General features: G+C 60.5%; 49 protein-coding genes and 10 tRNA genes (1 of these 59 only partly in view). 37 read left to right on the top strand and 22 right to left on the bottom strand.

What is annotated here, in order from left to right; all coding sequences use genetic code 11:
• Nucleotides 1-185, top strand: the 3' end of a protein-coding gene (locus VF684_RS04535; RefSeq protein WP_162516379.1) for a CobW family GTP-binding protein. The gene continues 943 nt to the left of window position 1, outside the view; only the last 185 of its 1,128 coding nucleotides appear in the window; its start codon lies off the left edge, out of view; it ends in the stop codon at nt 183-185.
• On the opposite strand, the gene VF684_RS04530 is transcribed toward VF684_RS04535, so the two are convergent.
• Together VF684_RS04530 and VF684_RS04525 are read right to left on the bottom strand one after the other, a co-directional pair.
• Entirely contained in the window at nt 170-3,277 is a 3,108-nt protein-coding gene (locus VF684_RS04530) for an efflux RND transporter permease subunit (protein WP_201911996.1), read from the bottom strand. The two genes, VF684_RS04535 and VF684_RS04530, sit on opposite strands and share 16 nt — an antisense overlap.
• Nucleotides 3,274-4,374, bottom strand: coding sequence for an efflux RND transporter periplasmic adaptor subunit (locus tag VF684_RS04525; RefSeq protein ID WP_139440251.1), 1,101 nt, complete (start codon nt 4,372-4,374; stop codon nt 3,274-3,276). The genes VF684_RS04530 and VF684_RS04525 overlap by 4 nt, the downstream gene beginning before the upstream one ends.
• Before the next feature lie 90 nt (nt 4,375-4,464).
• Between VF684_RS04525 and VF684_RS04520 the strand changes: the two genes are divergently transcribed.
• Both VF684_RS04520 and mdtD read left to right on the top strand, forming a co-directional pair.
• Entirely contained in the window at nt 4,465-5,073 is a 609-nt protein-coding gene (locus tag VF684_RS04520; protein ID WP_005355070.1) for a TetR/AcrR family transcriptional regulator, read from the top strand.
• Between the two features lie 11 nt (nt 5,074-5,084).
• Nucleotides 5,085-6,488, top strand: coding sequence for a multidrug transporter subunit MdtD (gene mdtD, locus VF684_RS04515; RefSeq protein ID WP_139440250.1), 1,404 nt, complete (start codon nt 5,085-5,087; stop codon nt 6,486-6,488).
• Here the strand turns inward: mdtD and VF684_RS04510 are convergent.
• The 3 genes from VF684_RS04510 to folB all read right to left on the bottom strand — a co-directional run bounded on the left by VF684_RS04510 (nt 6,460) and on the right by folB (nt 7,955).
• Nucleotides 6,460-6,948: a YbaK/EbsC family protein gene (locus VF684_RS04510; protein WP_005336108.1), complete on the bottom strand. Its 489-nt coding sequence runs from the start codon at nt 6,946-6,948 to the stop codon at nt 6,460-6,462. The genes mdtD and VF684_RS04510 overlap by 29 nt on opposite strands.
• Nucleotides 6,949-7,074: 126 nt before the next feature.
• Entirely contained in the window at nt 7,075-7,584 is a 510-nt protein-coding gene (folK, locus tag VF684_RS04505) for a 2-amino-4-hydroxy-6-hydroxymethyldihydropteridine diphosphokinase (protein ID WP_139440248.1), read from the bottom strand.
• Entirely contained in the window at nt 7,584-7,955 is a 372-nt protein-coding gene (gene folB, locus VF684_RS04500) for a dihydroneopterin aldolase (RefSeq protein WP_005355064.1), read from the bottom strand. The genes folK and folB overlap by 1 nt, the downstream gene beginning before the upstream one ends.
• Before the next feature lie 157 nt (nt 7,956-8,112).
• Here folB and plsY point away from each other — a divergent pair, with 157 nt between their 5' ends.
• The 6 genes from plsY (at nt 8,113) to VF684_RS04470 (ending at nt 10,467) form a co-directional block, all read left to right on the top strand.
• Nucleotides 8,113-8,775, top strand: coding sequence for a glycerol-3-phosphate 1-O-acyltransferase PlsY (gene plsY, locus VF684_RS04495; RefSeq protein WP_031227839.1), 663 nt, complete (start codon nt 8,113-8,115; stop codon nt 8,773-8,775).
• A 47-nt stretch (nt 8,776-8,822) separates the two neighbouring features.
• Nucleotides 8,823-8,898, top strand: a tRNA-Phe gene (locus VF684_RS04490).
• Between the two features lie 52 nt (nt 8,899-8,950).
• Nucleotides 8,951-9,026: transfer RNA gene (locus VF684_RS04485), tRNA-Thr, on the top strand.
• Nucleotides 9,027-9,029: 3 nt separating this feature from the next.
• Nucleotides 9,030-9,105, top strand: a tRNA-Phe gene (locus VF684_RS04480).
• A gap of 8 nt (nt 9,106-9,113) precedes the next feature.
• A tRNA-Asn gene (locus VF684_RS04475) sits at nt 9,114-9,189 on the top strand.
• Between the two features lie 105 nt (nt 9,190-9,294).
• Nucleotides 9,295-10,467, top strand: coding sequence for a CD0519/CD1768 family membrane protein (locus tag VF684_RS04470; RefSeq protein WP_139440247.1), 1,173 nt, complete (start codon nt 9,295-9,297; stop codon nt 10,465-10,467).
• An 86-nt stretch (nt 10,468-10,553) separates the two neighbouring features.
• Here the strand turns inward: VF684_RS04470 and VF684_RS04465 are convergent, their stop codons facing one another.
• Nucleotides 10,554-10,886 (bottom strand): nucleotidyltransferase family protein, encoded by a 333-nt coding sequence (locus VF684_RS04465; RefSeq protein WP_139440245.1) that lies wholly within the window; start codon nt 10,884-10,886, stop codon nt 10,554-10,556.
• A gap of 132 nt (nt 10,887-11,018) precedes the next feature.
• On the opposite strand from VF684_RS04465, the gene VF684_RS04460 reads away from it, so the two are divergent.
• Together VF684_RS04460 and VF684_RS04455 are read left to right on the top strand one after the other, a co-directional pair.
• A complete protein-coding gene (locus VF684_RS04460; RefSeq protein WP_139440244.1) occupies nt 11,019-11,534 on the top strand; it encodes a ClbS/DfsB family four-helix bundle protein in 516 nt (171 codons plus the stop codon).
• A gap of 247 nt (nt 11,535-11,781) precedes the next feature.
• Nucleotides 11,782-12,237 carry a hypothetical protein gene (locus VF684_RS04455; protein ID WP_139440242.1) on the top strand — a complete coding sequence of 152 codons (456 nt, stop codon included), beginning with the start codon at nt 11,782-11,784 and terminating at the stop codon, nt 12,235-12,237.
• A gap of 74 nt (nt 12,238-12,311) precedes the next feature.
• Here the strand turns inward: VF684_RS04455 and argH are convergent, their stop codons facing one another.
• The 5 genes from argH to argC form a co-directional block, all read right to left on the bottom strand.
• On the bottom strand, nt 12,312-13,697 hold the full coding sequence (gene argH / locus VF684_RS04450) for an argininosuccinate lyase (RefSeq protein ID WP_139440241.1): 1,386 nt from the start codon (nt 13,695-13,697) through the stop codon (nt 12,312-12,314).
• A 210-nt stretch (nt 13,698-13,907) separates the two neighbouring features.
• Nucleotides 13,908-15,143 carry an argininosuccinate synthase gene (locus tag VF684_RS04445; RefSeq protein WP_139440239.1) on the bottom strand — a complete coding sequence of 412 codons (1,236 nt, stop codon included), beginning with the start codon at nt 15,141-15,143 and terminating at the stop codon, nt 13,908-13,910.
• A gap of 68 nt (nt 15,144-15,211) precedes the next feature.
• The gene (locus VF684_RS04440) at nt 15,212-16,123 is read right to left on the bottom strand and encodes an ornithine carbamoyltransferase (protein WP_440173831.1); all 912 of its coding nucleotides are present in this window, start codon (nt 16,121-16,123) and stop codon (nt 15,212-15,214) included.
• Between the two features lie 25 nt (nt 16,124-16,148).
• On the bottom strand, nt 16,149-16,928 hold the full coding sequence (gene argB / locus VF684_RS04435) for an acetylglutamate kinase (RefSeq protein ID WP_139731108.1): 780 nt from the start codon (nt 16,926-16,928) through the stop codon (nt 16,149-16,151).
• 22 nt (nt 16,929-16,950) lie between these two features.
• Complete coding sequence (gene argC / locus VF684_RS04430; protein WP_139440234.1) at nt 16,951-17,958, bottom strand: N-acetyl-gamma-glutamyl-phosphate reductase; 1,008 nt, start codon at nt 17,956-17,958, stop codon at nt 16,951-16,953.
• 271 nt (nt 17,959-18,229) lie between these two features.
• Between argC and argE the strand changes: the two genes are divergently transcribed.
• Nucleotides 18,230-19,375: an acetylornithine deacetylase gene (argE, locus tag VF684_RS04425; RefSeq protein WP_139440231.1), complete on the top strand. Its 1,146-nt coding sequence runs from the start codon at nt 18,230-18,232 to the stop codon at nt 19,373-19,375.
• A 231-nt stretch (nt 19,376-19,606) separates the two neighbouring features.
• Nucleotides 19,607-22,240, top strand: coding sequence for a phosphoenolpyruvate carboxylase (gene ppc, locus VF684_RS04420; protein ID WP_040068980.1), 2,634 nt, complete (start codon nt 19,607-19,609; stop codon nt 22,238-22,240).
• 76 nt (nt 22,241-22,316) lie between these two features.
• Here the strand turns inward: ppc and VF684_RS04415 are convergent, their stop codons facing one another.
• Complete coding sequence (locus tag VF684_RS04415; protein WP_128834846.1) at nt 22,317-23,111, bottom strand: FRG domain-containing protein; 795 nt, start codon at nt 23,109-23,111, stop codon at nt 22,317-22,319.
• A 604-nt stretch (nt 23,112-23,715) separates the two neighbouring features.
• Here VF684_RS04415 and ybaK point away from each other — a divergent pair.
• From ybaK to VF684_RS04400, 3 genes are all read left to right on the top strand, one after another.
• The gene (ybaK, locus tag VF684_RS04410) at nt 23,716-24,180 is read left to right on the top strand and encodes a Cys-tRNA(Pro) deacylase (RefSeq protein ID WP_005336092.1); all 465 of its coding nucleotides are present in this window, start codon (nt 23,716-23,718) and stop codon (nt 24,178-24,180) included.
• Nucleotides 24,181-24,296: 116 nt separating this feature from the next.
• The gene (locus VF684_RS04405) at nt 24,297-25,088 is read left to right on the top strand and encodes a substrate-binding periplasmic protein (protein WP_139440229.1); all 792 of its coding nucleotides are present in this window, start codon (nt 24,297-24,299) and stop codon (nt 25,086-25,088) included.
• A 112-nt stretch (nt 25,089-25,200) separates the two neighbouring features.
• Nucleotides 25,201-26,085 carry a transporter substrate-binding domain-containing protein gene (locus VF684_RS04400; protein WP_139440227.1) on the top strand — a complete coding sequence of 295 codons (885 nt, stop codon included), beginning with the start codon at nt 25,201-25,203 and terminating at the stop codon, nt 26,083-26,085.
• On the opposite strand, the gene VF684_RS04395 is transcribed toward VF684_RS04400, so the two are convergent.
• Entirely contained in the window at nt 26,079-26,963 is an 885-nt protein-coding gene (locus tag VF684_RS04395; protein ID WP_139440225.1) for a LysR family transcriptional regulator, read from the bottom strand. The two genes, VF684_RS04400 and VF684_RS04395, sit on opposite strands and share 7 nt — an antisense overlap.
• A 134-nt stretch (nt 26,964-27,097) precedes the next feature.
• Here VF684_RS04395 and VF684_RS04390 point away from each other — a divergent pair, with 134 nt between their 5' ends.
• From VF684_RS04390 to VF684_RS04375, 4 genes are all read left to right on the top strand, one after another.
• Entirely contained in the window at nt 27,098-27,499 is a 402-nt protein-coding gene (locus VF684_RS04390; protein ID WP_040069042.1) for a CidA/LrgA family protein, read from the top strand.
• Complete coding sequence (locus VF684_RS04385) at nt 27,492-28,181, top strand: LrgB family protein (RefSeq protein WP_005341581.1); 690 nt, start codon at nt 27,492-27,494, stop codon at nt 28,179-28,181. Before VF684_RS04390 ends, VF684_RS04385 begins: the two co-directional genes overlap by 8 nt.
• A 74-nt stretch (nt 28,182-28,255) precedes the next feature.
• Entirely contained in the window at nt 28,256-29,155 is a 900-nt protein-coding gene (locus tag VF684_RS04380; protein WP_139731106.1) for a hypothetical protein, read from the top strand.
• A 277-nt stretch (nt 29,156-29,432) separates the two neighbouring features.
• The gene (locus tag VF684_RS04375; RefSeq protein WP_201998037.1) at nt 29,433-30,296 is read left to right on the top strand and encodes a patatin-like phospholipase family protein; all 864 of its coding nucleotides are present in this window, start codon (nt 29,433-29,435) and stop codon (nt 30,294-30,296) included.
• Between the two features lie 76 nt (nt 30,297-30,372).
• Here the strand turns inward: VF684_RS04375 and mutS are convergent, their stop codons facing one another.
• Complete coding sequence (mutS, locus tag VF684_RS04370; RefSeq protein WP_139440219.1) at nt 30,373-32,964, bottom strand: DNA mismatch repair protein MutS; 2,592 nt, start codon at nt 32,962-32,964, stop codon at nt 30,373-30,375.
• A 250-nt stretch (nt 32,965-33,214) separates the two neighbouring features.
• Here mutS and pncC point away from each other — a divergent pair, with 250 nt between their 5' ends.
• From pncC to VF684_RS04310, 12 genes are all read left to right on the top strand, one after another.
• Nucleotides 33,215-33,706 carry a nicotinamide-nucleotide amidase gene (pncC, locus tag VF684_RS04365; protein WP_005357800.1) on the top strand — a complete coding sequence of 164 codons (492 nt, stop codon included), beginning with the start codon at nt 33,215-33,217 and terminating at the stop codon, nt 33,704-33,706.
• 80 nt (nt 33,707-33,786) lie between these two features.
• Nucleotides 33,787-34,851, top strand: a complete 1,065-nt coding sequence (recA, locus tag VF684_RS04360) for a recombinase RecA (protein WP_005348744.1) — start codon at nt 33,787-33,789, stop codon at nt 34,849-34,851.
• Nucleotides 34,852-34,895: 44 nt separating this feature from the next.
• Complete coding sequence (locus VF684_RS04355; protein WP_139440352.1) at nt 34,896-35,396, top strand: regulatory protein RecX; 501 nt, start codon at nt 34,896-34,898, stop codon at nt 35,394-35,396.
• Between the two features lie 295 nt (nt 35,397-35,691).
• A complete protein-coding gene (gene alaS / locus VF684_RS04350) occupies nt 35,692-38,316 on the top strand; it encodes an alanine--tRNA ligase (protein ID WP_005336056.1) in 2,625 nt (874 codons plus the stop codon).
• 16 nt (nt 38,317-38,332) lie between these two features.
• Nucleotides 38,333-39,571 (top strand): aspartate kinase, encoded by a 1,239-nt coding sequence (locus VF684_RS04345; RefSeq protein ID WP_005336054.1) that lies wholly within the window; start codon nt 38,333-38,335, stop codon nt 39,569-39,571.
• 103 nt (nt 39,572-39,674) lie between these two features.
• Nucleotides 39,675-39,863, top strand: coding sequence for a carbon storage regulator CsrA (csrA, locus tag VF684_RS04340; protein WP_005336053.1), 189 nt, complete (start codon nt 39,675-39,677; stop codon nt 39,861-39,863).
• 214 nt (nt 39,864-40,077) lie between these two features.
• A tRNA-Ser gene (locus VF684_RS04335) sits at nt 40,078-40,170 on the top strand.
• 3 nt (nt 40,171-40,173) lie between these two features.
• Nucleotides 40,174-40,250: transfer RNA gene (locus tag VF684_RS04330), tRNA-Arg, on the top strand.
• A 100-nt stretch (nt 40,251-40,350) separates the two neighbouring features.
• Nucleotides 40,351-40,427: transfer RNA gene (locus VF684_RS04325), tRNA-Arg, on the top strand.
• A 25-nt stretch (nt 40,428-40,452) separates the two neighbouring features.
• A tRNA-Arg gene (locus VF684_RS04320) sits at nt 40,453-40,529 on the top strand.
• A 29-nt stretch (nt 40,530-40,558) separates the two neighbouring features.
• Nucleotides 40,559-40,635: transfer RNA gene (locus VF684_RS04315), tRNA-Arg, on the top strand.
• A gap of 28 nt (nt 40,636-40,663) precedes the next feature.
• Nucleotides 40,664-40,740 (top strand) — tRNA-Arg (locus tag VF684_RS04310).
• A 342-nt stretch (nt 40,741-41,082) separates the two neighbouring features.
• Here VF684_RS04310 and pbpG read toward each other — a convergent pair.
• The 6 genes from pbpG to VF684_RS04280 form a co-directional block, all read right to left on the bottom strand.
• A complete protein-coding gene (pbpG, locus tag VF684_RS04305) occupies nt 41,083-41,910 on the bottom strand; it encodes a D-alanyl-D-alanine endopeptidase (RefSeq protein WP_005348750.1) in 828 nt (275 codons plus the stop codon).
• Nucleotides 41,911-42,069: 159 nt separating this feature from the next.
• Complete coding sequence (locus VF684_RS04300) at nt 42,070-42,735, bottom strand: DedA family protein (RefSeq protein ID WP_005343012.1); 666 nt, start codon at nt 42,733-42,735, stop codon at nt 42,070-42,072.
• 18 nt (nt 42,736-42,753) lie between these two features.
• Nucleotides 42,754-44,046 (bottom strand): hemolysin family protein, encoded by a 1,293-nt coding sequence (locus VF684_RS04295; protein ID WP_005336050.1) that lies wholly within the window; start codon nt 44,044-44,046, stop codon nt 42,754-42,756.
• A gap of 259 nt (nt 44,047-44,305) precedes the next feature.
• Nucleotides 44,306-45,364: an L-asparaginase 2 gene (gene ansB / locus VF684_RS04290; RefSeq protein WP_005348754.1), complete on the bottom strand. Its 1,059-nt coding sequence runs from the start codon at nt 45,362-45,364 to the stop codon at nt 44,306-44,308.
• Nucleotides 45,365-45,494: 130 nt separating this feature from the next.
• On the bottom strand, nt 45,495-45,689 hold the full coding sequence (locus VF684_RS04285) for a heavy-metal-associated domain-containing protein (protein WP_128834862.1): 195 nt from the start codon (nt 45,687-45,689) through the stop codon (nt 45,495-45,497).
• Between the two features lie 62 nt (nt 45,690-45,751).
• Nucleotides 45,752-46,702: an AEC family transporter gene (locus VF684_RS04280; RefSeq protein ID WP_139440217.1), complete on the bottom strand. Its 951-nt coding sequence runs from the start codon at nt 46,700-46,702 to the stop codon at nt 45,752-45,754.
• Nucleotides 46,703-46,839: 137 nt separating this feature from the next.
• Here VF684_RS04280 and treR point away from each other — a divergent pair, with 137 nt between their 5' ends.
• From treR to VF684_RS04255, 5 genes are all read left to right on the top strand, one after another.
• On the top strand, nt 46,840-47,787 hold the full coding sequence (treR, locus tag VF684_RS04275; protein ID WP_139440215.1) for a trehalose operon repressor TreR: 948 nt from the start codon (nt 46,840-46,842) through the stop codon (nt 47,785-47,787).
• Nucleotides 47,788-47,979: 192 nt separating this feature from the next.
• The gene (gene treB, locus VF684_RS04270) at nt 47,980-49,410 is read left to right on the top strand and encodes a PTS trehalose transporter subunit IIBC (protein ID WP_139440214.1); all 1,431 of its coding nucleotides are present in this window, start codon (nt 47,980-47,982) and stop codon (nt 49,408-49,410) included.
• A 66-nt stretch (nt 49,411-49,476) separates the two neighbouring features.
• A complete protein-coding gene (gene treC / locus VF684_RS04265; RefSeq protein ID WP_139440212.1) occupies nt 49,477-51,138 on the top strand; it encodes an alpha,alpha-phosphotrehalase in 1,662 nt (553 codons plus the stop codon).
• Between the two features lie 3 nt (nt 51,139-51,141).
• The gene (locus tag VF684_RS04260) at nt 51,142-51,741 is read left to right on the top strand and encodes a sugar O-acetyltransferase (protein WP_139440209.1); all 600 of its coding nucleotides are present in this window, start codon (nt 51,142-51,144) and stop codon (nt 51,739-51,741) included.
• Nucleotides 51,742-51,861: 120 nt separating this feature from the next.
• Nucleotides 51,862-52,050 (top strand): hypothetical protein, encoded by a 189-nt coding sequence (locus VF684_RS04255; protein WP_005336040.1) that lies wholly within the window; start codon nt 51,862-51,864, stop codon nt 52,048-52,050.
• 59 nt (nt 52,051-52,109) lie between these two features.
• Here the strand turns inward: VF684_RS04255 and rluA are convergent, their stop codons facing one another.
• Entirely contained in the window at nt 52,110-52,766 is a 657-nt protein-coding gene (rluA, locus tag VF684_RS04250) for a bifunctional tRNA pseudouridine(32) synthase/23S rRNA pseudouridine(746) synthase RluA (RefSeq protein ID WP_043852217.1), read from the bottom strand.
• A gap of 113 nt (nt 52,767-52,879) precedes the next feature.
• Nucleotides 52,880-55,747 (bottom strand): RNA polymerase-associated protein RapA, encoded by a 2,868-nt coding sequence (gene rapA / locus VF684_RS04245; protein WP_139440207.1) that lies wholly within the window; start codon nt 55,745-55,747, stop codon nt 52,880-52,882.
• Nucleotides 55,748-56,277: the final 530 nt, after the last annotated feature.

The following is a 56,277-nucleotide window of genomic DNA, read 5'->3' as shown; positions in this document are numbered from 1 at the left end:
GCCAGCTCTATCCGCTGCAGGCGCTGGGCGACTGGCCGGAGGGCAAGGCCCAGTCCCGACTGGTGTTTATCGTGAAAAGTCAGGACAAGGCCGGTATCGAGCAGCTCTTTATGGCGACCCTCAAGGCCCCCGAGCCCACTCTGGAAGAGCGGCTCAAAGCCATGCTGGGTCAGCCCGACAACTGATCTTGCGCGTTGCAGCTCTCCTGTACCGGGTCAGGACGGCGGCGGTTGAACAACACAAACGCCACCGGCACAAAGTAGAACGAGAGCAGGGTCGCCAGCGCTGTGCCACCGGCGATGGCGATGGCAAAGGGGGGCCAGAAGCCGCCGCCCCCCAGCAATAGCGGGATGAAGCCGCCCACCGTGGTAATGGTGGTCGAGACGATGTGGCGGCTGCAACCGGCCACCAGATCGCGGATCTGCGGCAGATTGCCCTGTTGTGCCAGCGGGTCTGCCTTCAGCTCGGCCAGAATGACGATGGCGGCGTTGATGGCCAGCCCCATCAGTCCCAGCAGGGCGATGATCACCGTAAACCCGAAGGGGTACCCCAGCAGCCAGACCCACAGCAGCCCGAGCCCAGCCGACTGGATCGCCACCAGGGTGACGATGCCTGCCAGCCGGAACGAGTTGAAGCTGAGCACCAGCACGGCCACCAGCAGCACGGCGACCAGGCTGACGTGAGCCATCAGATTACCCACCGATTCATCCCGCTTGGCGGCTTCCCCGCCAAACTCCAGTCGATAGCCCGGCGGCAACGCCAGCGCCTTGGCGGCCAGCCGCTCTTTGACCTGCTCCAGCACGGTTTGCGGCAGTACGCCGACCGCCAGATAGGCCTCCAGCACATTGACCCGCTCACCATCCCGACGGCTGATCTCCCCCCAGCTTGGCAGCAGTTCGGGAGTGGCCAGCGCCCGCAAGGTGAGATTGGCAGCCCCTTGCTGGCCGGTGCCGGTGAGCGACAGCGGCACATTGAGCAGCGCATCCGGATCCTGACGCAAGGGCTCGGCCAGTCGCACCCGTACCGGGATTGACTCGGTGCCTTCCAGCACAGTGCCGCCCAACCTGCCATCCAGTGCGCCAGCCAGCCGGGAGGCAACATCGGTCAGGCTCATGCCTGCCAGTCGGGCGGCCTCCTCATCGACCTGCAACCAGAGTTTGGGGGCCCCGGCCTGCAAGGTGGCGCGGGTCTGCACCACGGCCGGGGTATTGGCGAGCAGACTGCGAAGCTCCTCTCCCAGACGGTGCAGTTGTTCAAGGTCGGGGCCAAACAGCCGCAGCTCGACCGGGGCATTGAAAGGCGGCCCCTGTTCCAGCTTGCGCACCAGGATCTGCGCTTCGGGAAATTTTGCATCGAGCCGCTGCTGAAGTTGTGGAATGAGCCGCTCGGCGGCATCGGCATCCTGCAGGGTGATCATCCCCTGGGCGTAATCGGCCCGCCCCTGTTTTCTGGGCACCAGGTTGTAGTAGAAGCTGGGGGCGTTGTCGCCCACCACCCAATCCTGGCGAACCAGCTCGGGGAGACTGGCCAGCTCGGCAGAGATCCCCAGTGCCAGCTCGCGGGTGCGCGCCAGGCTCGCCTGTGGGGAGAGGCTGGCCTCGATGTGGATCATGTCCCGGTCGGCAGGGGGAAAGAACTGTTCGGTGAGGCGGCCCGCCACCCAAAAACCGAGCAGGGGCAGCAGACTGACCAGCAGCAGGGTGCGCCAGGGATGAGCCAGCGCCATGGCGATGCTCTGCTGGAAACGGGCGCTCACCCGGGGCAGGTGCAAGCCATCCTGATACCAGCGTCCCCCCTGGTCACTGCCAATCCAGCGGGCTGCGAGGCCAGCCACCAGGGTGTGGGCGATGAGGTAGGATCCCAGCAGCGAACAGATCACCGCCCAGGCGATGCCGCCGACAAACTCGCCCGCCGGGCCCGGCATCAGAATGATCGGCATAAAGGCGAGCATGGTGGTGAGGGTGGAGCCCAGCAGTGGCAGCCAGAGGTGGCCGATGGCTTCCAGTGCGGCGGCACTCATGGCCATGCCGTGGCGGCGCTGATACTGCACCCGATCCGCCATGACGATGGCGTTGTCCACCATGATCCCGAGCGCCACCACCAGACCGGTGACCGACATCTGGTGAATGGGCAGATTGATCAGGTTCATGCAGGCGAAAGAGAACGCCACGGTAAGCGGCAGCGACAGGGCCACGATAATGGCGGCCTTGACTCCCAAGGTCACCAGCAGCACTGCCACTATGATGAGGAAGCCCTGCACAATGTTGAGCAGCAGGGTATCGAGCCGCTGATCGGTATAACGCTGCTGATCGAAGCTGGTGACGAGGCCGATATTATCCGGCAAGTCCTGTTGCAGCTTGGCCAGCATTGTATCGACCCGTGCCGACCAGAGGTCGATGCGGTGATCCTGTGCCATCCGCAGGCCGACCACCACGGCCCGTTCACCATTGGCAAAGGCCAGCTGACTCTCCGGCTGGTGCAGGGTACGTCTTACCTCGGCCAGATCGCCAAGGCGCAGGGTCTGGCCCTGCTCGCCGGTACGCAGCGGGATCTGGCGGATCCGCTCCAGGGTATCGAGGGCGCCGCGGATCTCCACCTGAAAGCGATTGTGGCTGCCCTGCAACTCTCCGGCGGTTACTTTGGCATCGGCACCGCTCAGCGCCTGGGCAAGCTGTTCGCCACTCATGCCGCTGGCACTGAGGGCGAGGGGATCGAACCGCACCTCGATCTCCTCCTGTGGTGTCCCGACCCGCTCGACGTATTCGGTGCCCGGCAGCTGGCGAGCCCGGCGTTCCAGCTCGGCGCTGTAGCGGGCGAGGCGATCCAGCTGCGGCTGGCCCGGCCCGCGCCAGACCACATTGACCAGCCGGGTGAAGGGGTAGCCCTTCTCGTCATCCAGCTTGGGGGCACTGGCGCCGGCTGGCAGTCCGGCGGCAAGATCTGCCAGCCGGTCACGAACTCTGGACCAGACAGGCTCGACATCGCTGACCTCATCCTTGAGCTCCAGATTGATGATGGAGAGACCGGGGCGAGAGCTCGACTCGATCAGCTTGATCTCGCTCTGGGCCCGCAGCCGGTTCTCGATGGGCTCGCTCACCAGCGCTTCCACCCGTTCGGCGCTGGCCCCGGGGAAGTGGGTAACCACGCTGGCAAAACGGCTGGTGAGCTGGGGATCTTCGGTTCTGGGCAGGGTCTGCAATGCCGCAAGGGCGGCCGTCAGCAGCAGTGCGACCGTCAACAGCAGCAGGCGGCCATTCTCGATAAACGGGCGGATCATGACTGTGGCTCCGGATGCGCCACCTGATGATCCACGCTGGTGGTCAGGGTGACCTGCTGGCCCGGCACCAGTTTATGCAGGCCATCGGTCACCAGCTGTTCTTGTCCGTTCAGGGCACCACTGATCCAGGCTCGTTCGCCATCTTGCTGCAGCAGGGTGACGTCCCGACTGACTACTCGGGGTGGCGTTTCGTCGTTGAGCAGATAGAGGGTCCAGCTGCCGCGCAATCCCTGGGTCAGCGCGGTGAGCGGCACCTCGTAAGCACGGGTGGGCTCGCGGGTCTGATGCAACAGGGTGATCAGTTGCCCCTCTGCCAGTTGTTCGCCGCCCCGGGTCAGCTGGAAGCGGGCGGTGCGGGTGTGGGTCTGCCCGTCCACTTGTACCCCCAGATTAAGCAGGCGCCCCTCCAGTGATTGCACACCGCTTTGCAGGGGGTAGTTTTGGCCGACGATCAGGGTCTCGGCCTGTTTCACCGGCACGCCGATATCGGCCTCCCACTGGCCGCTGCGGGTCAGGGAGAAGAGAGGCTGGCCTGCGGCCACCACGGCCCCCAATGCCTGCTCGCGGCTGACCACAATCCCGTTGAAGGGGGCGCGCAGCTGTGATTTCTCCTGTTTGACCCGGTTGGCTTCGAGGGCGGCGGCCAGCTGGTTGGCGCTTGCCTCCAGCATGCGGACTTTGCCTTGCTGTTCATCCAGCGCCTGACGGGAGCTGAACTGCTGCTGGCGCAGGGCGGTGAGTCGATCGAGCGTCTGCCGGGCAAGGGTCAGCTCGGCCTCGTTCTGGGCGGCCCGGGCGGCCAGCTCTTTGGCTTCCACTGCCAGCAGCCGGGTGTCCAGTGTGGCGAGCAGTTCGCCGGCCGCGACCGGCTCTCCGCGTCCCTTGTGCAGAGTGGCGATCCGCCCTGCCAGCTCGAAGCCTATCTGGCTGTGCTCGGGGGCGATCACCCGGCCATTGAAGCGGTGCAGCACCGGGTAGTGATCGCTGGCTTGCAGCGGCTGGGCGATCACCCGGGTCAGGGCGGGTGTTTCTTCTGACTCAGTGACCGGGCTGCAGCCACTCAGTAACAGCGCCAGCAGGATTAAGCAAAGTGTCATGACATCATCCTCTGGTTGACATAACATCAAATCACACCGGTGAGTCTAGTTTTTCGAAACTAGACTGTCCAGTTTGATTGTGGAGGAAAAATGAACATTTCACCCCGTAGTCAGCAGAAGCGGGCTGCGATCCTCGATGCTGCCGGGCGGCTCTTCTGTCAGCACGGTCTGCATCTGGTCAGCATGGACATGGTGGCCAGTGAAGCGGGCGTCTCCAAGCAGACGGTCTACAGCCATTTTGCCAACAAGGAGTCGCTGTTTGCCGAAGCGGTGGGCAGCAAGTGCGTCAGCAGTGAGCTGATGCCGGAGGTATTGTTGCGTGGCAACAATGTGCGGGAGAGCCTGATTGCCTTTGGTCGCAGCTTTCGCAAGTTGATCCTGAGCGATGATGCCATCAATATCTTTCGCACCTGCATCAGCTGCAACGATGCCCAGCTGGCCACCCTTTTTTTCGAGGCGGGCCCGCTCTATGTGACCGAGATGCTGTCCAACTGGCTGGAGCAGCAAAAGCAGCAAGGCCTGCTGTGCCATCAAGACAGCGAACAGGCCGCCTTGCAGCTGTTGCTGATGTGGCAGGGCAAGGAGCGCATGCTTCGTGAGCTGGGTCTGCCGTTGACCCAGAGCGCTGCCGAGCAGGATGCCTGGACCCTGAGTTGTGTCGATCTCTTCCTGACCGCCGCCGCTCCCCCGCAAAAATAATGGAGGTGGCAATGAGCCACACAGTGACAGATGCCCAGCGCAAATGGTTGCCCCTGCTGGCGGCGGTCGGTTTCTTTATGCAGGCGCTGGATGGCACCATTCTCAACACTGCCCTGCCCAGCATGGCCGAGACCTTGGGAGAGAGCCCGCTGCAGATGCAATCGGTGATCATCGCCTACATGCTGACGGTGGCGCTGCTGATCCCGGCTTCCGGCTGGCTGGCTGACAGATTCGGCACCCGCCGCATCTATCTGGCTGCCATCTCGCTCTTTACCCTCGGCTCGATCGCCTGCGCCGCCTCCAATTCCCTCTCCATGCTGGTGGCCGCCCGTGTGCTTCAGGGGATTGGCGGTGCGCTGCTGATGCCGGTGGGACGGTTGGCGGTGCTGCGGGTCTATGACAAGCACGAGCTGCTGCGGGTGATGTCGTTTGTCACCATTCCGGGGCTGCTTGGCCCGTTGATGGGGCCGGCGCTTGGTGGCTGGCTGGTGGAAGTGGCGAGCTGGCACTGGGTGTTTCTCATCAACCTGCCGGTGGGGCTGCTCGGCTTTATCGCCAGCTGGCACTTTATGCCGGAGCTGCGGCAGCAGACCGCCCGGTTCGACTGGCAGGGATTTGTGCTGTTCAGCGTCGGCATGGTGCTGGTGTCGGTCGGCTTGCAGGGGCTGGGGGAGCACAGCATCTCCACCGGTTGGGCGCTGTTTGCACTGATCTTCGGCTTGGCGGCGATGGCGAGCTACTGGCTCTATGCCGCCAATGCACCGCAGCCGCTCTTTAGCCTGAACCTGTTCAAGACCGCCACCTTTGCCATCGGCATCTGGGGCAACCTGTTTGCCCGCCTCGGCAGCGGCGCCATGCCGTTCCTCACTCCGCTGTTTCTGCAACTGGGGCTCGGTTTCTCCCCGAGCAAGGCGGGGATGACCATGATCCCCACCGTGATTGGCGCCATGCTGACCAAGACGCTGGTGAACAAGCTTATTCCGAAGGTGGGCTATCGCCGCATCCTGATCGGCAACACCCTGTTGCTTGGGGCGATGATCGCCAGCTTCTACTTTATCGACAACCAGCTCCCCTACGGGGTCTTGCTGGGCTGGCTGGCGATCTTCGGCGCCATCAACTCGCTGCAGTTCTCCGCCATGAACACTCTCACGCTGCAAGATCTCAGCCCGACCCTGGCCAGCAGTGGCAACGGTCTGCTCTCGGTGGTGATGCAGCTCTCCATGAGTTTGGGGGTGGCGATTGCCGCCAGCCTGCTCGGGCTCTTCTCGGCGGGCACCTCAGCGGCCAACGGCCAGTGGCTGGCCGGGTTCCACCTTACCTACCTCTGTGTCGGGCTGCTCTCCATGCTGGCGGCGCTGATCTTCGCCCAGCTGGCGCGCGATGGGGCTACGCCGTCGGGGCGGGCAGATAGCTGACCTCGCAGGGGAGCTGCGCCAACACTTCGGCCAGATGCTCGGTCGCCAGCAGAAAGGTCTGTTCCGGGTGGCCTGGAGTCCAGGTGAAGGCGGTGTGGTTGAGCAGTTGCGGATCCACCAGTAGCGGAATATCGGCGCGGGGCAGGAAGGGGCAGACCGCCCCCGGCAGGCAGCCAATCTCCGCCTGCATCTCTTCGGCGGTGCAGATGGAGGGCTTGGCACCGAGTGCGGCCTTGACCGCCTTGTTGTCGAGCCGTCCGTCCCTGTGGGTCAGCAGCAGGGCGAAGCGGCCATCCTTGAACTTGAGAAACAGGGTCTTGCTGAACTCCGCCTGCCAGCCGAGGCGGGCCTTGACCTTTTCATCGGTGGCGTAGTCGAGAATGGGTTCATGCTCATAGCGCTGGTGGGGCAGTTCAGCCAGCAACTGGCAGTTGAAATGGTGAATGGTATCGAGTGGCATGGGGTTCTCCTGTAGTGGGCGCTATCCTGCCAGCCTCGCAGGGTCAGGCCCAATGACACTTTCTTATCCGTGATAAGCAACTCTGTCCGTGAAAACAACAAGGGCGCCGTGAGGCGCCCTTGTTGATCAGTGATGCTGCAATTCGCACGCTTCCCAGTGAAAGGGAATGGGACACAGCTGCTGGGAGGTCTTGTCATAGGCCTGCCACAGCTCGCCCATGGTGCGGCCATCGACCGGGTGGCGCAGTTTGGGTGCCAGCTCGGCCAGCGGCCATAGCACGAAGGCGTTGGTGAGCACTTCACCGCGCGGCAGCACCAGCGGGGTGTCGCAGACCAGATCGCCATAGAGCAGCAGATCGAGATCCAGGGTGCGCGGGGCGAACTTCTTGGCATCCGGCTCGCGGCCGTGGGCGAACTCCATGGCCCGCAGTCGCTGGCAGACTGTGGTCAGCGGTAGATCGGTCTCGGCAGCCGCCACCAGGTTGTAGAAGGGGCGGCCGTTGAAGCCGACCGCTTCGCTCTCGAATACCCGGGAGACCCGCAGCTCGCCAAATTCGGCGTGCAGGGCATCGAGCCCGGCACGGATATGGCGATCCCGCTCGATGTTGGAACCCAGGCTGATATAGATGGTGGTCATCAGTTGCTGCTCGCGGCCGGCGTGCGATGGCGCAGGATCTCGACACCGACCCCGGCGGCATTGGGCACGGCGCCCGGCTTGGTGAGGGTCACCTTGACCCACTGTACCCGCTCGTCGGCGAGCACCAGCATGGCAACCTGCTCGGCCATGGTTTCGACCAGCTCGACCACCTTGCCGCTGACATGCTCGCAAATCTTGTTGGAGAGGTCGGCATAATCCAGTGCCAGATTGATGTCGTCGGTTGCTGCCGCGGGGCGGTTGTCGAACCCCATCTCGAGGTCAAAACGGAGCTTTTGGCGAATGCCCTTCTCCCACTCATATACACCGATGGTGGTCAAAACTTCGAGTCCGCGAATAAACACCTTGTCCATGACTGTACTTCTTCTTTACTCTTGATGGGCTGTGATGACAGCGCAGGGATGCTGGCCGGGCAACAGGCTTGCCGAGGCGCTCTGGGTGGGCATGGGCCCATGCCAGCGTATGTGGCCCGCATCATACCCCATTCATATCGTGGTAAAAACGACCAAGATGACGGCCCTGACGATTTTGATGATTATTCTGGCCTACCTGGGTGGTTCACTATCCAGTGCTGTGCTGGTCTCCCGCTGCACCGGTCTGCCCGACCCGCGGGATCATGGCTCCCACAATCCGGGGGCAACCAATGTGCTGCGCCTTGGTGGCCGGATGGCGGCGCTGGTGGTGCTGCTGCTCGATGTGCTCAAGGGGACTGTGCCCGTCTATCTCGCCTGGTATCTGCAGATCAAACCCGTCTACCTCGGCTTTATCGGGGTCGCCGCCTGCCTCGGCCATATGTACCCCATCTTCTTTCATTTTCGTGGTGGCAAAGGGGTTGCCACCGCTCTTGGCACCATGATGCCCATCGGCTTCACCATGGGGGGGGCCGTGATTGGCACCTGGCTGCTGGTGCTGCTGGTGAGCGGCTACTCCTCGTTGGCCTCCATCATTACCGTGCTGCTGACGCCGCTCTTTACCTACCTGCTCAAACCCGAATATACCCTGCCAGTCTCCCTACTCTCCTGTCTCATTCTGATCCGCCATCACGAGAACATCTCCCGCCTGCTCAAGGGGGAGGAACCCAGAGTTTGGGGGCGAAAACGCGCGGCCTGTGCCGAGGAAGTGGCAGAAATGGACGATGTTGCGCAAAAAAGAGACGAACGAGACAAAAAGTGAAATTTCCCGTTGACCATCAGCCTTAAAATCCGTTTAATAGCGCCCACGCCCAGATAGCTCAGTCGGTAGAGCAGGGGATTGAAAATCCCCGTGTCGGCGGTTCGATTCCGTCTCTGGGCACCAATTTTGGTGCCATGAAATAAAAAATTTGTTCATGCACAATGGTTTAAAGTGTGCCGGCTTAGCTCAGTAGGTAGAGCAACTGACTTGTAATCAGTAGGTCACCAGTTCGATTCCGGTAGCCGGCACCATTTGCCCAGATAGCTCAGTCGGTAGAGCAGGGGATTGAAAATCCCCGTGTCGGCGGTTCGATTCCGTCTCTGGGCACCAATTACAATTCCTCCTTAGTTCAGTCGGTAGAACGGCGGACTGTTAATCCGTATGTCACTGGTTCAAGTCCAGTAGGAGGAGCCAATTCAAAAAGCCCTTGTCGCAAGACAAGGGCTTTTTTCTATTTGGCGCAGCCATTTTTTAACCATAAAAACAACCACACACGCACAGATGAACCGCAGGATAGATATGGAAAATCATGTAGTTATAGAGTCAAAGGGGCGACTTGCCGCCATTCGGAACTGGATGGAACCCGTGCTGGTGCTGCTTATTCTCGGCAGCCTGTTCGGTTACCTCGGCAGCCAGATGGGCCTCTCTGCCATGGTCAACACCCTGTTCAATACCGCCCACCAGCTGCTGCTCAATACCGTGCTCTTTATCATGGGGATCACAGTGCTCTCCGGTGCCCTGAGCCAGCTGTTGAGCGAGTTCGGGGTGATCCGCCTGCTGGAGGTGCTGCTGGCGCCGCTGATGAAGCCGGTGTTTCGTCTGCCCGGTCGCACCGCGCTGGCGGCGCTGATGACCTTCTTCTCCGACAACCCGGCGGTGATCAGCCTCGCCAAGGACAGCCGCTTTCGCAAAGGCTTCACTCCGTGGCAACTGGTGTCGCTGACCAACTTCGGCACCGCCTTCGGCATGGGGCTGATCGTGGTCACCTTTATGGCCACCCTGCAACTGCCGAGCGGTGAATCCACCGCCAGCGCGGCGCTGATCGGGCTGCTGGGTGCTCTGGTGGGATCGGTGGTCTCTACCCGACTGATGCAGCGGATGATCCGCCCACTGGTGGGGGAAGTGCTGAACGATGACGCTGTACCGTCCGACGGCCGAAAGGTAGGGGTGACCAAAGAGGCTGCTCCCGGCTGGCTGCGGATCCTCAACTCTCTGCTTGATGGTGGCAAGTCCGGTGTGGAGCTGGGGATGGCGGTGATCCCGGGTGTGCTGATCATCAGCACCTTCGTGATGCTGCTCACCTTTGGCCCGGGCGACAAGGGCTATACCGGCGAAGCGTTTCAGGGGGTAGCCCTGCTGCCGGTGCTGGCAGCCAAGGTGAGCTGGCTGTTTGACCTGCTGTTCGGCTTCCAGCAGCCGGAGCTGGTCGCTTTCCCGGCCACCTCGCTTGGTGCCGTTGGTGCCGCCATGTCGCTGGTGCCCCCTTTTATTGCCAAAGGGTGGATCACCGGTAACGAGGTCGCGGTGTTTACCGCCATGGGGATGTGCTGGAGTGGCTTCCTGAGCACCCACACCGCCATGCTCGATGCCCTCGGCTATCGCCACCTCACCTCCCGCGCCATCGTTGCCCACACCATCGGCGGCCTGTGCGCCGGTGTGGCCGCTCACCAGCTCTATCTGCTGCTGGGCTGAGTCGGGTTCAGACACGGAAACAAAAAGAGGCTCTTCGGAGCCTCTTTTGGTTTCCCCCTGCCGCGCCCTGCTCACGGGCGCACCAATCACCCTTGCTGCGTGATGCCCTGCACCTTCAACCAGAATCGCTCCTGACAGTGGTTGTGAAACAGCTTGCTGGCTGGAGTGATGGGGATGGGACTGGCGATGACCCGATAGCTGATCCAGCACTCGGCACAAAGCTGCTGCGATGGCGCTTCGTCCTGTTCGGTTTGCCGGCGGATGACGACCCCATTGGCAAACCAGCTGGTGGTTATCTGGTGCTGGATCACAGTGCCGCTCTCATCATGCTCGCTATAGTGTTCACTCTCTTGGCGTGTGAGGGTGACGGGGCTCGCCTGTCGATGAATGGCCCTGATATAGCTGATTAGTTGATTCATTGCCGATCTTGCCGTGATGGTTGGCCTGCACTGGATGAGCTGTACAGGATGAAGAGGGCTAGCGTAACGTGCTGCCTTGGTTGCGGCAATCGCCTCGGCTGCGCCGCAAGCAAATCTGAAAAGGGGAGAGCAATGGGAATCCCGCAAAACAAGGCCGAGCTGCTACTCGCGATCGATACCAATTTTAGCAAGTTGTTCAAGGCGTTGCAGGCCGTCCCCGAGAGCCGGGTGCGGGAGCCGACCCTGGCAGGGCACAGCAAGGGAACCACCATGAGCGTCGCCAATCTGCTGGCCTACCTTATCGGCTGGAGTGAACTGCTGATCAAGTGGATCGAGCGGGATGCGGCAGGTCTGCCAGTGGATTTTCCCGAAACCGGTTTTAAGTGGAACGAGTTGGGCAGGCTGGCCCAAAAGTTCTATCGGGATTACGAGGGGCTCAGCTATCCGGCGTTGTTGCAGCGGTTGGCTGCCGCCAGAGGGCACATCATCGAACTGGTGGAGGCGCGCAGCGACCAGCAGCTGTATGGCTGCCTCTGGTATGAGAAGTGGACGCTCGGGCGGATGATCCAGTTCAATAGCGCCTCCCCCTATCTCAACGCCAACGGGCGGCTGCGCAAGTGGCTAAAAGAATTGGCGATCAGGGTGTGAAAGGAAGGGGTCGCGGCTCGGGTGGGCGGCAAAACGCTTTGCCACCACATTGCCACTACCGCCCGTGGCGGCAGCTACTGGCCGCCTGACCCCCCCTTTGCGCTCGGCTATCTCCTGCGTGCTGGTTGAATAAATAGATCAGCCATTCAAGGGATTAGCCGGTGCAGTGCGTTTTATCACCGTGCTGGCCCCGCTTATGCACATCTCTTGGCAACACCATCAAGGGTCGTTGTCGCGGAGAGTTATCATGATCAGCAGCCTGCTTCCCCTTGCCTCGATCGCCCTCAAGCTGGGCAGTCAGCTGCTTGGCAGCAGTAGCAAACCCCAGCCCGTGCAGCAAACCGTGCAGGAAGATCGTCTCGCCCCGACCGTCCAGAGTTTGTTCCAGCGACTCGGCATCAATGATGCCAATAGCGAGCAAAATCGCGCTGCCATCAACCACTTTATGGGGGAGCTGATGCAGACTCTGGGGCAGGAGAATGGCGGCCAATCCCTCCCTGCCGCCATCGACAGCGCCCGCAACCAGCTGGCGAGCGGCACCCAGAGCACCCGCCTCGATGCCCTGCAAACTGAGCTCGATACCCTCAAGGATTCCCTCGGTGCCAGCCATCTCAACCTCGATCAGCTGCTCGGTGCCTTTAAACAGACCCTGCCAAATGGCAAGGGAGAGGGGGTTGGCAAGCTGCTAAATGCCAGCGCCTGAACTGCGGTGAGCAATAAAAAACGGCAACCGAGGTTGCCGTTTTGCTTTCTAGTTCGAATGACAAGCAGGTTGGTTTAACCCGTCCGTTTTGCCAGCCAGGTTTCGGCTGCGGTCAGGGCTGCCTCAACCTGCTCGCGGGCGACGCCGCCTTTGGCGACCCGCTTGGCTAGGGTCGCTTCCAGTTCCAGATTGGGGTAGACGTCGAACTCGATCACCGGGCTGAAGCGCTGGAACTCGCCGATGGAGAGCTCCTCCAGCGGGCGGCCCACGCTGATGGCAAAGACCACGGTTTCGCCGACGATATGGTGCGCTTCACGGAATGGAATCCCCTTGGCTACCAGATAGTCCGCCAGCTCGGTAGCGTTGGCGTAGCCGCCCTGCGCCGCCGCCATGGTGCGCTCACCATTCACCTTCAGATCGATCAGCACCAGCGCCGCCATGTCGAGGCAGTCGTGCCAGGTGTCGAGGGCATCGAACAGCCCCTCCTTGTCTTCCTGCATGTCCTTGTTGTAGGCCAGTGGCAGCGCCTTGAGGCTCATCAGCATGCCCATCTGGGCGCCGACCACCCGGCCGGTCTTGCCACGAATAAGCTCCAGCGCATCGGGGTTCTTCTTCTGCGGCATCAGTGAGGAGCCTGAGGTAACCGCGTCGGAGAGCTCGACAAAGCCCGCCTCGCCGGTGTTGTAGAAGATAAGGTCTTCGGCAAAGCGCGACAGGTGGGTCATGGAGAGGGACGCCACGTGCATCAGTTCCACTACGTGATCCCGATCGGAGACCGAATCCAGACTGTTGCGGGTGGCGCCGGCAAAGCCCATGTCGAGCGCCAGCGCTTCGCGGTCGATGGCGTAGGCAGTGCCCGCCAGCGCGCCGCAGCCGAGCGGGCTGGTGTCGAGACGTTTGAGGGCATCCTGCAGGCGGGAGTAGTCCCGCTCCAGCATCTCCACATAGGCCAGCGCCCAGTGAGCGAAGGTGACCGGTTGGGCCCGCTGCAGGTGGGTGTAACCGGGCAGCACCGCGGCCTGATTGGCACGAGCGGAGGCGACCAGCCCCTGTTGCAGGGCGGTGATGGAGCCGAGCAGCAGCTCGCCCTGCGCCTTGCACCAGAGTTTCAAGTCGGTGGCGACCTGATCGTTGCGCGAGCGGCCGGTGTGCAGTTTCTTGCCGAGATCGCCGACGGCGGCGATGAGCTGGCTCTCGACCCAGGAGTGGATATCTTCGGCATCCGAGCTCAGGATCTGCTGGGGATCCTGCTGCACCGAGGCGAGCAGCACCTCCATCGCCTGTTGCAGTTTGCCCTGCTCATCGGCGGTCAATACGCCCACTTTCACCAGCGCTTTGGCCCAGGCCATGGAGCCTTGAATATCCTGCTCCGCCAGCCGGTAATCGAACCGCAGCGAATCGTTGAACTGCTTGAACCGGCTATCGGCTCCCTGACTGAAGCGTCCACCCCAAAGTGCCATACTGCTCTCCTTGAATGCGTTGTCGGCGGCACCCTGGCCACCGAGCTTGAAATCGTGCCCTGTTTTTCTGCGAGTCTGTTATCTCACAGAAGCGGCCGGGGCGCTGCCGCTCTTGTCACACCTGCCGATGATGGCTCAGGGGCCATGCCCTCGGCCTATAGAAGAGGGGGCCATGCCCCCTCAACGGAATCAACGGGTTATCTCGCTTGCTTAGCCGTGGGTATGGTCGCCACCGATGGCCTGATGCTGCTCCTTCATGGCGCGGATCCGGCTGGCCAGGGTGTAGAGACGGATAAAGCCTTCGGCATGGCTCTGGTCATACACTTCGTCGGCGCCGAAGGTGGCGAAGTCTTCGGAGTAGAGGCTGTTCGGCGACTTCTTCTGCACCGCAGTGACCTGACCCTTGTACATCTTCAGCACCACTTCACCGTCGAGATCTTCGGCGATGGCGTTGGCAGAGGCGAGGATCGCCTTGCACAGCGGGGTGAACCAGCGGCCGTCATAGACCAGATGGGAGAACTCGGCACCCAGCTTCTCCCGCCAGGCGCGGGTCGGGCGATCCAGTACCAGCTCTTCCACCGCGCGCAGCGCGGCGACCATCACGGTACCGCCCGGGGTCTCGTAGCAGCCACGGGACTTCATCCCCACCATCCGGTTTTCGGTGATGTCGATGCGGCCCACGCCGTGCTTGCCAGCACGCTCGTTCAGGGTCATCAGGATCTGGTGCGGGCTGAGCGGTTGGTCATCCACTGCCACCACTTCACCCTGCGCCACGGTCAGCTTGACGTACTCCGGCTGATCCGGTGCCTCTTCGGCCGGTACGGTCCATTGCCAGACCGCTTCGGACGGCTCGTTCCAGGTGCTCTCCAGCTCGCCACCCTCGGTGGAGATGTGCCAAGCGTTGGCGTCGCGGCTGTAGATCTTCTTCAGGGTCGCCTTGCAGGGAATGTTGCGGGTCTCCAGATAGGAGAGCAGATCTTCCCGGGAGCGCATGTCCCAGATCCGCCACGGGGCGATGACTTTCAGCTGGGGCGCCAGCGCGGCGACCGCGCCTTCGAAACGCACTTGATCGTTACCCTTGCCGGTGCAACCGTGGGAGATGGCATCGGCCCCTTCCGCCAGCGCGGCCTCGACCATCGCTTTGGCGATCACCGGACGGGCCATGGAGGTACCCAGCAGATAGGTGCCTTCATAGACGGCGCCAGTCTTCAGGGTCGGATAGACGTACTCTTTGACGAACTCTTCGCGCAGATCCTTGATGATGCACTTGGTGGCGCCGGAGGCGATCGCCTTTTGCTCGATCCCTTCCAGATCGTCGCGCTCCTGACCGACGTCGGCCACGAAGGCGATGATTTCGGCGTCATAGTGCTCTTTGAGCCAGGGAATGATGGCCGAGGTATCCAGTCCACCCGAGTAAGCCAGTACGATCTTGTTGATTCCGCTCATGTTACTTCTCTCCGTGATGATTCGATGATGATTCAATAAAAGGGTCGTGATTCAGGTTGAGTGCCGCGTTACTTGCCGCCGAGAAGGGTCAGCAACACGGCGTTCTGGATATGCATCCGGTTTTCGGCCTCGTCCATGATGAGGGAGGCGGGGCCATCCATCACCTGCGAGGTGATCTCCAGCTCCCGGTGCGCCGGTTGGCAGTGCAGCACATGCTGGATGCCGGTGCGGTCGAGCAGGGCCTGGTTGATCTGGTAAGGCATAAAGAGGTCTTTGACCTGCTCCATCGGGGTGTTGTCACCCATGGAGATCCAGGTATCTGTGTAGGCAACGTCGAACCCTTCGATATCCGCCACGTCATCGCTGATGTGGATGGTTGCCCCCGACTTGGCCGCCAGAGCCAGCGCCTGCAGGAAGATCTGGGTATCCGGGCCGTGGCCTTTCGGGCAGATCAGGGTCACGTCGGTGCCGAGGGTCGCCCCCAGCAGCAGCAGAGAGTGGCTGACGTTGTTGCCATCACCGAGGTAGGCAAGCTTCACCTTCGACAGGTCGTCGTAGTGCTCGGCAATGGTCATAAAGTCGGCCAGCCCCTGACAGGGGTGGTAGAGATTGCACAGGCTGTTCACTACCGGCACTGTGCCGTGCTCCGCCAGCTCGACCAGGGTCTGGTGATCGAACACCCGGGCGACGATGGCATCACACCAGCGCGACAGGTTGGCAGCGAAATCCTTCACCGACTCCCGCTTGCCCAGCGCGCCGTTCTGCTGATCCAGATAGACGCTGTGGCCGCCCAGTTTGGCGATGCCGATGTCGAAAGTGACCCGGGTGCGCAGGGAGGGTTTCTCGAACAGGGTGACCACGCTCTTGCCCGCCAGCGCCTGGCTGTACTTCTTCGGGTCGGCCTTGACCGCTTTGCCCAGCGCAATCAGCGCTTCAATCTGGGCTTTGTTCAGATCACTGTCTCTCAGAAGATGTTGCATCGGATGTTCCTTGTTCCGGTGGAGATCAAATGGCCACTTGAGTGCCGACGGCGCCGCCAGCCAGGAGCTTGAGCAGCTGATCCGGGTAACGCCAGCTGGCGACACAGACCGGCTTGCCGAGGGTCTCGGCAGCGTGCAGGGCCGCTTCTACCTTGACCGCCATACCATCGCGGATCACCCCTTTCTCCATCAGATCCAGCGCGGTCAGCTTGTCGAGCTGGGGCACCAGCTTGCCCTTGCCATCCAGGATGCCGCTCACGTCGGAGAGCATCACCAGATCGGCACCGAGCGCCTCGGCAATGGCGGTGGCCGCCTGATCTGCGTTGACGTTCATCAGCTGCCCCTCGGTGGTGATGCCGATGGAGCTCACCACTGGCAGGAAGCCCTGCCCGAGGATGCCTGCTACCAGCGCCGGGTTGCCCGGCTTGCACTCGCCGACCGCGCCGAGATCCGGGTCGAGCTGGGTCACCTGACAGAGGCCGCCGTCGGCGAGGCAGAGCCCAACTGCCGGAATGCCGGTGGCGATTGCCTTGGCCATCATCTGCTTGTTGGCAGTGCCCGCCAGCGCCCCGGCAATAAAGGGGATCTGCTCGAACGGGGTCACCCGCAAGCCGTTCTTTTTGGTAGAGGTGAGACCCAGCCCCTTGAGCAGGTCATCCACCAGACAGCCACCGCCGTGTACCAGCACCAGCGGACGGTGCTGATCGTCGAGAAAGGTTTTGAGGGTGGCGAACAGGGCGGTCAGCGCCTCGTCGTTCTCGATAAGGGCACCGCCCAGCTTGATTACCAACGTCTGTTTGTCCATGTTCGAAATCCTTCCTAAGTCCTTAAATCAGGCCGGTGGCCGGTTCAAAACCAAATTTGATATTTATGCACTGCATGGCTTGCGAGGCGGCGCCCTTGAGCAGGTTGTCGATGGCAGAGACTACCACCAACATGTTGCCCTGCTGTTGCCAGGCAATGTCGCAGTAAGGGGTGTTCGCCACACCGCGAATAGAGGGCATCTGGCCGGTGAGGCGCACCAGCGGCTTGCCTTCGTAAGCCTTGAGGAAGGCCTGATCCACCTGGGTGGGGGTGACGCCGTCCGCCAGCTGCACATAGATGGTGGCCAGGATGCCGCGCACATAGTTGCCTAGGTGGGGCTGGAACAGCACCTCCTTGCCGAGGTGGTGGCTGATCTCCGGCTGGTGTCTGTGATTGAAGGTGCCGTAGGGATTGAGGCTCACTTCGCAGAAGCTGGTGTTGATGGCGGCCTTGCGCCCGGCGCCGGAAACCCCGGAGACGGCGTTGATGATCGGCTGCCACCCCTTGGCAATCAGGCCATCCTGCTGTAGCGGCTTGAGGGCGCACAGCGATGCGGTCGGGTAGCAACCCGGCACCGCAATCAGCTGGGCGCTGGCGATGGCATCGGCGTTCCACTCGGCCAGGCCATAGGCGGCCTGATCCAGCCACTGCTCGCTGTCGTGGGTGAAGCCGTAGAAGCTGTCGTAAAAGCCCTGAGCCTTGACCCGGAAGGCGCCGGAGAGATCGAACACTGGCAGCCCCTTGGCGAGAAACTTGGGCGCCAGCTCGGCGCTCACCTCGTGGGCGGTGGCCAGCAGCACCAGATCGGCCTGGGTCAGGATCCGGGTCATGCCGTCGTCGTCCAGCGGCAGCAGCGGCTGATCGAGGGCACCGACCCACTGGGGATGCAGGGCAGAGAAGCGCTTGTGGGCATCCTGACTGCCGGCGGAGACATAGAGGCCGAACAGTTTGAGTTGTGGATGGTTCTGTACCAGTGCGGCCAGTTCGGCTCCCGCGTAGCCACTGGCACCGACGATAACGGTGTTAAGCATGTTGAATATTCCAAGTCAGAGTTCGAGATTCACAGCATGACGCTGCAGTGCATAAGGGTGTTCGATCGCCCCTTTGCACAAGTGCGGAGGGGCAATTCAGGCGGGTGTGTGTCGTCGGTTATAGATCAGGTGACAGAACATTAACTTTCCCTTACAACTAGAAGCCTTTGTTGATGAGCCAGATATTCAGGTAAAATTACAGAATATTCATGCACTCACTTTGCATTTGTATTTTCTAACAGAAACATTCCGGGGACGCAAGGAGGAGCTGATGGCCAATCTGGATTTTTTTTCACTTTATAAGAATATTATTGCGATTCCCTCTATCAGCAGCACGGATCCCAAGTGGGATCAGAGCAACGAGGCGGTGATCCGGCTGCTGGCTGACTGGTTCGGTCAGCTCGGTTTTCAGTGCGAGGTAACGGCGCTCCCCGATCTGCCGGGCAAGTTCAATCTGGTGGCGACGATCGGTCAGGGGGAGGGCGGTCTGCTGCTGGCGGGTCACACCGATACGGTGCCGTTCGATGAGGGGGGCTGGAGCAAGGACCCCTTCAAGGTGACCGAAGAGGGCAACCGCCTCTATGGCCTCGGCACCATCGATATGAAGGGCTTCTTCGCCTTTATCGTCGAGGCGCTCAAAGAGATTGACCTCACCAAGCTCAACAAGCCGCTGCGTATTCTCGCCACTGCCGACGAAGAGACCACCATGGCGGGGGCCCGCGCCATCGCCGCGGCGGCCGAATTGAAACCCGACTACGCCGTGATTGGCGAGCCGACCGGACTGGTGCCGGTGGTGGCCCACAAGGGGCATATGTCGGAGGCGATCCGCATTACCGGCAAGAGCGGTCACAGCTCGGATCCCGCCAACGGCGTCAACGCCATGGAGATCATGCACAAGGCGATGGGGCAGGTGCTGCGCTTGCAGCAGGATCTGAAAGATCGCTACGCCGACCACCGCTTTGCCGTGCCACAGCCAACCCTGAACCTGGGTTACATTCAGGGGGGCGACAGCCCGAACCGCATCTGTGGCTGTTGCGAGCTGCATATCGACCTGCGACCCACTCCGCAGGTGGGGCCGGATGAGTTGATGGGGATGCTCAAAGAGGCGCTGTCGCCCATCGAGATCCACCAGCCGGGCTGCCTGCATCTGCAGCATCTGCATGAGCCCATTCCCGCCTACGCCTGCGCCGATGACTCTGTGCTGGTGCGCGAAGCAGAGAAGGCGAGCGGTCGCGCCGCCGAGTCGGTCAACTACTGCACCGAGGCGCCGTTTATCCAGCAGCTTGGCTGCGAGACCATAGTGATGGGTCCCGGTCATATCACCCAGGCGCACCAGCCGGATGAGTATCTCGACCTCTCCTTCGTCAAGCCGACCACCTCGGTGTTGCAGCACCTGATCAGACGTTTTTGCCTGTAGCGGCGGCGGTGAAAGGGGCGTAAGAACTGTAAGTAAGTTACATAACAAGCCGGTTGTGGAGTGGTGAGGGAAATACATGTTCTGAATCGGCCTGTTATTTGACCTTGCGCAGACAATCTGGGTAGATTGTCACCCTAAGATGACGGAGCATATGTTGTAATCGCACAACAATAAGTGAGGTCGTCTAGCACCCCGGATGGGTGTCAGGCACCAACAAGATAAGGATGTGGAATGAACGAAAAGTACGCCGCACTACGCGCCAACGTAGGTATGCTGGGTCAGCTGCTGGGTAAATCCATCAAGGATCATCAGGGTCAGGCCTTTCTCGACAAGATCGAAACCATTCGCCAATTGGCCAAGTCCTCCCGCAAGGGCAATGAATCAGACCGGGAACGTCTGCTCGATACCCTGCGCACCCTGAGCGACGACGAGCTGCTGCCGGTGGCTCGCGCCTTCAGCCAGTTCCTCAATCTGGCCAACGTGGCGGAACAGTTCCACACCATCTCCCGTCGCTGTGAAGAGCAGGTCTGCACTCCGGATCCGCTGGAGCAGATGTTCGACAAACTGAAAGCGTCCAACCTGTCGCAAGAGGCCATCATTCAGGCCGTGCGCGAGCTGGATATCGACCTGGTGCTGACCGCTCACCCGACCGAGGTGACCCGCCGCACCCTGATCCACAAGCACGTACAGCTCAACGACTGCCTCGAGGCGCTGGAGCTCTCCGACCTGCTGCCCCGCGAGCGGGACAAGATCCTCAATCGCATCGAACAGCTCATCAATCAGGCGTGGCACACCAACGAGATCCGCGAACAGCGCCCGACTCCGGTCGACGAGGCCAAGTGGGGTTTTGCGGTGGTGGAGAACAGCCTGTGGCCTGCCATCCCAGAATTCATGCGCAATCTGGACGAGCGTTTGCAACACCATCTGGGTGTGCGGCTGCCGCTGGATGCCGCGCCGGTCAAGTTCACCTCCTGGATGGGCGGTGACCGAGACGGCAACCCCTTCGTCACCGCCAAGGTGACTGCCGAAGTGCTGGAGCTGGGCCGCTGGATGGCGGTGAGCCTGTTCTATAAAGACATCAAGGAGCTTACCTCCGAGCTCTCCATGTCCGACTGCACCGACGCCGTGCGTGCTCGCGTTGGCGATCACCCCGAGCCCTACCGTGCGCTGGTGCGCGAGCTGCGTGAAGCGCTGCGCGAAACCAAGGAGCACCTCACCGCCAAGGTGCAGGGCCAGGTGAGCGAGAGCCAGGATCTGGTCAAGACCACCGCTCAGCTGCGCGAGCCGCTGGAGCTCTGCTACCACTCATTGCATGCCTGCGGCATGGGCAACATCGCCGACGGCATGCTGCTGGACGTGCTGCGCAAGGTCGCCTGTTTCGGCATTCATCTGGTCAAGCTCGATATCCGTCAGGATGGCGAGCGTCACGGGCTGGTCTTCTCCGAGCTGACCCGCTATCTGGGTCTGGGTGACTACGCCGAGTGGAGCGAGGATGACAAGCAGGCTTTCCTGCTAAACGAACTGAACTCCCGCCGCCCGCTCATTCCCCACGACTGGGAGCCGAGTGCCGAGGTGCGCGAGACGCTGGATACCTGTCAGGTCATCGCCCAGCACGACCCCGATGCGTTCGGCATCTACATCATCTCCATGGCCGGTGCGCCGTCCGATGTGCTGTCGGTGCAACTGCTACTCAAGGAGGCGGGCTGCAAGTTCCGCATGCCGGTCGCCCCGCTGTTTGAAACCCAGGATGACCTGATGGCAGGCACCGCCGTGATGGAGCGCCTGCTCTCGGTGGACTGGTATCGCGGCTACATTCAGGGCCGTCAGTACGTGATGATCGGTTACTCCGACTCTGCCAAGGATGCGGGCATGATGGCCGCTGGCTGGGCCCAGTACGCCGCCATGGAATCCCTGGTGGGACTTGCCGAAGCCAACAACATCCGCCTCACCCTGTTCCATGGCCGTGGCGGTACCGTCGGTCGTGGCGGTGCCCCTGCCCATCAGGCGATCCTCTCCCAGCCGCCGGGATCCTTGCGCGGCGGTCTGCGTACCACCGAACAGGGGGAGATGATCCGCTTCAAGTTCGGCCTGCCGAAAGTGGCGATCAAGAGTCTGGAGCTCTACACCAGTGCCGTGCTGGAAGGGAACCTGCTGCCGCCGCCCAAGCCGAAAGAGTGCTGGCGCGAGGTGATGGAACAGCTGGCCGCCGACTCCTGCGATCACTACCGCAGTATCGTGCGTGGTCATCCGGACTTCGTCCCTTACTTCCGTGCCGCTACCCCGGAGATGGAGCTCGGCAAGCTGCCGCTCGGCTCCCGTCCTTCCAAGCGCAAGCCCAACGGCGGAGTCGAGAGCCTGCGCGCCATTCCGTGGATCTTCGCCTGGACCCAGAACCGCCTGATGCTGCCGGCCTGGCTCGGCGCCCACAAGGCGCTGCAACAGGCCATCGACGGCGGCAAGCTGGCGGTGCTGGAAGAGATGAGCGCCCAGTGGCCCTTCTTCCGCACTCGCCTCGAGATGCTGGAGATGGTGTTCCTCAAGGCGGACGTCTGGCTCGCTGAGTACTACGACACCCGTCTGGTGCCGCAGGAGCTGTGGGGCCTTGGCAAACAGCTGCGTCAGGAGCTCGCCGAATCCATCGAGGTGGTGCTGAAACTGAGCCCGCGCGGGGATCTGCTGGAGGATCAGCCCTGGATCAAGGAGTCCATCAAGCTGCGCAACCCCTACACAGACCCGCTCAACGTGCTGCAAGCCGAGCTGCTCAACCGCTCCCGCAACCACCCGGAGACCCTGCACCCCGAGCTGGACAAGGCGCTGATGGTCACCATCGCCGGTATTGCCGCAGGTATGCGCAACACCGGTTGATCGCCAGCCCAAGCCAGCAGGCTTCAGTTATATCCATCAAGCCAAAGGGCGCCAGATTGGCGCCCTTGAAGCATTATTACTTCGTTTTCGATGGATGGAACCCAAACTCTCTTTTTATCCTGTTACATAAAGAATCTAAGTCTTGATATATGAATTCCTCATCTATGCCAAGTTTAGAAAGGTTTGATAGCATCTGAAGTTTTTCATCTCGGCCTTTGATATTAATATTTATTAATCTAAAACTGCTTGAGTTATTCATTATTATATCAATGCTGTCATTATCAGAGCCATGAACAGTGAAACATCCTTTTTGAGAAGACACACGTTTGTTAGATTGGTTCGCATTTATTGCAATAGGTTTTTTGGGCATGTTTGAATTTTGTGACTTCAAATTAGGTGGCAAATAATCATCTATGTTCACACGCCCTACATTTTTTGCCCTTAGTTCTGCAGGGCAGTAAACTCTGTTTGTGCCGATAGTAATTTCATTTAATTCATAAGGACTGATGCACCACACTGCACCTAAATGTTCAGATTCTAAGTCTGAAGATAGAGCAAAATACAATGCGACTAAGGCTGATTCAGACCAATCTAACATGCGTGTCGGTAACCCATGATGTTGCATTAATGTGTATATTTCCCACTCATTTAATGACAAACCATCTAAGTAGGATTTATAAGAAACTAGAAATCTATGTTCAAGCGTTGACTCATCATCACGTAGTTTTCTCCATATTATCCCTGGAAGGGGTTTAAATGTATGGTTTGAAACACCACGAAACCATAACGCATTTAAATCACTAAAACTTTCCATTAATTGCACATATTCAGTTAGGCTGGAAATTGTAAACTCACGTTGATTTTTTTTCATAACCAAGAAAACATCCTTAATGAATTTTATGTTCAGTTTGATTGTTTGTAGTTAAGCTGTTCATTGTCATACATCATGATAAATTATGTTTAAAATATCCAGAGGTCTGTTCTTTGGTCGTCATAGTCAGTTGTGGATTTTATTTTTAACAACTCGGTGGAACTATATTTTTTTGGGGAGGAGGTTAGTCGGCTTAGAGTGCCCAGATATGGCTCCAACCCTTTTCTCTCCCCCATGAATACCTCCCCGCACAGCACAGTCATCATCCTTGATAAAGCTGACGATCCTCTGGGGGCCGGTGTGACCCTTGTTGTCGCCCGAGAGACCAATGCGCAGCGCTTCGATCTCATCGTCCGGAGGCGGTTGGGGTGGGGTTAGTTGCATATGGGTTCCTGCGGTATGGGTTGTGGCGGCGTCAAAGGGTTAAAGCAATACCCGTTTGGACTCTGTTTGGTCAAGTCTTCTGGTCGCTCGCCACCAAGCGTGCATGGCATGGCGGCCAGTCAATGGCCCTTGCAACTTCCATCCCCCCCTTGCATCACCCCAGAGTGAGGCGCAGACTGTTTGGCCTTGTTTTTATGCGATTCGATTCAAGGCAACCATCATGACTCCTGCCATCAACCTGCTGAAGAAGCTCAAAATCCCCCACAAGCTCTACCCCTACGAGTGCGAAGCCCACGACGATTTCGGCAAGCATGCCGCGACCCAGCTCGGGTTGCCGGAGGCGCAGGTGTTCAAGACCCTGGTCGCCCATCACGACAAGCAGGCGGTGGTGGCCATCGTTCCCTCATCCGGTATGTGCAGTCTGAAGCAGCTGGCCAAGGCGACCGGTCTCAAGAAGGTGGAGATGATGAAACCGGCGGAAGCGGAGAAGCTGACCGGCTATAAGGTCGGCGGCATCAGCCCGCTGGCCCAGAAGAAATTGCTGCCCACCGTGCTCGACGAGTCGGCGCTGCAGTTTGACGAGATCCTGGTGAGCGGCGGCAAGCGCGGCCTCTCGGTCGGTGTGGCGCCGCAGGATATGCTGACGCTGATGAAGTGGATCGCCGCACCTATCGGCGAAGAGTAGTGCCGGGCACGGCGTGAACCTGCTCCCCGGGCCTGTGGCGGCCCGGATGTATCCTTGTTGGCTCACTCTTGGCTGATATAGTGGAGATGGAATAATTGCCGCCAAGGATATGGCCCATGCGCGCATCTGCCCGCTCCCTGCTCTTTATCGCGTTGCTGCTGCCTGCCACCGGCGGTGCGGCTCCTGCCTTTACGCTGCGTACCTGCTTTGAAAACAGTGACTCCTCCCCCTGGCTGCTGCAATCGGGGGAGGGGGTTGTGCAATATCACCTCAAGGCGGTTGCTACCGCCCTCAATGCCGAGATCGTACTGACGCCGCTACCGTGGAAGCGCTGCCTCTCTCGGGTGAGCAGTGGCCAGATGGATGCGGCCATCAAGATGAGCTACAGCGTCGAGCGGGCGACCACAGTGGGGGTCTATCCCATGCGTGAGGGCAAACCCGACCCTACCAAGCGGCTGCTGACCGAGAGTTACAGTCTCTACCAGCTCAAGGGGGGTAAGAGCCAGTGGGATGGCACCACCCTCAGGGTCAAGGGCATGGTGGCGGCCCAGTCGGGATTTTCCATCGTTGAGTTGTTGCTGGCGGCGGGGGCCGAGGTGGACGACTCCAGTCGTGACCCGCTGATCATGTTGAAAAAGCTGGTGATGGATCGGGCGCAGGCGACCGCCATCCAGACCGAGGTGGCTGACAGCATTCTGGCGGCCCATCCCGAGCTGCAGGCCCGTATCGAGCGGCTCTCGCCGGTGCTGGTGGAAAAGCCCTACTATCTGGTCTTCTCTCACCGCTTCTATCAGGCCCATCCCCGACAAAGCCGGCAGGTGTGGGATGCTATCGAGCATGTGCGCGACTCTGCTGCCTATCAGCGTTATGCCACATCGCTCAGAAGCACACCTCCGGTGGGTGAGTAGGCTGATGGACGCGACTGGCCGAAAAGGGGAGGAGAGCGTGGGGTGGTGGCAGGGCCGAGCGGCCACGCTCAGGGGCTACACTGAAAGAACCCCTTCAGCCAAGGCGTGGTTTATGTCACCCCTGCATCTGCTGGCTGCCGCTCTGCTCTGCGTGTTGTCGCTGACCGGACAGGCGGCCACCCGGTTTACCTTCATCAGCCCGGAGAGCGAGCGGGATCCGCGTACCACCTATGATCGGGAGCTGCTGCGGCTCGCCCTCGACAAGACCCGCGACCAGTTTGGCGATTATCTTCTGGAGCCTGCGCCGCCCATGACCAAGGCGCGCGAGCGGCTCAGCATGCAGCTCGACAGCTATCCCAACCTCTTTGTAATGGACAGCTACAGCAGTACCCGCGAGGATCTGGGGCTCGTCTATGTCCGTTTTCCCATCCATCTGGGGATCGTCAGCTACCGCATCTGTTTTGTCAGCCCGCAGCAAAAGGCGGCGGTGAGCAAAGTGACCGGCCTCAAGGGGCTGCGCCAGTTCACCTTCGGTCAGGGCAAGGGGTGGCTGGATGTGGATATCCTGCGTTACGCCGGGATGGAGGTGGTGGAAGTGGAGGGGTACGAGAAGCTGTTCAAAATGGTGGCGCGGGGCCGCTTCGATCTCTTCTGCCGCGGGGTGAGCGAGCTGCGCAGCGAGCAGCTTACCCACAAGGAGATGACGGACCTGCTGGTGGATGATGCCTTGTTGATCTACTACCCGCTGCCCCGGGTTTTCTACACCAATCCCAACAATCGCGAGGCGATGCAGCGGGTCGAGCGGGGGTTGCAGCTGGCGTGGCAGGATGGCTCGCTACAGGCGCTGTGGCGCAAGAGCTTTGGCCCGGCCATCGCCTTTGCCAAGCTCTCCCAGCGCCGACTGCTGCGACTGGATAACCCCTTCCTCGACGGGATCAGCTTCGATTTTCGCCCCTACTTCTACAATCCGCAGACCGATCGCTTCGGCGATTATTGAGGTGCCTGCCGCTGGCGGCAGAGGGCCAGCCAGGCCTCGGCGGTGCGCGACAGATAGCGCTCGCTCGGCCAGATCACCCCGAGTCGCCAGCTTAGTTCTGGTTCCAGCGGCCGCAGCACCAGACCATCCGGGGTCAGCCGGTTGCAGACCGGCTCCGGCAAGAAGGCGACCCCCATGCCGCTGCGTACCATGGCGGTGAGAAAATCCCACTGGCTGCTGCGCGCCGCCACCTGCGGCACAAAGCCCGCCTCCTGACACGCCTGCTCCAGTCGCTCGCTCAGGGTAAACGCCTGGGTATAGAGCAGGAAGGGCTCCTCCTGCAGGGACTCCAGCCGCAGCGGCGCATCGCCATGCCAGCGGGGTTGATCAGGCAGCACCACTCGGATCGGGTATTGATCCAGCTCCAGCGAGCTGAGGGCGCCCCCCTCTTTGGTCGGCAGCATGGTGATGGCGAGATCTAGCTCTCCCTCCAGCACCGCCTGTTCGATGCGGCGGCCGCCGTACTCCACCAGGGTCAGCTCCACCTTGGGATAGCGGCTGCGGTAGGCGCGGATCAGATCCGCATAGACGTGACCCACCATGGGGGGAATGCCGAGGGTGAGGCGACCGTGTTGCAGGCTCTGCAGATCCGCCAGTTCGGCCTCCAGCTGCTGCATCTCCGCCAAGATGGTCTGGGCACGGTTGAACAGCACCTGGCCGCTGTCGGTCAGGGTGAAGCGGCGCCCTTCCCGGTTGAGCAGGGGCTGGCCCAGCTCCTCTTCGATATTGCGGATCATCTTGCTGATGGTGGGCTGGGTGACGAACAGCTTTTCAGAGGCGCGGGTGAAGCTTTTTTCCCGCACCAGTTCGACAAAATAGCGCAGGGCGCGAATATCCATGGACTCTCTCGACTCGTGTTGGCGGGTACGGGATGAAGTATGCCTATGCGGCATGAATTCGATAATTTTAATTCATTTCTGGCAGGTTTTGCTCAACTCTATACTGTGAGCCGGTTCACAGAAAGACGATGATCATGAAAGCCCTCTGCTTGCGCTGGTTACAGACTCCCTTCCAGATTGTGTTGCTGGCAGCCATCTGGCTGCTAGCCGATACCGCGGTGCGTACCCTCCATCTGCCGCTGCCCGCCAACCTCACCGGCATGCTGTTGCTGCTGGCCTGCATCCTGCTCGGGGTGGTTAAGGCCGAGTGGTTCAGCGCGGGTGCTCGCTGGCTGCTGGCCGAGATGCTGCTCTTCTTCGTCCCCGCCGTAGTCGCGGTGGTCAACTATCAGGATCTGCTGTTGCAGGAGGGGTGGCGCATCATGGTGGTGCTGCTGGTGAGCACCACGCTGGTGCTCGGCACCACGGCGCTGGTGGTGGACCGGGTCTACCGCCTCGAACTGAAACTGGCCCGTCGGAGTCGCCGTCATGTCTGATACCCTGCTTGGGCTGATCTGTTTCGCCCTCACCCTGCTCTTCTACTACGCCAGCAAATGGCTCTACGGCAAAAAACGCATTCTGCCGCTGATGCCGCTGCTGCTGGCGCCGACCCTGCTGGTGGCCGTGGTGCTGCTGTTCCACATCCCCTATCAGGATTACATGGCGGAATCCCACTGGCTGCTCTGGCTGCTGGGCCCCGCCACCGTCGCCTTCGCGGTGCCGGTCTACGAGAACCGCCAGCTCATTCGTCGCCACTGGCTGTCGTTGTCGGTAGGAGTGGTTGCTTCCGTCATTATGGCGGTGGGGAGTACCGTGCTGCTGGCTCGCTGGCTGGATCTCTCCGACATGTTGCAACGCAGTCTGGCGATGCGATCCATCACTACGCCGTTTGCGGTGGAGGCGACCCGCGCCATCGGCGGTCAGAGCGATCTCACTGCGCTGTTTGTGGTGCTGACCGGAGTGATCGGCATGGCAGTGGGGGAGAGCGTGCTCACCGTGCTGGCCATTCGCAGCCGCCTCGGCAAAGGGGCGGGGTTTGGCGCCTCGGCCCACGGCGCCGGCACTGCCAGGGCTTATCAGATGGGTAACGAAGAGGGGGTAGTCTCCAGCATGGTGATGATGATCGCCGGTATGGTGACCGTGCTGCTGGCGCCCCTGCTGGGCCGGATGTTCTGGTAGGCCGGACTTCCCTTTAGAAGGCTGCTTGTCCCGGCGCTACACTCTAGTGAGCCTGTATTTCCGGGATGAGCAGTATGACCTTTCATCGCCTCGCTTCCTGCTTGCTGCTGTGCAGTCTTTCCCTCCTTGCCACTCCCCTACGGGCGAGCGACGTCATCACTCATATCAGCCCCGAGAGCGATCGGGACTTGCGTACCCTCTATTTTCGCGATCTGTTGCAGCTGGCGCTGGAGAAGACCCGCGACAGCTTCGGTGACTACGAGCTGCGGACCGCGCCGCCGATGAACCGTATCCGGATGCGACATATTGTGCAGACTCAGCAATACCCCAATCTGTTTGTGGCCGACAGTCTGCGCCCGGCCGCAGAGAGCGGAGCGCTGGATTACGTCCGTTTTCCGGTGGAGCTGGGCATCCTCGGTTATCGCATCTGCTTTGTCAGTCCGCAGCAGGCCGACGCAGTGGCAAGGGTCAATACCCTGACCGAACTGCAGCAATTTCTGCACGGGCAGGGGCGTGGCTGGCAGGATGCGGAGATCCTGCGTCATGGGGGATTCAAGGTGCAGGAGATCGACGGTTACGAGCGGCTGTTCAAGCTGGTGGCTCGCGGTCGCATCGATCTCTTCTGCCGCGGTGCCAACGAGCTCTTTGTCGAGCAGGAGCAGCACAGTGATCTGTCCGGCCTCACCGTGGATCGGCGAGTGGCGCTGCACTATCCCTTCCTCCACCTCTTCTACACCCACAAGAATAATCAGGCCGCCATCCGCCGCCTATCGGTCGGCCTCAAGCTGGCGTGGCGGGATGGCTCGCTGCAACAGCTCTGGCTGCGCCACTTCAAACCTTCCCTCGAGCAGGCGCAGCTCCCCAGACGCCTGTTGTTCGAGTTGGCCAATCCGCGCCTTGATAAGGTGGACTTTGACTATCGGGCCTACCACTACAACCCCGTCGACGGGACGTTCGGGCCCGGGCTGCCTTGATCCTGATGGTGCTGTTAGCGGATAAAGGGCCGTATCTGCCGATGTGCTAAATCATGCCAAAAAGGCATGTTTTTTATTATTTAAATTCATTTTTTGAAGGTTGGTGCGCTGCATATACTGGGGGTCGCTTCACGGTTCAGGTTTGCTCCTGCTCGCTTCTGGCTTGTGCGAGTGAGCCTGAATCGTCCTGCTGCGGCGTCTTGATGTTCTGCATGAAGGCGTCCATCACTGGGCCGGGATCGATCCCGGCAGGTATTACAGCTGACGGAGCCTTGTTATGTTTAATCCCCACTCTTGCGCCCTGATTGTCGAAGGGGGCGCGATGCGCGGCATCTTTGCCAGCGGCGTGCTCGATGCGTTTGTCGAAAGTCACCACTACCCGTTCGATTTCGTCATGGGCGTCTCGGCCGGTGCCACCAATCTGGTCTCTTATCTGAGCGAGCAGCCGCGCCGCAGTCACCACATCATCACCGAGCTGGCTTGCAGCTCCCGGTTTCTCGATCCCCTGCGCTTTGTCAAAGGGGGCGATCTGGTGGACATCGGCTGGCTGTGGCAAGCCAGTCGCCATCGCTTCCCGCTCGATCTCGACACCTTCTGCGCCCGCGACATTCCCTTCTACGCGGTGGCGACCGATGTGGCGAGCGGCAAGGCCATCTATCTGCCGGTGCGGCCCGACAACATGGATGAGGTGCTGACCGCCACCTGCGCCCTGCCGGTGGTGCAGCACGATACCCCCTGTGTCGATGGTCGCCCCATGGCCGATGGCGGCATCAGCGACTCCATTCCGGTGATCGAGGCCTATCGGCGCGGGGCGCGGCGGATGACGGTGGTGCTCTCGGAACCCTGGGGCTATCGCAAGAAGCCGGCCCGTTTCTGCTGGATGGTCAAAGCCTTGCTGAAAACCCAGCCGGCGCTGGCGCAAGCCATGCTGGAGCGGGATCTCGCCTACAACCGGGCACTCGATTTCATTGCCAATCCTCCTGCCGATTGCGAGATCGAGGTGATCGCGCCACCAACCGATTTCATGGTCTCCCGTTTTACCCAGGATCCGGTCAAGCTGGAGTCCGGTTATCTGCAGGGCTACTGGCAGGGGCGCCAGAGCCTGCTGCGGGCCCGTGGAGAGGCGCGAGCGGTGGCCTGACTGGTTTGCCGGGTGCTGAATATAGAAAGGGGAACCTCGCGGTTCCCCTTTTGCATGCTTGTGCGGTAGTCGCTGATTACAGCATCTGCTTGAGGCGATAGAGCAGATCCAGCGCCTGCCGCGGGGTGAGCTCGTCGGGACGCACCGCTTCCAGCTCATCGACTACCGGATGGCTCTGGGGCGCCATGGCCACCGGGGCCGGGCGGGTTTCACCGGCGGCTACCGGGGTGGCGCTCTCCAGCTCATGCAGTTTGTGACGGGCCTGCTGGATCACCGATTTCGGCACCCCCGCCAGTGCGGCAACTTGCAGACCGTAGGAGCGGCTGGCCGCCCCCTCCTGTACCGCGTGCATAAAGGCGATGGTGTCGCCGTGCTCTACCGCATCGAGGTGGACGTTGGCCAGCCCGCTCATCAGCTCGGGCAGGCGGGTCAGCTCGAAGTAGTGGGTGGCGAACAGGGTGTAGGCGCCAATCTTGCTCGCCAGCTGTTCGGCGCAGGCCCACGCCAGCGAGAGGCCGTCGTAGGTGCTGGTGCCGCGGCCAATCTCGTCCATCAGCACCAGACTGCGGGCGGTGGCGTTGTTGAGGATGTTGGCGGTCTCGGTCATCTCCACCATAAAGGTGGAGCGGCCGGAGGCGAGATCGTCCGACGCTCCGATGCGGGTGAAGATGCGGTCGATGGGGCCGATGCGGGCGCTGTCGGCGGGCACGAAGGCGCCGATATGAGCCAGCAGCACGATCAGCGCGGTCTGGCGCATGTAGGTCGATTTACCGCCCATGTTGGGACCCGTGATGATCAGCATCCGCCGCTCCCGCTCCAGCCGGATGGGGTTGGCGATAAAGGGGTCGGTCATCACCTGCTCCACCACCGGATGGCGGCCCGCTTCGATCAGGATCTGATCCTCATCAATGAGGGTCGGGCAGCGGTAGTCGAGGGTCTCGGCCCGCTCGGCCAGGTTGGCCAGCACGTCCAGCTCCGCCAGTGCGGCGGCAGACTCCTGCAGATCGCCGAGGTGGGGCAGCAGAGTATCGAGCAGCTCTTCGTAGAGCCGTTTCTCCAGCGCCAGCGCCTGGGACTGGGCGGTGAGTACCTTGTCCTCGTACTTCTTCAGCTCATCGATGATGTAGCGTTCGTTGTTCTTGAGGGTTTGACGGCGGATGTAGTGGGCCGGCACCAGATGGCTGTTGGCGCGGCTCACCTCTATATAGAAGCCGTGCACCTTGTTGTAACCCACCTTGAGGGTGTTGATGCCGGTCAGCAGTTTTTCCCGCTCTTCGATGCGGGCGAGGCTGGCGGTGGCGCCGTTGGCGAGATCCCGCAGCTCGTCCAGCTCCTGATTGAAGCCGTCACGGATCACGCCACCATCGCGGATCAGCACCGGTGGTACCTCCATCACCGCGCGCTCCAGCAGGTCGAGCAGCTCGGGGAAGGTGCTGGCCCGCTCGGCCAGCTGTTGCACCGCTTCGTGCTCGTTATCCGCCAGCAGGCGCTGTAGCTCGGGCAACTGGGCGAAAGCCTGCCGCAGCCGGGTGAGATCGCGCGGGCGGGCCGAGCGCAGGGCGAGGCGCGCCAGCACCCGCTCCACATCGCCAACCTGACGTAGCAGACCACCCAACTCGTCATAGAGGTTCTGCTCGATGAGCTCCTTGATGGTGCTCTGGCGACCTTTGAGGATCACCCGATCGCGGATCGGCTGGTGGATCCAGCGCTTGAGCAGCCGGCTGCCCATCGGCGTGGCGGTGCAATCGAGCACGGCGGAGAGGGTGTTGTCGTGACCACCTGCGAGATTCTGGGTCAGTTCCAGATTGCGGCGGGTGGCGGCATCCATGATGACCGCGTGATCCGGCTGCTCGAGGCGCACGTTGCGGATGTGGGGCAGGGCGGTGCGCTGGGTGTCCTTGACGTACTGCATCAGGCAGCCTGCGGCGCACAGGGCGGTCTCGCTCTTGTCGACGCCAAAGCCCACCAGATCCTGGGTGCCGAACTGTTGGCAGAGCAGCTTGCGAGCGGTGCCCAGCTCAAACTCCCACTCCGGGCGGCGACGCAGGCCGCGGCGACCCTCTATATGGTGCAGGAATTCGAACGATTCGGGATAGAGCAGCTCGGCCGGATTGGTGCGCTGCAGCTCCGCCAGCAGGGTCTCTTCTTTCTCGAACTGGTTGATGAAGAAGCGGCCGGAGCCGATGTCCATGGTGCCATAGCCGAAGCGGCGGCCATCGTGATAGACGGCGGCGATCAGGTTGTCCTGCCGCTCGCTGAGCAAAGCCTCGTCGGAGACGGTACCCGGGGTGATGATGCGAATGACCTTGCGCTCCACCGGCCCCTTGCTGGTGGCGGGATCCCCCACCTGTTCGCAGATGGCGGCAGATTCGCCGAGCTGCACCAGCTTGGCCAGATACCCTTCGATAGCGTGATAGGGCACACCCGCCATTGGGATGGGGCTGCCAGCCGACTGGCCGCGCTTGGTCAGGGAGATATCGAGCAGTTGGGAGGCCTTGCGGGCATCGTCATAGAACAGCTCGTAGAAGTCGCCCATCCGGTAGAACAGCAGGATCTCCGGGTTCTCGGCCTTGAGGCCAAGGTACTGCTGCATCATGGGCGTGTGGGCGCTCAGATTGGCGCCGGGAGCGGAGCTTGTGGCGCCGCTGGCTTGGTGTTGTGCGGTCATGTTCTGTTCCAGAAGGGGCCTCTGCGGGCCAGTGTCTGCGGTGATGAGCCTTGAGCTTGATGGCGCCATTCTACACATAAGCGCCGCGCCGGGGGAGCGGGTGTTCCGGGCGCGGTTGTTCTGCACTATTGAAGGCATGACACCGATGCGGCACCTCACATTGCGGCAGGCAAGGGCGGTCTGCCGTGGTTGCGGGCGGCGCTAGCGGGATCGCATAATGTGCCCCTTGAGCGGATCAGAAGGAGTCGTGATGAAACTGGATGCAGAGATAGAGCACCTTGCCATCGAGTTGGGACGGGCCCTCGGTCAGCGGGGCTGGCTGGCGGCGACCGCCGAATCCTGTACCGGCGGCGGGGTGGCCAGCGCCATCACCGACATCGCGGGCAGCTCCGGCTGGTTCGATCGCGGATTTGTCACCTACACCAACGAGGCCAAGCAGCAGATGTTGGGGGTGAGCAGCGATAGCCTTGAACAGCACGGTGCGGTGAGCGAAGCCGTGGTGCTGGAGATGGCCCGCGGCGCGCTGGCCCACTCGTCTGCCTCCATCAGCGTTGCTATCAGTGGTATCGCCGGCCCCGGCGGCGCCACCGAAGGCAAGCCGGTCGGCACCGTCTGGTTCGCCTGGGCCGACCGCAATGGCCGTCACCACTCCCTGCTCGCCCGCTTCGACGGGGATCGCCGACAGGTACGCCAGCAGGCGGTGAGACAGGCCTTGTCGGGTCTGTTGGCTCTGCTTAGATAAATTGGGCTTGATACTGTATGAATAGACAGTATACTTAGCCCAACTTCACTTCTTACTCACGATTTCCAGCGGAGATTGGCATGGATCAGAACAAACAGAAGGCACTGGCGGCTGCGCTGGGTCAGATTGAAAAGCAGTTCGGCAAAGGTTCCATCATGCGTCTGGGCGACAGCAAGACCATGGATATCGAAGCCATCTCCACCGGCTCCCTCTCGCTGGACGTGGCGCTGGGTATTGGTGGTCTGCCGTGCGGTCGTATCGTCGAGATCTACGGCCCGGAATCTTCCGGTAAAACCACCCTCACCCTGCAGGTGATCGCCGAAGCCCAGAAGAAGGGCAAGACCTGTGCCTTCGTCGATGCGGAGCACGCGCTGGATCCCATCTATGCCGCCAAGCTGGGCGTCAACGTCGACGACCTGCTTATCTCCCAGCCGGATACCGGTGAACAGGCGCTGGAGATCTGCGACATGCTGGTGCGCTCCAACGCCGTTGACGTCATCATCGTCGACTCCGTGGCGGCCCTGACGCCGAAAGCGGAAATCGAAGGCGAAATGGGGGATTCCCACGTTGGCCTGCAGGCCCGTCTGATGTCCCAGGCGCTGCGCAAGCTGACCGCCAACATCAAGAACGCCAACTGCCTGTGCATCTTCATCAACCAGATCCGGATGAAGATCGGCGTCATGTTCGGTAGCCCGGAGACCACTACCGGTGGTAACGCGCTCAAGTTCTACGCCTCCGTGCGTCTGGATATCCGTCGTATCGGCGCCATCAAGGAAGGCGACGAAGTGGTCGGTAACGAGACTCGCGTCAAAGTGGTCAAGAACAAAGTTGCCCCGCCCTTCAAGCAGGCTGAATTCCAGATCTTCTACGGCGCCGGTATCTCCAAAGAGGGTGAGCTGGTGGATCTCGGTGTCAAGCACAAGCTGATCGACAAGGCCGGTGCCTGGTACAGCTACAACGGCGAGAAGATCGGTCAGGGCAAGGCCAACGTCATGAAGCTGTTCGCCGAGAACAAGGTGATGGCTGGCGAAGTGGAAGCCCGCCTGCGCGAGCTGCTGCTCTCCGGTGCCGTGCCAGTCGATGACAAGGCTGCACCGGTTGAGGCAGACGAGTTCGATGCCGAAAGCGAACAAGAGTTCGAATAAGGAACAAAGGAAGGCCGGGTAGATACCCGGCCTTGTTATTTATGATGGTTGATGAATCTGCTGACAAACCTGTCGAACTCACCTTTGAAGAACAACTGGCTACGGCCCGAGGCTATGCCATGCGCAGTCTGGCCCGTCGCGAGAGTGCCGAGTCGGAGCTGGCCAACCGGCTGCGCCAGCAGGGTTTCAATGCAGAGGTGATCGAGGCGGTGGTCGACTACTGCCGCGGTTACAACTGGGTCAATGATGAACGTTACGGTGGCATGGCAGTGCGGGCCGGTGCCGCCAAGGGACATGGCCCCATCAAGATCCGCTTCGATCTGCGCCGCAAGGGGCTCGATGATATGCAGATTGATGCCGCATTCGATCAGCCGGAGCTGGACTGGTTCGAACTGGCGTTTGCCCTGCTCGAACGGCGCGCCCGGGTGGCCGATCTGGCGGATTTCAAGCTGCGGATGAAGTGGCTCAAGTATCTGCTGGGGCGCGGCTTTACCCAGGATCAGGCACGTTACGCTATCTCTGCCCTGCAGGAGCAGGAAGAGTAACGCCACTGCGTGGCAAACGTCGTTTCACCTCTCCTGGTGGCAGGTTTTTCCTGCCGGCTCAGTAGGTTGCGAGCGGAATTCCGAAAAAGCCGCCTTTTGTTTATCTCATCCCTCTTTATGCGCTGCTTTTTTGCCTCTCGACAGTGGAAAAAGCCACTGTAGGCGGTGCCGCTCTTTTCTGGCCCATTTATGTGCGCTTTTTCGCCCGTGGCGGCCCTGTCCGTTTTACTTTACCCCGCAGAAAACTTACATTAATGCGGTTAAAAGTCCGTATTCGAATCAAGCAGGATTTTCCATGTATATGTCCACGTCAGAGATTCGCGCTGCGTTTCTCGAGTATTTCCGTTCCCAGGGGCACCAGGTTGTCTCCTCCAGCTCGCTGGTACCGCATAACGACCCGACCCTGTTGTTTACCAACGCGGGTATGAACCAGTTCAAGGACGTGTTCCTTGGCGCAGACAAGCGTGCCTACAATCGTGCTACGACTTCCCAGCGTTGCGTGCGTGCCGGTGGTAAGCACAACGATCTGGAAAACGTCGGCTATACCGCTCGTCACCACACCTTCTTCGAAATGCTGGGCAACTTCAGCTTCGGTGACTACTTCAAACAGGATGCCATCAAGTTTGCATGGGGCTTCCTGACCGAGGTGCTGCAGCTGCCGAAAGATCGCCTGCTGGTGACCGTCTACGCGACTGATGATGAAGCTTTCGATATCTGGGAAAAAGAGGTCGGTGTCCCGGCCGATCGCATCGTGCGCATCGGTGACAACAAGGGGGCACCTTACGCCTCCGACAACTTCTGGGCGATGGGCGATACCGGCCCGTGCGGTCCCTGCACTGAGATCTTCTATGACCATGGCGATCACATCTGGGGTGGCCGTCCCGGCTCACCGGAAGAGGATGGTGACCGTTTCATCGAGATCTGGAACGTGGTCTTCATGCAGTTCAACCGTCAGGCTGACGGCACCATGGAGCCGCTGCCGCGTCCGTCCGTGGATACCGGCATGGGTCTGGAGCGTATCTCCGCCATCATGCAGGGTGTCCACTCCAACTATGAAATCGACATCTTCCAGGCGCTGATCAAGAAAGCGGCCGAGATTGTCGGCACCACCGATCTGAGCAACCAGTCCCTGCGCGTCATCGCTGACCACATCCGCTCCTGCGCCTTCCTGGTGGCAGATGGCGTGATGCCGTCCAACGAAGGTCGTGGCTATGTGCTGCGTCGCATCATCCGCCGCGCCGTGCGTCACGGTCGCAAGCTGGGCGCGACCGATGTCTTCTTCTACAAACTGGCTGCCGAGCTGGCAGTGCAGATGAAGGATGTCGCTGCCGAGCTGATCGCCCAGCTGCCGCTGGTCGAGCGCGTGCTGCGCATCGAAGAGGAGCAGTTCGTCCGCACTCTGGATCGCGGTCTGCTGCTGCTGGAAGACGCTCTGGCCAACCTGGGTGATGCCAAGGTTATTCCGGGTGAGGTGGTGTTCAAGCTGTATGACACTTACGGCTTCCCAGCCGACCTGACTGCCGACGTGGTGCGCGAGCGCGAGATCGGCATCGACGAAGAGGGCTTCAAGGCCGAGATGGAGAAGCAGCGTGCTCGTGCCAAAGAGGCCTCCAGCTTCGGCGTGAACTACAACGAGATGCTCAAGCTCGACTTCGAGACCCCCTTCACCGGTTACAAGACTCTGACCGAGCGTACCCGCGTGGTCGGTATCTACAAGGGTGTGGAAGAGGTGAGCGGTCTTATCGCCGGTGACGAAGCGGTCATCGTGCTGGAAGAGACCCCCTTCTACGCCGAGTCTGGCGGCCAGATCGGCGACAGCGGTACCTTGAAAGTGGACGACGGCATCTTTGCCGTGACCGACACCCTGAAAGCGGGCAAGGCGATCATCCACAAGGGTTACATGGAGTTGGGCACCCTGGAGAAAGGGGCCGAGGTCGAGGCCGTGGTAGACGCTGACCGTCGTCAGGCCATCGCCCTGAACCACTCCGTGACTCACCTGCTGCACGCAGCCCTGCGTCAGGCACTGGGCGAGCATGTCACCCAGAAAGGTTCTCTGGTTGGGGCCGAGCGCATGCGCTTTGACTTCTCCCACTTCGAGGGACTGACCATGGCGACCATTCGCCGGGTCGAGGAGCTGGTAAACAACCAGATCCGCGCCAACCATGAAATCACCACCCAGCTGATGGATCTGGAAGCGGCCAAGTCCGCCGGTGCCATGGCGCTGTTTGGTGAAAAATATGAAGACGACGTGCGTGTCGTGCGCATGGGCGACTACTCCACCGAACTGTGCGGCGGTACTCACGCCAAGCGCACCGGTGATATCGGCTTCTTCAAGATCATCGCCGAGAGCGGCATCGCTGCTGGCGTGCGCCGTATCGAAGCGGTGACCGGCAAAGCGGCCATCGACTTCATGCATCAGGTTGGCGAGCAGATCGAAGAGGCTGCTGCACTGGTGAAAGGTGATCAGTTCTGCATCGCCGACAAGGTTCGCCAGATGCTGGACAAGGCCAAGATGATGGAGCGCGAGCTGGAGCAGCTCAAGGCCAAGCTGGCCGCTCAGGCCGGTAACGACCTGCTGGGCCAGGTAATCGAGATCAACGGTCAGAAGGTGCTGGTTGCAGCGCTGGAAGGGGCCGATCCGAAATCCCTGCGCGGCATGCTGGACGAGCTGAAGAACCAGATGAAGTCCGGTGTCGTGCTGCTGGCCACCTGTGCCGATGGCAAGGTCAACCTGATCGCCGGCGTCACCAACGACCTGACCGGCAAGGTCAAGGCCGGTGAACTGGTCAATCTGGTTGCCCAGCAGGTGGGTGGCAAGGGCGGTGGCCGTCCGGACATGGCACAGGCGGGTGGTACCCAGCCTGAGGCGGTGCCGGCAGCGCTGCAATCCGTTCACTCCTGGCTGGAAGAGCGCCTGTAATCGGGCGAGGTGATCTGTGGCACTCTATGTACAGAAGTACGGCGGCACCTCGGTTGGCACACTGGAGCGGATCGAGGCGGTAGCTGAGCGGGTCGAGCAGACCCGCGCCCAGGGACACGACGTGGTGGTGGTTGTCTCCGCCATGTCGGGCGAAACCAACCGGCTGCTGGGCATGGCCCAGCAGCTGGATCCTGATGCCAACCGGCGGGAGATGGATGTACTGGTCTCCACCGGTGAGCAGGTCACCATAGCGCTGCTGGCGATCGCGTTGAACAAACGCGGTTGCCCGGCGGTCTCAATGACCGGTGATCAGGTACGGATTCACACCGATTCCGCCTATGGCAAGGCGCGCATCACCCACATCGACACCGAGCTGGTTCATGCTGAACTGGCTGCGGGCAAGGTGGTGGTGATCGCCGGTTTCCAGGGCCGTGACGAGCATAACGCCATCACGACGCTGGGCCGCGGCGGTTCGGATACCACGGCGGTTGCTGTAGCGGCGGCCATCAAGGCCGATGAGTGCCAGATCTTTACCGATGTGGATGGGGTATACACCACGGATCCGCGCATCGAGCCCAAGGCGCGTCGTCTTGACACCATCACCTTCGAGGAGATGCTGGAGATGGCCAGTCTCGGCGCCAAGGTGTTGCAGATCCGCTCGGTGGAGTTTGCGGGCAAGTACCGCGTCCCGCTGCGGGTGCTGTCGAGCTTTATCGATGGAGAGGGAACCTTAATCACATATGGAGGTGATAGGATGGAAGCTCCCCTGGTATCCGGGATCGCTTTTAACCGCAACGAGGCCAGCCTGACCATTCTGGGCGTGCCGGACAGACCAACCGTTGCCGCGCAGATCCTGAATCCGATCAGCGACGCCAACATTGATGTCGACATGATTGTGCAGAACACCCTGGGAGATGGCACCGCCGACTTCACCTTCACGGTGAATCGTGATGACTATCGCCGCGCCCGGGCACTGCTGGAGGAGACCGCCACCGAACTTGGCGCCTCCTGCGTGCAGGGAAATGGCGAAATTGCCAAGGTTTCCATTGTCGGTGTCGGCATGTGGAACCATCCCGGTGTTGCGCGCACCATGTTCAAGGTATTGGGCGAGGAGGGGATCAACATGCAGTTGATCTCGACCTCTGAAATCAAAATCTCTGTGGTGATTGACGAGAAGTATCTGGAGCTGGCGGTGCGAGCCCTGCACGCGGCTTTCGGGTTGGATCAGGCACCGCAAGAGCAGCCCTTGGGCTAACAATCTCTGATTGATTTAGTTTCAACCATTTACCATATCGGTATCTTTGTTAGATAATGTCGCATATCGATATAAAAACAAAACAGGATACAGGAGCAAGCGAATGCTTATTTTGACTCGTCGTGTTGGGGAAACCCTGATGATTGGTGATGAAGTGACTGTCACCGTACTGGGCGTTAAAGGCAACCAGGTCCGTATCGGTGTTAACGCGCCGAAAGAGGTCTCCGTACACCGCGAAGAGATCTACCAGCGCATCCAGGCCGAGAAAGTTCCGGGCCAACCGGGCTTCTAAGCCACTTTCATAGCTGTGACAAGGCGACACCTCATGTGTCGCCTTTTGTTTTTTCCGGCCCCCTGAAATTGCCCTGCAGGGCGCGAAACTGCGGGATAAGTGCCGATATTGTTTGAATATTCCACGCTTTGACCAAATGCTGAGCGAACACGCTTTTTTCTCCAAAAAAGTGTTTGACTAAAAATCCCTGTGAAGTATTATCAGCCCCGCAAACGGAGAGGTGGCCGAGAGGCTGAAGGCGCTCCCCTGCTAAGGGAGTATGCGGCTTATACCCGCATCGGGGGTTCGAATCCCCCCTTCTCCGCCATTTGCGCCCGTAGCTCAGCTGGATAGAGTACCTGGCTACGAACCAGGTGGTCAGAGGTTCGAATCCTCTCGGGCGCACCATATTACGACTCAAGCAAGAGTCATGTGTTGACCATCAGCAAGTCGACACTTTGGAAAAGGCTTACTGATAAGTAAGCTTTTTTTATCGTTTTAAAACAGGGCGCCCGTAGCTCAGCTGGATAGAGTACCTGGCTACGAACCAGGTGGTCAGAGGTTCGAATCCTCTCGGGCGCACCATTTAAAACGACACAACGATTTATGAGCGCCCGTAGCTCAGCTGGATAGAGTACCTGGCTACGAACCAGGTGGTCAGAGGTTCGAATCCTCTCGGGCGCACCATTTTTCAAGCAGTACACAAAAGTTTGTGAGCGCCCGTAGCTCAGCTGGATAGAGTACCTGGCTACGAACCAGGTGGTCAGAGGTTCGAATCCTCTCGGGCGCACCATATTTCAAGCAGTACCAAAAGTTTATGAGCGCCCGTAGCTCAGCTGGATAGAGTACCTGGCTACGAACCAGGTGGTCAGAGGTTCGAATCCTCTCGGGCGCACCATATAGACAGCCTCGACTTCGGTCGGGGCTGTTTTTTTATGGGCGATATTTAGCTTTTGGTGCGGACCCCCGTGCGCTGTTGCGGGTGGATCGCCCGTTTACCTGGCTGTTCTTGTCCTCATTTCTTCCCCTTTCTGTGATTGCGCACAGTTCTTCTGAACGGTGCAACCCCTTGCCACCCTTTGCCTCATCTATAGGCGCCCTGTATACCTGCTGTTGCAACGGCAGATGCTGCGAAGATCACACTCAGGGTTCGCTCATCAACATCCTGCAAGGCCTGCTGAGGCGTTTTGCGGGCAATAAAAAAGGATGCCGCAGCATCCTTTTTTGTGAAGAGATCCACTCAGCTTTTCAACCATTTGCGAATGCGGTTGGCATCGCCGATAGGGGTGCGTTTGCCCACCGAGTTGAGTAGCACGATGGCAAGCTCGCGGCTGTCCGGTTTGGCGCGCATCACCAGACAGCGTCCTGCCTCGTCAGTGAAGCCGGTCTTGGAGAGGCGCACGTCCCAATCCGGGTTTTTCACCAGCGGGTTGGTGTTGTTGAACATCAGGCTGTAGGCGGGGGCGCTGAAGCGCATCTCCCGGTTCTCATCCTGAGTGAACTGACGGATCAGCGGCTGGCGATAGGCGGCGGCGGCCAGCTTGCCCAGATCCTGGGCGGTGGAAACGTTGCGGGTGGAGAGGCCGGTGGAGTCGTAGAAGTGGGTATTACGCATACCCAGCTGTCTGGCCTTGTTGTTCATGGCTCGCACGAAGGCGCTGCGACCGCCCGGATAGTGACGCGCCAGTGCCGAGGCCATCCGGTTTTCGGAGGACATCAGCGCCAGATGCAGGGCGTCGCGGCGGGTCACCTTGGTGCCCATGCGGATGCGGGAATGGGTGTGTTTGACCCGATCCAGATCGTTCTTGTCGACCGTGATGGTCTGGTTGAGATTCTGTTTGGCATCCAGCACCACCAGCGCTGTCATCAGCTTGGTGAGGGAGGCGATGGGACGCACCTTGGTGGCATTCTTCTGGTAGAGCGTCTTGCCCGTTTTTACATCCACGACCAGGGCGCTGCTCGAGCGTACTTCCAGTTTGGCAGGGTTGGGTGCCGCGCTGACCGCAGGCAATCCCAACATTCCCATCAACCCGACAACCAGCGCTGCTGCGCGAATCCGACACCACATACAACCGACTCCATTCCCATCCAAAAAAAGGCGCTAGATTCACTCATTTTTACCCCGGCTTTACAAGGGCCGAGCGGGACTATTTCTGCTATTTGCGCAAAATTGGCGATCAAAAAAGCCCTCTGGCGAGGGCTTTCGGGTCGGGCGTTGGGCTAGGGGTCAATCCCGCGGCTGCGCGGCCCTGCGTTTGCTGATCCAGCGCCAGACCAGTGCCACCATGCCACCCACCAGCAGGGCCACCGGCAGATAGATGATGATGTTGAAGAACTGGGTCTGGTATTCGGCGGCCAGCTTGGTGTGGCTCAGGTAGTAGCCAAACCCGACCAGCGGGCAGATCCACATGATGGAGCTGATCAGATTGACGATGAGAAAGCGCCCCTGGGGCAGCTCGGTGGCACCCACGATATAGGGGTAAGCGGTGCGCACGAAGGCGATATAGCGCGCGGTGATCAGGGTGATGATCCCGTACTTGTCCAGCAGGTGGTAGACCTTCTGCTGGTGTCGCTCTTCCACGTGGGACATCAGCCGATGGTAGAGCTGGGTGTGGCCGAGAAAGCGCCCCTGCATGTAACCGAGCCAGGTGCCGACAAAGGTGGCCATGATCAACAGCGGGATCACCCCGAGAGACAACACATCCTGATAGATGAGTACGCCGGTGAGGATCAGCAGGCTGTCACCGGGCAGAAAGGCGGTAGGGATGAATCCGTTTTCCAGTACCAGAAACGTCAGAATCACACCACAGATCATGAAGGCCATCTTGGGATCGGAAAGTGTGTTCAGATCGTGATTCATAAAGGCGTGAGCCAGTTGGTAAAACTGCTCCATACTTGCAAACTCCGCAGGTTAGCTGGGTTGATCGGTCAAGGGCATGGCTAGCACCTTGTCGATGCGCAGGCCATCCATGTCAACAATTTCCAGTTGCCACTGTTCCAGTGTCACCAGGTCTCCGGTTTGTGGAACACGACCAAGGAGCAGCATGATAAGCCCTCCGAGGGTGTGATAGTGATGTTTTTCTTCTTCAGGCAGACGAACCAGCTCCAGACAATCCTTCAACTCTGGCAGCGGGATCAGGCCATCGAGCAGCCAGCTGCCGTCGGCGCGCCGGAATGCCCAGTTGTCCTCGCCATCCTCCTGCTGGAAATCCCCCGCCAGTGCCTCCAGCAGATCCTGCTGGGTGACCAGCCCCTGCAGCTCGCCATATTCGTCAACCACCAGCGCCATCTGTTCGCTGTGGGTGCGGAAGTGGTTGAGCAGCTCGACGCCGTTGAGGGTTTCGGGCAGCAGGCTGCCCTCCTGGGTCAGGGCAGCCAGATCGATGGGCTCCCCCTTGATATAGGCGTGCAGCACCTTGCTGACATTGATGATACCCACCAATTCTGACAGGTTGCCGTCGCAGACCGGAAAATAGCTGTGGCGATACTCCACCAGCCGCTGCAGGTTGGTCTCCAGCGGCAGCGCAAGATCCAGATAGCGGATATCGCTGCGCGGCACCATCAGGGAGGAGAGGCTGCGCTCGTCGAGACGGAAGACGTTGCGCAGCATGGTGTGCTCATGATCCTCGATTACCCCGGCTTCCGAGCCTTCCACCAGCATGGCGTGGATCTCCTCCTCGGTAACGTTGGCGCTGCCGTTCTGGTTGACCCGCAGCAGCCGCAGGCTGGCATTGGTGGAGGCCGACAGCAGCCAGACGAAGGGGCGTGTCAGGGTGGCGAGCCAGTGCATGGGGCGGGCCACCAGACAGGCGATGCGCTCGGCATTGAGCTGGCCCAGCCGCTTGGGCACCAGCTCCCCCACCACGATGGAGAGGTAAGTAACCACCACCACCACTATGATGGTGGCGATCAGGCCACTGCTCTTGGCCGGGAGCCCCCACTCCTGCAACCAGAGGGAGAAGGGCTGGGCCAGCAGGGATTCGCCGTAGATACCGTTGAGCAGACCTATGCTGGTGATGCCTATCTGGACGGCAGAGAGAAAATGGGTCGGGTCTTCGCCCAGTTTGAGGGCAATGGCGGCGGAGCGGTTGCCTTCAGAGGCAAGCTTGCCGAGGCGAGCCTTGCGTGCGGTGACGATGGCGATTTCTGACATGGCGAAGACGCCATTAAGCAAAATCAATCCCAGCAGGATCAATATTTCCATACAGCAACAGCACTCCTTGAGTGGATAAGATCGCTGGCAGTGTAATGAATTTGGCGGCGATGCGCTTGTGAAAGCGGGTGATCCGGCTCGCTAATTTGATGACAGCGCTCTGGGATGGCTGGAAAAGATGGCTGGAAAAGGGAAGGATGACCCCGCCAAATGGTGTCATGGACAAAGCGGGAGATTGGCGAAGTGGCATGGCAGGATGGAAAAGGGCGGGAAGTCCCGCCCTTTCTCATCTCAGTTCAGAAACGCCTTATCAGAACTGCTGGAACCAGCGCTGGATCTGGGCCGGATCCTTGCTCTGGGTCAGGGAGAGCATCAGCAGCACCCGCGCTTTCTGCGGGTTGAGAGTGCCGGAGGCCACGAAGCCGTACTTGGCATCATCGATCTCGGCATCCAGGGTGGTGGCGCCGGTCGGCACGCGGGCGGAGCGCACGACGCGGATGCCATCCTTGCTCGCCTTGGCCAGGGTATCGAACAGGGTGTGGTAGAGGTTGCCGTTGCCCACCCCGGCGCTGACGATGCCGTCGAACTTGGCATCCACCATCGCCTTGGCCGGCAAGTCGGTGGCGTTGGCGTAGCTGTAGACGATGCCCACTTGCGGCAGCTTGTCGAGCTTGCTCACGTCAAACGGGGTCTTGCTGGTGTGCAGACGGGCCGGGCTGCGCTGATAGTCGATCTTGCCGTTGTGGATGTAACCGAGCGGGCCGAAGTTGGGGGAGGCGAAGGTTTGCACCCCGGTGGTGTTGGTCTTGGTGACGTCGCGGGCATCGAGCACGGTGTCGTTCATCGCCACCATCACGCCACGACCCTTGGAGGCGGGGTCGGAGGCGGTCACCACGGCGTTGTAGAGGTTGAGCGGGCCATCGGCACTCATGGCGGTGGAGGGGCGCATGGCGCCAACCAGTACCACCGGTTTGTCGCTCTTGACGGTCAGATTGAGGAAGTAGGCGGTCTCTTCCATGGTGTCGGTGCCGTGGGTAATGACGATGCCATCCACGTCATCCTTGGCCAGCAGCTCGTTGACCCGCTTGGCCAGCTTGAGCCACACCTCGTCGTTCATGTCCTGCGAGCCGATCTTCACCACCTGCTCACCCTGCACATCGGCCACGTTCTTCATCTCGGGCACGGCGGCGATCAGGGTTTCGATGGCCACCTTGCCTGCCTCGTAGTTGGACTGGGTAGCCGACTGGCCAGCTCCGGCAATGGTGCCGCCGGTGGCCAGAATATGGACATTGGGCAGCGCCATCGCCATGGGGGAGAGGGTCAGGCCAACGACGGCGGCGAGCAGGGTCTTGCGGATCGGTAGGGTCATGCTGCAAATCCTTATGGTTGGAATAATCGCAGCAAGTTTGCCCGTTTAATAAACCCGGTCTGTGATAAAACTCACCAAAAGACAGGTGAGTACAGATTTTTAACCTGTTTTATACCTCTATGGAGATAATTTAACTCGCAGAGAAACCCTTGGCTTCGATCAGGGCGATCAGCTCGGCCTTGCTCAACTCGCTCTCGATGACGGCCTTGCTGCTGGCGAAATCGACGGTTGCGGTGGTGACAGCAGGCTGGGTCAGCAGCGCTTTTTGCAGACTGGCGGCGCAGCCACCGCAGGACATGCCGGACACGGTGAGTTCGATGGTCATGGGATATCTCCTCTGTTGATGAGCGCCAGCCTAAAGCTGCCGCCTCCGGCAAGGTCAAGCAGTCAGTACATCAACCCTAGGTAGTTCATCAGAGTTGCCCCGAGGCTGGTAGTGACCAGCGAACCGAGGGTGGTGGTGGCGATGATGTTTGCGGCCAGCACGCTGTCGCCCCCCATGGCGCGGGTCATCACATAGCTGGCGGCGGCAGTCGGGGTGGCGCTGATGAGAAACAGAATACCCAGCTCCAGATGGCTGAAGCCGAGCAGAGCAGCCCCCAGAGTGAACGCAGCCGGAATGAGGCAGAGCCGCATGATACTGGCCCACCCGGCAATGGCTGCGCCACCGCGCAGGGCGTCGAGGCTGAGAGAGGCGCCGGTGCAGAGCAGCGCCAGCGGCAACGTCATGTTGGCGAAGTAGCTGCCGGTGGTGAGCAGCAGTTGCGGCATCTTGATACCGAACAGGGTAAAGGGCAGCGCCGCCACAATGGCGATGATCAGGGGATTCTTGATGATGCCGAGCAGAATGGGGCGGATACCGGTGGCGCCGCCGAGACTGCGGGTGAGGGTGATCACTGCGAGAATGTTGTAGAGCACGGTCACCGCGCCGACATAGAAGGCCGCCGCCCCCAACCCCTCGTGGCCGTAGGCGTTCTGCACATAGGCGAGCCCGATAATGGCGCTGTTGCCGCGAAAGCTACCTTGCACGAAGATGCCGCGCAGTCGCTGCTCCCCGATAAAACGTCCGGCCAGCAGTTCCAGCACCAGATAGCTGATAACGGTGGCGAGCAGGCCATAGCCGATAAACCAGAGGCTCGGCATGGTGGCGAAGTTGGTACCCAGAATACTGAGAAAGAGCAGGGCGGGCAGGGTGACCTGAAATACCAGTCGCGAGGCGGATTCGGTAAAGGGATCCGGCAGCAGCCCCAGCCGCTTGAGCAAGATGCCGAGCAGCAGCACCACGCAGATGGGGCCTGTGATGGAGAGGGAGAAGAGCAGACTGGCCAGCAGATCCATGATGGGCATCCTGTGCTGTGCCCACACACCCTGACGGCGGGGCAAAAAGGGCATTCTAACGCCATGGGCTTGTATTCACAGGGGTTAATCACAACAATGTGGGCAATTCCACCGCCTAGCCTCCTGTGAGCCAATTCATGGACAAGAAACTGACCATCCTCGATATCGCCAGACTGAGTGGCGTCGGCAAGTCGACCGTCTCCCGGGTGCTCAACCAGGATCCCAAGGTGAAGCAGGAGACCCGCGAGCGGGTAGAGCAGATCATCGCCGAGCACGGCTTCGTGCCGAGCAAGTCGGCGCGGGCCATGCGCAGCCAAAGCCAGCAGGTGGTGGGGATCATCGTTTCGCGGCTCGACTCCAGCTCGGAAAACCAGGCGGTGCGCGGCATGCTGGAGACCCTCTACCAGCGTGGCTACGATGCCGTGCTGATGGAGAGCAAGTTCTCCCCCGCCAAGGTACAGGAGCATCTGGCGGTGCTGGAGCGGCGCGGGGTGGATGGCATTATCCTGTTCGCCTTCAATAACTTGGACTATGCCGCTATGGCGCCGCTGAAAGAGAAGCTGGTGCTGGTCGCTCGTGAATATCCCGGTTTCTCCTCGGTCTGCTTCGACGACGCCGGTGCGGTGCGCACCATGCTGGCGCAGCTGGCAAGCCGTGGTGTCCGCGATATCGCCTATCTGGGGGTGGATGCCTCGGACCTCACCACCGGCCAGCGCCGCCTCGATGCCTATCTCGCTTACTGCGCAGAGCAAGGGTTGCGCCCGTGCAGCGCCCTCGGCGATCTCAGCCTGCAGAGCGGCTACCGGCTGGCGGCCGAGCTGCTGACGCCCTCCACCCAGGCGTTGGTCTGCGCCAGCGACACCCTCGCCATCGGTGCGGCAAAATACCTGCAAGAACAAGGGCGTAGCGAGGTGCTGGTGACCGGCCTTGGCAACAACCCCATGCTCAGCTTCCTCTTCCCCAACGCCCTCAGTCTCGATCTGGGCTACAAGGGGGCGGGGGAGCAGGCGGCGCGTCAGCTGCTCGGTCAGATTGAGCAGGATCAGCCTCCGCTGGTGACTATCGCCCCCTGCCGAACCCTGTGAGCCCCATCACTTCAGACTGAACGAAAAGTGCGCTTTTTGTGACGCTGTCCACGAACTGGGAACGTTCCCATTTCGATCTGGCCAGATTGTCGGCATGCTGAATGGGAACGATACCAAAAACGCTCCGGCCGACAGACTGGCTCAAAAGGGCGATACAGACCACTATTCAATGGCGTCACAGAGGGAAGACCCATGTCCAAGATCAACGCACAGCAGCTTGCCACCCTGATCGACAAGATCGGCGGCAAGGAGAACATCGCCACCGTCAGCCACTGCCTGACCCGGTTGCGCTTCGTCCTGAACGATCCGGCCAAGGCCGACAGCAAGGCCATCGAAACCATTCCGGCAGTGAAGGGAAGCTTCACCCAGGGCGGTCAATTCCAGGTGGTGATCGGCAACGAGGTGGAGCAGTGGTACAAGGCGCTGACCGAGCAGCTCGGCGTCAGCGGTGGCAGCAAGGAGACCGCCAAGCAGGCGGCTCGCCAGAACATGAATCCGCTGGAGCGGGGCATCTCCCATCTGGCGGAGATCTTCGTACCGTTGCTGCCCGCCATCATCACCGGCGGTCTGATCCTGGGCTTTCGCAACGTCATCGGCGACATCAAGATGTTCGACGATGGCACTCATACCCTCACCGAGATCAGCCAGTTCTGGGCTCAGGTGCATGCCTTCCTCTGGCTGCTGGGCGAAGCGATTTTCCACTTCCTGCCGGTCGGCGTCTGCTGGTCTGCAGTGAAGAAGATGGGGGGCTCCGAGATCCTCGGTATCGTGCTCGGCATCACGCTGGTGTCGCCGCAGTTGATGAACGCCTACGGCATCGGCCAGCAGACTCCCGAGGTGTGGGACTTCGGTCTGTTCGTGATCCAGAAGGTGGGTTATCAGGCCCAGGTCATTCCGGCGCTGCTGGCGGGCGTGTTCCTCGCCTGGGTAGAGACCAACCTCAAGCGGATCATTCCGGCCTATCTCTATCTGGTGATTGTGCCGTTCGTTTCGCTGCTGCTGGCGGTGATCGTGGCTCACGCCTTTATCGGCCCGTTCGGCCGCTGGATTGGTGAGGGCGTCGGCTTCGCTGCCAAGGCCGCCATGACCGGCTCCTTCGCCCCTATCGGTGCTGCCCTGTTCGGTTTCCTCTATGCACCGCTGGTCATTACCGGTATCCACCACACCACCAACGCAGTGGATCTGCAGCTGATGCAGAGCATGGGGGGCACGCCAATCTGGCCGCTGATCGCCCTCTCCAACATCGCTCAGGCTTCTGCAGTCGTCGGCATCATTCTGATTAGCCGCAAGGAGAACGAGCGGGAGATCTCGGTACCTGCTGCCATATCCGCCTACCTCGGGGTGACCGAACCGGCCATGTACGGTATCAACCTCAAGTACAAGTTCCCCATGCTGTGCGCCATGGTGGGCTCCAGCCTTGCGGCCCTTATCTGCGGTTTCGCCGGGGTGATGGCCAACGGCATCGGGGTAGGCGGCCTGCCCGGCATCCTCTCCATCCAGCCGCAATACTGGGCGGTGTTTGCCATCGCCATGCTGGTCGCCATCGTGGTGCCGGTGGTGCTGACCCTGCTGGTCTACAAGCGCCAGCAAGCCGCAGGCAAGTTGGCCCAAGCCAGCGCCTGACAATGATTATCAGGGCGACCCGCGGGTCGCCCTCTCCATTTCATATTCGAGACAAGAGAAAGACCCATGAGCCAAACACCCTGGTGGCAGAGTGCCGTGATTTACCAGATTTACCCCAAGAGCTTTCAGGATTCCGCTGCCCGTGGCACCGGCGACCTCAAGGGGATCATGGCCCGCCTCGACTATCTCAAAACCCTGGGGGTCGATGCCCTCTGGCTGACCCCTGTCTACGTATCCCCGCAGGTGGACAACGGCTACGACATTGCCGACTACCTTGCCATCGACCCCGCCTACGGCACCATGGCAGATTTCGAGGCGCTGCTGGCTGCCGCCCACGCGCGCGACATCCGCATCGTGATGGATATAGTAGTGAACCACACCTCCACCGAGCACGCCTGGTTCAAGTCGGCGCTGGGGGATAAAAACAGCCCCTACCGCGACTACTACATTTGGCGCGATCCGGTGGATGGCGGCGTGCCCAACAACTGGCAATCCAAGTTTGGCGGCAGCGCCTGGGAGCTGGATCCCGCTACCGGCCAGTACTACCTGCACCTGTTTGCCCGCGAGCAGGCGGATCTCAACTGGGAAAATCCGGCGGTGCGCGCCGAGGTGAAAAACATCATCCACTTCTGGGCCAAGAAGGGGGTGGACGGTTTCCGCCTCGACGTCATCAACCTTATCTCCAAGGATCAGGCGTTCCCCAACGACGAAATAGGCGATGGCCGCCGCTTCTACACCGACGGGCCGCGCATCCACGAATTCCTGCAGGATGTGAGCTGCGACGTGTTTGCTCCTGTCGGCGCCATGACGGTGGGGGAGATGTCCTCTACTTCGCTGGAGCACTGCCAGCGCTATGGCGCCCTCGATGGCTCCGAGCTCTCCATGGTGTTCAACTTCCACCATCTGAAGGTGGATTACCCCAACGGCGACAAGTGGACCAAGGCGCCGTTCGACTTCCTCGAACTCAAGCGCATCTTCAACCACTGGCAGAGCGGCATGCATGGCAAGGGGTGGTCGGCGCTGTTCTGGTGCAACCACGATCAGCCGCGCATCGTCTCCCGTTTTGGCGATGAGGGTGAGCATAGGGTCGTGGCCGCCAAGATGCTGGCCAGCACGCTGCACGGCCTGCAAGGCACCCCTTACATCTATCAGGGGGAGGAGATCGGCATGACCAACCCCGGCTATCAGCGCATCGATGACTATCAGGATGTAGAGAGCCGCAACATCTTCGCCATCAAGCAGGCGGAAGGGATGAGCGAGAGCGAGATCCTCGCGATTCTCGGCACCAAGTCCCGTGACAACTCGCGCACGCCGATGCAGTGGAGTGCCGCTCCCAACGCCGGTTTCACCAGCGGGACGCCCTGGCTCAAGCCTGCCGCCAACTACCCCGAGATCAATGCCGAGGCGGCGCTGGCCGACCAGAACTCGGTGTTCTGGCACTATCGGGATCTTATCGCCCTTCGCAAGGCGCACCCCATCTTCACTCTGGGGGATTATCAGGAGTTGCTGACCGGGCACCCGCAGATCTGGGCCTATGCCCGCCGTGCCAACGGTCAGACCCTGCTGGTGGTGAGCAACTTCTACGGTGAGCCGGTGGAGTTTGCCTTGCCTGCCGAGCTGCAAAGCGGGCAAGGTCGGCTGCTGCTCGGCAACTACCCCGATAGCCCGGCCCAACCGCAATCGGGTATGCTGCGCCCTTATGAATCCCTGATCTGGCTGATGGAGTAGGTAATGGAGAAGGTGGTGCGCGGTACCGAGTGGCAGAAGATGGTGGCGGGGAAGCCCTATGACGCGGCTGACCCCGAGCTCAAAGCAGCACGTGAGCGCTGCCGCAGGCTCTATCACACTTTCAACACCAGCTGGCAGGAGAAACCGGCGCGGGATGCTTTGCTTCATGAGCTGCTCGGTGGCCGCGGCCAGGAGTGCGCCATCAATCCGCCGTTCTTCTGCGACTATGGCGCCAATATCTTCGTCGGCGAGAACTTCTACGCCAACGTCAATTGCACCATCCTCGACGTCTGCGAGGTACATATCGGCGACAACGTGCTGCTGGCGCCCGGGGTGCAGATCTACACCGCCGCTCACCCGGTGGCGGTGGCGCCACGTATCAAGGGTGTCGAGTTCGGCAAGCCGGTGCGGATCGGTCACAACGTCTGGATTGGTGGCAGCGTCGTCATCTGTCCCGGCGTCACTATCGGTGACAACAGCGTCATCGGCGCAGGCTCGGTGGTGACCAAAGATGTGCCCGCCAATGTGGTGGCGGCTGGCAACCCTTGCAAGGTGCTTCGGCCGATGACGGCACAGGAGCTTGAAGGCGTCATCCAGCGGTGAACAGGGGCCATGAATGCTATTGCTATCTGATTGATAGAAAAGCGACTTTCAGATTGTTTTGCATTCAGTGCTTATGTTCGGGGCTGCTTGGCCGATACTGTTGAGTGCAGGAGGAACCCTATGGATATATCAAGTTCTGCAAATGCGTCGTTTGGTTCTGCTCTGATGACGGCCAGCCTGGCCAAGAAACAGCAGACCCAAGAGGGCGAAGCTGCGCTGAAGCTGCTGCAAAACGCAGCGCAATCAGCGCCGGTTGCACCGACATCGGCCAGCGCTTCTCTGGGAAGCAAGATCGATATTCGCGTCTGACCCTAATGAAAAAGCCCCCATCTCGCGATGGGGGCTTTTTTATCTCTGCGATTTTGGGGTCAGACCGGGAAAGGTGCCGGCGCCTCGAAGGTCATCCGCTCGCCGCTGCGGGGGTGGCTGATGGTCAGGCTGGCCGCATGCAGATAAAGGTGCGGTGCCGCCGCCAGCGCATCCGGGTTGGCGTAGAGGTTATCGCCGAGGATGGGGTGACCCAGCTCCAGCATATGAACCCGCAGCTGATGGGAGCGACCGGTAATCGGGGTCAGCTTGATCAGGCTGTTGCCGTTCTCCACCTTCAGCTTCTGCCACAGGGTCAGGGCATGACGCCCCTCCTCATGGTCAACTTTTTGTTTCGGCCGGTTGGGCCAGTCGACGCAAAGCGGCAGGTCCACTTCACCCGCATCCTGTTCCGGTTCACCCCACACCCAGGCGAGGTAGTGCTTCTCGGTCTCCCGTTCGCGGAATTGCCGGCTCAGCTCCCGGTGGGAGTTGGGATTGAGCGGGATCACCAGCACGCCGGTGGTCGCCATGTCGAGGCGATGGGCGGCTGCCGCCTTGGGGTGCTGCTGCTTGACCCGATGCAGCACGCTGTCTTCGTTCTCGGGGCCGCGCCCGGGGACGCTCAGCAGGCCAGTGGGCTTGTTGACCACCATGATGTCCTTGTCCTTGAACAGGATATCGAGCCAGGGTTCCAGGGGCGGTGAGTATACAAACATAGCGTCTCGCATCTTTGGTCAAAGCGGGGGCAAGCCCCCATCAGTTATGGGTTACCACGATAAAAAGTGCATGGCAGCCAACTTGCGTTGGGTTTGGCCATTTCACCGTTTTATCAGTTATGGGTCACCACAATAAAGCGGATGGCATCCAGCTTGAGCTGGGTCTGGTCGATCAGGTGGTGCAATTCTGCCTGCAGATTGCGCAGATATTCCAGCTCGCTGTCGCGCACGTTCGGGTTGACCGCCTTGAGCGCCTCCAGACGATCGAGATCCTGCTGCAGGGTCTGCGCCATCTGGGCGCGGGCCTTGTCGACAATCCCGGCCTTCAGCTCTTCGGCAATCGCCTGACCCTGGCCGATCAGACCATGGATCACCGGCTGGGACGCAGTCACCAGCTTGCTGCCGAGGTGGCGGTTGACCGGCGTCAGCTGGCGGTTGAACGCATCGAACGCCACCTTCTCGCCGAGATTGTTGCCGTTCTTGTCCATCAGCAGGCGGATCGGTGTCGGCGGCATGAAGCGGTAGAGCTGGGGATGAGCCGCAGACTCGGCGACGAAGATCAGCTCCAGCAGGATGGAACCGACCGGCAGCGCCTTGTTCTTGAGCAGAGCCACCGAGGTGGCACCGATCTCGGAGCCGAGGATCAGGTCGATACCGCCGCGCATCATGGGGTGATCCCAGGAGAGGAACGACATATCGTCCCGCGACAGGGCTGTGGTGCGATCAAAGGTGATGGTCATGCCGTCTTGCGGCAGGCCCGGGAAGCTGGGCACCAGCATGTGATCGCCAGGCATCAGCACCAGCGCATTCTCGCCGCGATCGTCCTGATTGACGCCGATCTCGTCGAACATCTTGAGGGCGAAGGAGATCATGCCGGTGTCGTCATCTTCGGCAGCCAGCTTCTCGACCAGCTGCTTGGCAGCTTCGCCACCGCTGGAGTGGATCTCCAGCAGACGATCGCGGCCCTGTTCCAGCTTGGCCTTGAGCGGCTCGTGCAACTCGCGGGTGCGGGTCAGCAGTGCTTCGAGGGTCGCCTGATCACCGGTATTGGCAGCCAGCAGCTCGAACAGCTCGTCACGCACGGCTTCAAATACCGGGCGGGCGGTCGGGCAGGTCTGCTCGAACGCATCGAGGCCATCGTGATACCAGAGCTGCAAGGCGCGCTGGGAGGTGCCCTCCAGATAGGGAACGTGGATTTCGACGGTGTTCTGCTGACCGATGCGATCGAGACGGCCGATCCGCTGCTCCAGCAGATCCGGGTTAAGAGGCAGATCGAACAGCACCAGATGGCTGGCAAACTGGAAGTTGCGACCTTCGGAGCCGATCTCGGAGCAGAGCAGCACCTGGGCGCCGCCCTCAGCTTGAGCGAAATAGGCTGAGGCCTTGTCCCGCTCGAGGATGGACATCCCCTCGTGGAAGACGGCGGCGCGGATCCCCTCGCGGGTGCGCACGGCCTCTTCCAGCGCGATGGCGGTGGCCGCTTCGGAGCAGATCACCAGCACCTTTTGCTGACGGGCAGAGGTCAGCAGCTCCAGCAGCCAGTCAACGCGCGGGTCAAACTGGGTCCAGCTGGCGCTGTCGCCTTCAAATTGCTGGAAGATCTTCTCGGGGTAGAGGTAGCGCAGGGCGCGGGTCTGCAGATCGCCGCCATTGCCACCCATCATGCCCATCACCTTGATGGCGGTCTTGTACTGCTCCGGCAGCGGCATGGGGTAGACGTTGAGATGACGCTCGGGGAAGCCCTGAATGTTGGCGCGGCTGTTGCGGAACAGGACGCGACCGGTGCCGTGCTGATCCAGCAGCTTGGCGACCGCCTGTTGACGGGCGGCGGCATCGCCGAGATCCAGACCGGTCAGTTGATCAGCCAGGATGGCTTTGGCGTTTTCGCTCAGGGTCTCGCCATCCAGCAGCTCTTGCGCGGCGCTGGCGACCTGACCATAGGCCTGCTCCTCGGCGAGGAAGGCGTCGTAGTCGTAGAAACGCTCGGGGTCGAGCAGGCGCAGACGGGCAAAGTGGCTCTGGTGGCCCAGCTGATCCGGGGTGGCGGTCAGGAGCAGCACGCCCGGCACCTGTTCGGCCAGCGCTTCCACCATTTCATAGGCTCTGCTCGGCGCCTCTTCGCTCCACTCCAGATGGTGTGCTTCATCGACAACCAGCAGATCCCACTCGGCTTCCAGTACCTGCTCGAAGCGACGACGCTTCTTGCGCAGGAAATCGAGGCTGCAGATCACCAGCTGTTCGGTCTCGAAGGGGTTTTCCGCATCGGCGAATGCCTCGATGCAGCGCTCCTCGTCAAACAGGGAGAAGTGCAGGTTGAAACGGCGCAACATCTCGACCAGCCACTGGTGCTGGAGCGTCTCGGGCAGCAGGATCAGCACCCGATGGGCACGGCCGGAGAGCAGCTGCTGATGAATGATCATGCCCGCTTCGATGGTTTTGCCCAGACCAACCTCATCGGCCAGCAGTACGCGCGGGGCGTAGCGGTGACCCACCTCGTGGGCAATATAGAGTTGGTGCGGGATCAGGCTGACCCGGCCACCGGCCAGACCGCGGGTCGGATTGCGACGACGCTTGTGCTGGTTGACCAGCGCCTCGTAGCGCAGGGTAAAGCGGGACATCCGATCGATCTGACCGGCGAACAGGCGATCCTGCGGCTTGTTGAACTTGATAAAGTTGTTGAGAAACACTTCTTTGAGGGCAACGGGCTCATCATTGTCGGTGCGCACACCTACATATATAAGTAGGCCGTCTTTCTCCTGCACTTCTTCGACCGTCATGGTCCAGTCTTCGTGACTGGTGATCTGATCGCCCACATTGAAGCTGACCCGGGTGACCGGCGCCTCTTCTTTGGCATACATGCGGTTTTCACCGGTAGCCGGAAACAACAGGGTAACCATGCGTCCTTCAACAGCAACGACAGTCCCCAACCCCAGATCCGTCTCTGTATCACTAATCCAACGCTGGCCAAGTGCAAAAGGCATTAAACTCTCCAAAGCCCAAGAGTGTGTGAATCGCAAAGGGGCGCTATGTTACCCGAAGGCGTGACCTCGATCACCATGCATATAGATGTAGAGAGACCAAATCGCCACAACCTTGATCTGCTACCATCGCCACGCCATCTAGAGGATAGCGAGCTTGCCAAACGGGTGTGTTATTGCAGGATAAATGCGCTTTTTGGGTAATTAGTGAACGGTTGAACCAAAAATGCGAATTTTATTCGAAAAGCCCCTTGCAAGCGTGATCCAGATCCCTATAATGCGCCTCCATCGACAGGGCAAGCGGCAACGCAAACAACCTCGTCGGTAACCTCGAAAAGCCTTTGAAAATAAGGCTTGACTCGAGAAGGCGGTTGAGTGGAATTCCACTCCCGCAGCAACACACTGTTGCGTCGCTCTTTAACAATTTGAATCAAGCAATCTGTGTGGGCACTCACAGCATCGAGCATCAAAACAATTTTTGATTTTCAATGTCTGATGAAGTGACCAAAGCAACTTTTAGTTGCAGCAGTTAA

The sequence above is a fragment of the Aeromonas sp. Lyrl_2 genome, assembly GCF_051948815.1.
GTDB classification, from domain to species: domain Bacteria; phylum Pseudomonadota; class Gammaproteobacteria; order Enterobacterales; family Aeromonadaceae; genus Aeromonas; species Aeromonas veronii.
This window is presented reverse-complemented; position numbering and strand designations above follow the sequence as displayed.

What these genes read in the sequence shown, in the direction of transcription:
- VF684_RS04530 (WP_201911996.1), bottom strand. Translation starts at nt 3,277, where the DNA reads ATGATCCGCCCGTTTATCGAGAATGGCCGCCTGCTGCTGTTGACGGTC.
- VF684_RS04525 (WP_139440251.1), bottom strand. Translation starts at nt 4,374, where the DNA reads ATGACACTTTGCTTAATCCTGCTGGCGCTGTTACTGAGTGGCTGCAGC.
- VF684_RS04520 (WP_005355070.1), top strand. Translation starts at nt 4,465, where the DNA reads ATGAACATTTCACCCCGTAGTCAGCAGAAGCGGGCTGCGATCCTCGAT.
- mdtD (WP_139440250.1), top strand. Translation starts at nt 5,085, where the DNA reads ATGAGCCACACAGTGACAGATGCCCAGCGCAAATGGTTGCCCCTGCTG.
- VF684_RS04510 (WP_005336108.1), bottom strand. Translation starts at nt 6,948, where the DNA reads ATGCCACTCGATACCATTCACCATTTCAACTGCCAGTTGCTGGCTGAA.
- folK (WP_139440248.1), bottom strand. Translation starts at nt 7,584, where the DNA reads ATGACCACCATCTATATCAGCCTGGGTTCCAACATCGAGCGGGATCGC.
- folB (WP_005355064.1), bottom strand. Translation starts at nt 7,955, where the DNA reads ATGGACAAGGTGTTTATTCGCGGACTCGAAGTTTTGACCACCATCGGT.
- plsY (WP_031227839.1), top strand. Translation starts at nt 8,113, where the DNA reads ATGACGGCCCTGACGATTTTGATGATTATTCTGGCCTACCTGGGTGGT.
- VF684_RS04470 (WP_139440247.1), top strand. Translation starts at nt 9,295, where the DNA reads ATGGAAAATCATGTAGTTATAGAGTCAAAGGGGCGACTTGCCGCCATT.
- VF684_RS04465 (WP_139440245.1), bottom strand. Translation starts at nt 10,886, where the DNA reads ATGAATCAACTAATCAGCTATATCAGGGCCATTCATCGACAGGCGAGC.
- VF684_RS04460 (WP_139440244.1), top strand. Translation starts at nt 11,019, where the DNA reads ATGGGAATCCCGCAAAACAAGGCCGAGCTGCTACTCGCGATCGATACC.
- VF684_RS04455 (WP_139440242.1), top strand. Translation starts at nt 11,782, where the DNA reads ATGATCAGCAGCCTGCTTCCCCTTGCCTCGATCGCCCTCAAGCTGGGC.
- argH (WP_139440241.1), bottom strand. Translation starts at nt 13,697, where the DNA reads ATGGCACTTTGGGGTGGACGCTTCAGTCAGGGAGCCGATAGCCGGTTC.
- VF684_RS04445 (WP_139440239.1), bottom strand. Translation starts at nt 15,143, where the DNA reads ATGAGCGGAATCAACAAGATCGTACTGGCTTACTCGGGTGGACTGGAT.
- VF684_RS04440 (WP_440173831.1), bottom strand. Translation starts at nt 16,123, where the DNA reads ATGCAACATCTTCTGAGAGACAGTGATCTGAACAAAGCCCAGATTGAA.
- argB (WP_139731108.1), bottom strand. Translation starts at nt 16,928, where the DNA reads ATGGACAAACAGACGTTGGTAATCAAGCTGGGCGGTGCCCTTATCGAG.
- argC (WP_139440234.1), bottom strand. Translation starts at nt 17,958, where the DNA reads ATGCTTAACACCGTTATCGTCGGTGCCAGTGGCTACGCGGGAGCCGAA.
- argE (WP_139440231.1), top strand. Translation starts at nt 18,230, where the DNA reads ATGGCCAATCTGGATTTTTTTTCACTTTATAAGAATATTATTGCGATT.
- ppc (WP_040068980.1), top strand. Translation starts at nt 19,607, where the DNA reads ATGAACGAAAAGTACGCCGCACTACGCGCCAACGTAGGTATGCTGGGT.
- VF684_RS04415 (WP_128834846.1), bottom strand. Translation starts at nt 23,111, where the DNA reads ATGAAAAAAAATCAACGTGAGTTTACAATTTCCAGCCTAACTGAATAT.
- ybaK (WP_005336092.1), top strand. Translation starts at nt 23,716, where the DNA reads ATGACTCCTGCCATCAACCTGCTGAAGAAGCTCAAAATCCCCCACAAG.
- VF684_RS04405 (WP_139440229.1), top strand. Translation starts at nt 24,297, where the DNA reads ATGCGCGCATCTGCCCGCTCCCTGCTCTTTATCGCGTTGCTGCTGCCT.
- VF684_RS04400 (WP_139440227.1), top strand. Translation starts at nt 25,201, where the DNA reads ATGTCACCCCTGCATCTGCTGGCTGCCGCTCTGCTCTGCGTGTTGTCG.
- VF684_RS04395 (WP_139440225.1), bottom strand. Translation starts at nt 26,963, where the DNA reads ATGGATATTCGCGCCCTGCGCTATTTTGTCGAACTGGTGCGGGAAAAA.
- VF684_RS04390 (WP_040069042.1), top strand. Translation starts at nt 27,098, where the DNA reads ATGAAAGCCCTCTGCTTGCGCTGGTTACAGACTCCCTTCCAGATTGTG.
- VF684_RS04385 (WP_005341581.1), top strand. Translation starts at nt 27,492, where the DNA reads ATGTCTGATACCCTGCTTGGGCTGATCTGTTTCGCCCTCACCCTGCTC.
- VF684_RS04380 (WP_139731106.1), top strand. Translation starts at nt 28,256, where the DNA reads ATGACCTTTCATCGCCTCGCTTCCTGCTTGCTGCTGTGCAGTCTTTCC.
- VF684_RS04375 (WP_201998037.1), top strand. Translation starts at nt 29,433, where the DNA reads ATGTTTAATCCCCACTCTTGCGCCCTGATTGTCGAAGGGGGCGCGATG.
- mutS (WP_139440219.1), bottom strand. Translation starts at nt 32,964, where the DNA reads ATGACCGCACAACACCAAGCCAGCGGCGCCACAAGCTCCGCTCCCGGC.
- pncC (WP_005357800.1), top strand. Translation starts at nt 33,215, where the DNA reads ATGAAACTGGATGCAGAGATAGAGCACCTTGCCATCGAGTTGGGACGG.
- recA (WP_005348744.1), top strand. Translation starts at nt 33,787, where the DNA reads ATGGATCAGAACAAACAGAAGGCACTGGCGGCTGCGCTGGGTCAGATT.
- VF684_RS04355 (WP_139440352.1), top strand. Translation starts at nt 34,896, where the DNA reads ATGGTTGATGAATCTGCTGACAAACCTGTCGAACTCACCTTTGAAGAA.
- alaS (WP_005336056.1), top strand. Translation starts at nt 35,692, where the DNA reads ATGTATATGTCCACGTCAGAGATTCGCGCTGCGTTTCTCGAGTATTTC.
- csrA (WP_005336053.1), top strand. Translation starts at nt 39,675, where the DNA reads ATGCTTATTTTGACTCGTCGTGTTGGGGAAACCCTGATGATTGGTGAT.
- pbpG (WP_005348750.1), bottom strand. Translation starts at nt 41,910, where the DNA reads ATGTGGTGTCGGATTCGCGCAGCAGCGCTGGTTGTCGGGTTGATGGGA.
- VF684_RS04300 (WP_005343012.1), bottom strand. Translation starts at nt 42,735, where the DNA reads ATGGAGCAGTTTTACCAACTGGCTCACGCCTTTATGAATCACGATCTG.
- VF684_RS04295 (WP_005336050.1), bottom strand. Translation starts at nt 44,046, where the DNA reads ATGGAAATATTGATCCTGCTGGGATTGATTTTGCTTAATGGCGTCTTC.
- ansB (WP_005348754.1), bottom strand. Translation starts at nt 45,364, where the DNA reads ATGACCCTACCGATCCGCAAGACCCTGCTCGCCGCCGTCGTTGGCCTG.
- VF684_RS04285 (WP_128834862.1), bottom strand. Translation starts at nt 45,689, where the DNA reads ATGACCATCGAACTCACCGTGTCCGGCATGTCCTGCGGTGGCTGCGCC.
- VF684_RS04280 (WP_139440217.1), bottom strand. Translation starts at nt 46,702, where the DNA reads ATGGATCTGCTGGCCAGTCTGCTCTTCTCCCTCTCCATCACAGGCCCC.
- treR (WP_139440215.1), top strand. Translation starts at nt 46,840, where the DNA reads ATGGACAAGAAACTGACCATCCTCGATATCGCCAGACTGAGTGGCGTC.
- treB (WP_139440214.1), top strand. Translation starts at nt 47,980, where the DNA reads ATGTCCAAGATCAACGCACAGCAGCTTGCCACCCTGATCGACAAGATC.
- treC (WP_139440212.1), top strand. Translation starts at nt 49,477, where the DNA reads ATGAGCCAAACACCCTGGTGGCAGAGTGCCGTGATTTACCAGATTTAC.
- VF684_RS04260 (WP_139440209.1), top strand. Translation starts at nt 51,142, where the DNA reads ATGGAGAAGGTGGTGCGCGGTACCGAGTGGCAGAAGATGGTGGCGGGG.
- VF684_RS04255 (WP_005336040.1), top strand. Translation starts at nt 51,862, where the DNA reads ATGGATATATCAAGTTCTGCAAATGCGTCGTTTGGTTCTGCTCTGATG.
- rluA (WP_043852217.1), bottom strand. Translation starts at nt 52,766, where the DNA reads ATGTTTGTATACTCACCGCCCCTGGAACCCTGGCTCGATATCCTGTTC.
- rapA (WP_139440207.1), bottom strand. Translation starts at nt 55,747, where the DNA reads ATGCCTTTTGCACTTGGCCAGCGTTGGATTAGTGATACAGAGACGGAT.